At 63.1% G+C, this 56892-nt stretch carries 51 protein-coding genes and 1 pseudogene (1 of these 52 only partly in view); 33 read left to right on the top strand and 19 right to left on the bottom strand.

Annotated elements, in window-relative coordinates:
• The 7 genes from miaA to leuA form a co-directional block, all read left to right on the top strand.
• Positions 1-855: the 3' portion of a tRNA (adenosine(37)-N6)-dimethylallyltransferase MiaA gene (miaA, locus tag F7P65_RS12840; RefSeq protein WP_150292288.1), read on the top strand. It extends 90 nt beyond the left edge of the window; 855 of the gene's 945 nt are visible here — the last part of the coding sequence; its start codon lies beyond the left edge, outside the window; it ends in the stop codon at positions 853-855.
• Between the two features lie 102 nt (positions 856-957).
• The gene (locus F7P65_RS12835) at positions 958-2706 is read left to right on the top strand and encodes an acetolactate synthase 3 large subunit (protein WP_150292286.1); all 1749 of its coding nucleotides are present in this window, start codon (positions 958-960) and stop codon (positions 2704-2706) included.
• Positions 2707-2716: 10 nt separating this feature from the next.
• Entirely contained in the window at positions 2717-3061 is a 345-nt protein-coding gene (locus F7P65_RS12830) for a hypothetical protein (protein WP_150292284.1), read from the top strand.
• Positions 3061-3576, top strand: coding sequence for an acetolactate synthase small subunit (ilvN, locus tag F7P65_RS12825; protein WP_150292282.1), 516 nt, complete (start codon positions 3061-3063; stop codon positions 3574-3576). Before F7P65_RS12830 ends, ilvN begins: the two co-directional genes overlap by 1 nt.
• Before the next feature lie 170 nt (positions 3577-3746).
• The gene (ilvC, locus tag F7P65_RS12820; protein ID WP_150292280.1) at positions 3747-4766 is read left to right on the top strand and encodes a ketol-acid reductoisomerase; all 1020 of its coding nucleotides are present in this window, start codon (positions 3747-3749) and stop codon (positions 4764-4766) included.
• A gap of 113 nt (positions 4767-4879) precedes the next feature.
• Entirely contained in the window at positions 4880-5503 is a 624-nt protein-coding gene (locus tag F7P65_RS12815; RefSeq protein ID WP_150292278.1) for a YceI family protein, read from the top strand.
• A 284-nt stretch (positions 5504-5787) separates the two neighbouring features.
• Positions 5788-7461 (top strand): 2-isopropylmalate synthase, encoded by a 1674-nt coding sequence (leuA, locus tag F7P65_RS12810; protein WP_150292276.1) that lies wholly within the window; start codon positions 5788-5790, stop codon positions 7459-7461.
• Positions 7462-7498: 37 nt separating this feature from the next.
• Here the strand turns inward: leuA and F7P65_RS12805 are convergent, their stop codons facing one another.
• A complete protein-coding gene (locus F7P65_RS12805) occupies positions 7499-8857 on the bottom strand; it encodes a M20/M25/M40 family metallo-hydrolase (protein WP_150292274.1) in 1359 nt (452 codons plus the stop codon).
• Between the two features lie 191 nt (positions 8858-9048).
• Between F7P65_RS12805 and F7P65_RS12800 the strand changes: the two genes are divergently transcribed.
• Both F7P65_RS12800 and trmFO read left to right on the top strand, forming a co-directional pair.
• On the top strand, positions 9049-10350 hold the full coding sequence (locus F7P65_RS12800; RefSeq protein ID WP_150292272.1) for a dicarboxylate/amino acid:cation symporter: 1302 nt from the start codon (positions 9049-9051) through the stop codon (positions 10348-10350).
• Positions 10351-10409: 59 nt separating this feature from the next.
• A complete protein-coding gene (trmFO, locus tag F7P65_RS12795; RefSeq protein WP_150292270.1) occupies positions 10410-11762 on the top strand; it encodes a methylenetetrahydrofolate--tRNA-(uracil(54)-C(5))-methyltransferase (FADH(2)-oxidizing) TrmFO in 1353 nt (450 codons plus the stop codon).
• A gap of 93 nt (positions 11763-11855) precedes the next feature.
• Here the strand turns inward: trmFO and F7P65_RS12790 are convergent, their stop codons facing one another.
• The gene (locus F7P65_RS12790) at positions 11856-12320 is read right to left on the bottom strand and encodes an EF-hand domain-containing protein (RefSeq protein WP_150292268.1); all 465 of its coding nucleotides are present in this window, start codon (positions 12318-12320) and stop codon (positions 11856-11858) included.
• 11 nt (positions 12321-12331) lie between these two features.
• Complete coding sequence (locus tag F7P65_RS12785; RefSeq protein WP_150292266.1) at positions 12332-12979, bottom strand: hypothetical protein; 648 nt, start codon at positions 12977-12979, stop codon at positions 12332-12334.
• A gap of 142 nt (positions 12980-13121) precedes the next feature.
• Between F7P65_RS12785 and F7P65_RS12780 the strand changes: the two genes are divergently transcribed.
• The 3 genes from F7P65_RS12780 to F7P65_RS12770 are packed head-to-tail and all read left to right on the top strand — an operon-like array spanning position 13122 to position 16338.
• Positions 13122-15101 carry a TadE/TadG family type IV pilus assembly protein gene (locus F7P65_RS12780; protein ID WP_150292264.1) on the top strand — a complete coding sequence of 660 codons (1980 nt, stop codon included), beginning with the start codon at positions 13122-13124 and terminating at the stop codon, positions 15099-15101.
• Complete coding sequence (locus tag F7P65_RS12775; protein WP_150292262.1) at positions 15101-15685, top strand: TadE/TadG family type IV pilus assembly protein; 585 nt, start codon at positions 15101-15103, stop codon at positions 15683-15685. The genes F7P65_RS12780 and F7P65_RS12775 overlap by 1 nt, the downstream gene beginning before the upstream one ends.
• Positions 15682-16338, top strand: a complete 657-nt coding sequence (locus F7P65_RS12770; RefSeq protein ID WP_420853318.1) for a TadE/TadG family type IV pilus assembly protein — start codon at positions 15682-15684, stop codon at positions 16336-16338. The genes F7P65_RS12775 and F7P65_RS12770 overlap by 4 nt, the downstream gene beginning before the upstream one ends.
• A gap of 36 nt (positions 16339-16374) precedes the next feature.
• Here F7P65_RS12770 and F7P65_RS12765 read toward each other — a convergent pair whose 3' ends face one another.
• The 4 genes from F7P65_RS12765 to eno all read right to left on the bottom strand — a co-directional run bounded on the left by F7P65_RS12765 (position 16375) and on the right by eno (position 20608).
• The gene (locus tag F7P65_RS12765; protein WP_150292258.1) at positions 16375-17751 is read right to left on the bottom strand and encodes a pyruvate dehydrogenase complex E1 component subunit beta; all 1377 of its coding nucleotides are present in this window, start codon (positions 17749-17751) and stop codon (positions 16375-16377) included.
• Complete coding sequence (gene pdhA / locus F7P65_RS12760) at positions 17751-18818, bottom strand: pyruvate dehydrogenase (acetyl-transferring) E1 component subunit alpha (RefSeq protein ID WP_150292256.1); 1068 nt, start codon at positions 18816-18818, stop codon at positions 17751-17753. Before pdhA ends, F7P65_RS12765 begins: the two co-directional genes overlap by 1 nt.
• A 126-nt stretch (positions 18819-18944) precedes the next feature.
• Entirely contained in the window at positions 18945-19256 is a 312-nt protein-coding gene (locus F7P65_RS12755) for an FtsB family cell division protein (RefSeq protein ID WP_150292254.1), read from the bottom strand.
• Positions 19257-19333: 77 nt separating this feature from the next.
• Positions 19334-20608, bottom strand: a complete 1275-nt coding sequence (gene eno, locus F7P65_RS12750; protein ID WP_150292252.1) for a phosphopyruvate hydratase — start codon at positions 20606-20608, stop codon at positions 19334-19336.
• Between the two features lie 217 nt (positions 20609-20825).
• Between eno and F7P65_RS12745 the strand changes: the two genes are divergently transcribed.
• The 5 genes from F7P65_RS12745 to F7P65_RS12725 all read left to right on the top strand — a co-directional run bounded on the left by F7P65_RS12745 (position 20826) and on the right by F7P65_RS12725 (position 23127).
• Positions 20826-21431, top strand: coding sequence for a hypothetical protein (locus tag F7P65_RS12745; RefSeq protein ID WP_150292250.1), 606 nt, complete (start codon positions 20826-20828; stop codon positions 21429-21431).
• 55 nt (positions 21432-21486) lie between these two features.
• Positions 21487-21843, top strand: coding sequence for a hypothetical protein (locus F7P65_RS12740; RefSeq protein WP_240334283.1), 357 nt, complete (start codon positions 21487-21489; stop codon positions 21841-21843).
• A complete protein-coding gene (locus F7P65_RS12735) occupies positions 21840-22163 on the top strand; it encodes a hypothetical protein (RefSeq protein ID WP_150292248.1) in 324 nt (107 codons plus the stop codon). The genes F7P65_RS12740 and F7P65_RS12735 overlap by 4 nt, the downstream gene beginning before the upstream one ends.
• The gene (locus tag F7P65_RS12730) at positions 22156-22797 is read left to right on the top strand and encodes a hypothetical protein (RefSeq protein WP_150292246.1); all 642 of its coding nucleotides are present in this window, start codon (positions 22156-22158) and stop codon (positions 22795-22797) included. The genes F7P65_RS12735 and F7P65_RS12730 overlap by 8 nt, the downstream gene beginning before the upstream one ends.
• A 105-nt stretch (positions 22798-22902) precedes the next feature.
• Positions 22903-23127, top strand: coding sequence for a DUF4170 domain-containing protein (locus tag F7P65_RS12725; RefSeq protein WP_150292244.1), 225 nt, complete (start codon positions 22903-22905; stop codon positions 23125-23127).
• Positions 23128-23163: 36 nt separating this feature from the next.
• On the opposite strand, the gene F7P65_RS12720 is transcribed toward F7P65_RS12725, so the two are convergent.
• From F7P65_RS12720 to carA, 5 genes are all read right to left on the bottom strand, one after another.
• On the bottom strand, positions 23164-23823 hold the full coding sequence (locus F7P65_RS12720; RefSeq protein ID WP_150292242.1) for a rhomboid family intramembrane serine protease: 660 nt from the start codon (positions 23821-23823) through the stop codon (positions 23164-23166).
• A 7-nt stretch (positions 23824-23830) separates the two neighbouring features.
• The gene (greA, locus tag F7P65_RS12715) at positions 23831-24307 is read right to left on the bottom strand and encodes a transcription elongation factor GreA (protein ID WP_150292240.1); all 477 of its coding nucleotides are present in this window, start codon (positions 24305-24307) and stop codon (positions 23831-23833) included.
• An 81-nt stretch (positions 24308-24388) separates the two neighbouring features.
• Positions 24389-27724 carry a carbamoyl-phosphate synthase large subunit gene (carB, locus tag F7P65_RS12710; protein ID WP_150292238.1) on the bottom strand — a complete coding sequence of 1112 codons (3336 nt, stop codon included), beginning with the start codon at positions 27722-27724 and terminating at the stop codon, positions 24389-24391.
• Between the two features lie 59 nt (positions 27725-27783).
• Complete coding sequence (locus F7P65_RS12705) at positions 27784-28152, bottom strand: ribonuclease E inhibitor RraB (RefSeq protein WP_150292236.1); 369 nt, start codon at positions 28150-28152, stop codon at positions 27784-27786.
• The gene (carA, locus tag F7P65_RS12700; RefSeq protein WP_150292235.1) at positions 28149-29309 is read right to left on the bottom strand and encodes a glutamine-hydrolyzing carbamoyl-phosphate synthase small subunit; all 1161 of its coding nucleotides are present in this window, start codon (positions 29307-29309) and stop codon (positions 28149-28151) included. The genes F7P65_RS12705 and carA overlap by 4 nt, the downstream gene beginning before the upstream one ends.
• Positions 29310-29461: 152 nt before the next feature.
• On the opposite strand from carA, the gene F7P65_RS12695 reads away from it, so the two are divergent.
• The 7 genes from F7P65_RS12695 to F7P65_RS12665 all read left to right on the top strand — a co-directional run bounded on the left by F7P65_RS12695 (position 29462) and on the right by F7P65_RS12665 (position 37248).
• Positions 29462-29914 carry a GatB/YqeY domain-containing protein gene (locus F7P65_RS12695; RefSeq protein WP_150292232.1) on the top strand — a complete coding sequence of 151 codons (453 nt, stop codon included), beginning with the start codon at positions 29462-29464 and terminating at the stop codon, positions 29912-29914.
• Between the two features lie 12 nt (positions 29915-29926).
• Entirely contained in the window at positions 29927-31831 is a 1905-nt protein-coding gene (gene dnaG / locus F7P65_RS12690) for a DNA primase (protein ID WP_150292230.1), read from the top strand.
• A 69-nt stretch (positions 31832-31900) separates the two neighbouring features.
• Positions 31901-33946, top strand: coding sequence for an RNA polymerase sigma factor RpoD (gene rpoD, locus F7P65_RS12685; RefSeq protein ID WP_150292228.1), 2046 nt, complete (start codon positions 31901-31903; stop codon positions 33944-33946).
• A 138-nt stretch (positions 33947-34084) separates the two neighbouring features.
• Positions 34085-34765, top strand: coding sequence for a DUF6975 family protein (locus tag F7P65_RS12680; protein ID WP_150292226.1), 681 nt, complete (start codon positions 34085-34087; stop codon positions 34763-34765).
• An 80-nt stretch (positions 34766-34845) separates the two neighbouring features.
• Positions 34846-35691, top strand: coding sequence for an AAA family ATPase (locus F7P65_RS12675; protein WP_150292415.1), 846 nt, complete (start codon positions 34846-34848; stop codon positions 35689-35691).
• Positions 35692-35694: 3 nt separating this feature from the next.
• Positions 35695-36111 carry a GFA family protein gene (locus F7P65_RS12670; protein WP_150292224.1) on the top strand — a complete coding sequence of 139 codons (417 nt, stop codon included), beginning with the start codon at positions 35695-35697 and terminating at the stop codon, positions 36109-36111.
• Positions 36112-36204: 93 nt separating this feature from the next.
• Positions 36205-37248, top strand: a complete 1044-nt coding sequence (locus F7P65_RS12665; RefSeq protein ID WP_150292222.1) for a hypothetical protein — start codon at positions 36205-36207, stop codon at positions 37246-37248.
• A gap of 3 nt (positions 37249-37251) precedes the next feature.
• Here the strand turns inward: F7P65_RS12665 and F7P65_RS22565 are convergent.
• Positions 37252-38620: pseudogene (locus tag F7P65_RS22565) on the bottom strand (methyl-accepting chemotaxis protein).
• A 132-nt stretch (positions 38621-38752) separates the two neighbouring features.
• On the opposite strand from F7P65_RS22565, the gene F7P65_RS12655 reads away from it, so the two are divergent.
• On the top strand, positions 38753-39928 hold the full coding sequence (locus F7P65_RS12655; RefSeq protein ID WP_150292413.1) for a vWA domain-containing protein: 1176 nt from the start codon (positions 38753-38755) through the stop codon (positions 39926-39928).
• Between the two features lie 10 nt (positions 39929-39938).
• On the opposite strand, the gene F7P65_RS12650 is transcribed toward F7P65_RS12655, so the two are convergent.
• From F7P65_RS12650 to F7P65_RS12640, 3 genes are all read right to left on the bottom strand, one after another.
• A complete protein-coding gene (locus F7P65_RS12650) occupies positions 39939-40772 on the bottom strand; it encodes a transporter (RefSeq protein WP_150292220.1) in 834 nt (277 codons plus the stop codon).
• Between the two features lie 77 nt (positions 40773-40849).
• Positions 40850-41248, bottom strand: coding sequence for a hypothetical protein (locus F7P65_RS12645; protein ID WP_150292218.1), 399 nt, complete (start codon positions 41246-41248; stop codon positions 40850-40852).
• Between the two features lie 467 nt (positions 41249-41715).
• Positions 41716-42804 carry an anhydro-N-acetylmuramic acid kinase gene (locus tag F7P65_RS12640; RefSeq protein ID WP_150292216.1) on the bottom strand — a complete coding sequence of 363 codons (1089 nt, stop codon included), beginning with the start codon at positions 42802-42804 and terminating at the stop codon, positions 41716-41718.
• Between the two features lie 53 nt (positions 42805-42857).
• Here F7P65_RS12640 and tyrS point away from each other — a divergent pair, with 53 nt between their 5' ends.
• Entirely contained in the window at positions 42858-44075 is a 1218-nt protein-coding gene (gene tyrS / locus F7P65_RS12635; RefSeq protein ID WP_150292214.1) for a tyrosine--tRNA ligase, read from the top strand.
• 76 nt (positions 44076-44151) lie between these two features.
• Complete coding sequence (locus F7P65_RS12630; RefSeq protein WP_150292212.1) at positions 44152-44505, top strand: PilZ domain-containing protein; 354 nt, start codon at positions 44152-44154, stop codon at positions 44503-44505.
• Here F7P65_RS12630 and F7P65_RS12625 read toward each other — a convergent pair.
• Both F7P65_RS12625 and recG read right to left on the bottom strand, forming a co-directional pair.
• Positions 44477-45556 carry a mechanosensitive ion channel family protein gene (locus tag F7P65_RS12625; RefSeq protein WP_150292210.1) on the bottom strand — a complete coding sequence of 360 codons (1080 nt, stop codon included), beginning with the start codon at positions 45554-45556 and terminating at the stop codon, positions 44477-44479. The two genes, F7P65_RS12630 and F7P65_RS12625, sit on opposite strands and share 29 nt — an antisense overlap.
• Before the next feature lie 99 nt (positions 45557-45655).
• Positions 45656-47719 (bottom strand): ATP-dependent DNA helicase RecG, encoded by a 2064-nt coding sequence (recG, locus tag F7P65_RS12620; protein ID WP_150292208.1) that lies wholly within the window; start codon positions 47717-47719, stop codon positions 45656-45658.
• A 101-nt stretch (positions 47720-47820) separates the two neighbouring features.
• Here recG and F7P65_RS12615 point away from each other — a divergent pair, with 101 nt between their 5' ends.
• The 4 genes from F7P65_RS12615 to F7P65_RS12600 all read left to right on the top strand — a co-directional run bounded on the left by F7P65_RS12615 (position 47821) and on the right by F7P65_RS12600 (position 52885).
• Entirely contained in the window at positions 47821-48090 is a 270-nt protein-coding gene (locus tag F7P65_RS12615; protein WP_150292411.1) for an FAD assembly factor SdhE, read from the top strand.
• A gap of 89 nt (positions 48091-48179) precedes the next feature.
• On the top strand, positions 48180-51641 hold the full coding sequence (gene mfd, locus F7P65_RS12610; RefSeq protein ID WP_150292409.1) for a transcription-repair coupling factor: 3462 nt from the start codon (positions 48180-48182) through the stop codon (positions 51639-51641).
• 115 nt (positions 51642-51756) lie between these two features.
• Positions 51757-52167 carry a hypothetical protein gene (locus tag F7P65_RS12605; protein ID WP_150292206.1) on the top strand — a complete coding sequence of 137 codons (411 nt, stop codon included), beginning with the start codon at positions 51757-51759 and terminating at the stop codon, positions 52165-52167.
• Positions 52168-52195: 28 nt separating this feature from the next.
• Positions 52196-52885 carry a TorF family putative porin gene (locus tag F7P65_RS12600; RefSeq protein ID WP_338053902.1) on the top strand — a complete coding sequence of 230 codons (690 nt, stop codon included), beginning with the start codon at positions 52196-52198 and terminating at the stop codon, positions 52883-52885.
• Here the strand turns inward: F7P65_RS12600 and F7P65_RS12595 are convergent.
• Positions 52874-54886, bottom strand: coding sequence for a putative bifunctional diguanylate cyclase/phosphodiesterase (locus F7P65_RS12595; RefSeq protein WP_150292202.1), 2013 nt, complete (start codon positions 54884-54886; stop codon positions 52874-52876). The two genes, F7P65_RS12600 and F7P65_RS12595, sit on opposite strands and share 12 nt — an antisense overlap.
• A gap of 148 nt (positions 54887-55034) precedes the next feature.
• On the opposite strand from F7P65_RS12595, the gene moaA reads away from it, so the two are divergent.
• Positions 55035-56045 carry a GTP 3',8-cyclase MoaA gene (gene moaA, locus F7P65_RS12590; RefSeq protein WP_150292200.1) on the top strand — a complete coding sequence of 337 codons (1011 nt, stop codon included), beginning with the start codon at positions 55035-55037 and terminating at the stop codon, positions 56043-56045.
• Positions 56042-56818, top strand: coding sequence for an NAD kinase (locus F7P65_RS12585; protein ID WP_150292198.1), 777 nt, complete (start codon positions 56042-56044; stop codon positions 56816-56818). The genes moaA and F7P65_RS12585 overlap by 4 nt, the downstream gene beginning before the upstream one ends.
• Positions 56819-56892 lie beyond the last annotated feature (74 nt).

Genomic DNA, 56892 nt, shown 5'->3' with positions numbered 1-56892 from the left:
ATTGCCCTCGCCCGTGCGATGAACGGCATCGTCATCAACGCCGACGCAAGTCAGGTCTATGCCGACCTCCAGATTCTCTCCGCCCGCCCGAGCGAAGAGGAGATGATTGGCGTTCCACACCGTCTTTTCGGCCATATAGACGGCGCGGAAGCCTGCACCGCCGCCCGCTGGGCCGACGAAGCCCGCGCGGAGGTGGACCGGGCGCATGAGGAGGGCCGCCTTCCCATATTAGTCGGCGGCACGGGGCTTTATCTGCGCACCTTGCTCGACGGCATCGCGCCGGTACCGGACATTGATCCCGCCGTTCGCGCCGCCATCCGCGCCATGCCGGTGGCGGACGCCCATGCCGCCCTCTCGCATGAAGACCCCGAGGCCGCCGCACGCCTCGCTCCTGCCGACACCACGCGCGTAGCCCGCGCGCTGGAGGTTGTCCGTTCGACCGGCAAGCCCCTGCGCGAATGGCAAAAACAGAAGAGCGGCGGCTTGGGCCACCGCATCTCCCTCTCTCCGCTCATCCTCCTTCCTCCGCGCGACTGGCTGATCGCGCGCTGCGACCTTCGTTTCGAACAGATGATCGAGAACGGCGCCGTGGCGGAAGTCGAGACCCTGCTGGCCCGGACCCTCTCGCCCGACCTGCCCGTCATGCGCGCCATCGGCGTGCCGGAAATGGCCGCCTGGCTGGCTGGAGAGATTGACCGCGACACCATGGTCGAACGCGGCCGCATCGCCACCCGCCAATATGCCAAGCGCCAATATACCTGGTTCTCGCGCCAGCCCCCGGCGGATTGGCATCGCGAAACGCGACAGATTGATGATGAAATTATCAATAAATTGGTAATTAAATTACAACAATAGTTCTTGACTTGCCATTTTATGTCCAATAGACGCAGCCGCCTTGCCAACGCGCCATCTCTGGCGCAAATGGCCTTGCCTTGCATCCAGCGGAAGGATTTTATCGTGGCCGAAAAGAGCGGCGCGGACATATTGGTTGAGTGCCTGATCGACCTGGGGGTCGAAGTCGTGTTCGGTTATCCGGGCGGCGCGGTGCTGCCCATTTATGACGCACTCTTCAATCATCCGAAGATCCGCCACGTCCTCGTCCGTCATGAACAGGGCGCGACCCACATGGCGGAAGGCTATGCCCGTTCGACCGGCAAGCCCGGCGTCGTCCTCGTCACCTCCGGCCCCGGCGCGACCAATGCCGTCACCGGCATCACCGATGCGCTGATGGATTCCATCCCGATGGTCGTCATCACCGGGCAGGTTCCGACGCAACTGATCGGCACGGACGCTTTCCAGGAAGCGGACACGATCGGCATCACGCGCCACTGTTCGAAGCATAATTATCTGGTGAAGTCGCCCGCCAAACTGGCCGGCGTCGTCCATGAAGCCTTTCATATCGCCACCACGGGCCGCCCAGGTCCGGTCGTCGTCGACATTCCCAAAAATGTCCAGATTGCGACCGCGCCTTATGAAAAGCCCGAGACGTTCGAACATGCCAGCTACCGCCCACAGATCAAGGCGGATGCCGGCGCCATCGCCAGCGCGGTCGAGATGCTGGCCGCGGCCGAACGCCCGATCTTCTACACCGGCGGCGGCGTCATCAACTCGGGGCCCGAGGCATCCGAACTCCTGCGGGAGATCGCCGCGCTGACCGGCGCGCCCGTCACCTCGACACTGATGGGCCTCGGCGCTTTCCCGGCTTCGTCGGACCAGTGGATCGGCATGCTGGGCATGCACGGCACCTATGAAGCCAATTGGGCGATGAACAAGGCGGACCTGATCGTCTGCGTCGGCGCCCGCTTCGACGACCGCGTGACCGGGCGGTTGGACGCCTTTGCGCCCTTTGCGCAGAAAATCCACATCGACATAGACCGCAGCTCGATCAACAAGACCGTCGAGGTCGACCTGCCCATTGTCGCGGACGTTGCCAGCGCGCTCAGCGACATGATCGCGCTGTGGAAGGATCGCGGTCACAAGGCGGCGGACCTTACCGAATGGTGGGCGCGGATCGACGGCTGGCGCGCGCGCAACAGCCTCGCCTATCCCGAAAGCGGAGAGGAGATCATGCCGCAGGAGGCCATCGCGCAGCTTTACAGGGCGTCGCGTTCGGCCAAGGACGTCATCATCACCACCGAAGTCGGCCAGCATCAGATGTGGGCGGCGCAACATTTCGGCTTCGACGAACCCAATAAATGGCTGACCTCGGGCGGCCTCGGCACCATGGGCTATGGCTTCCCCGCCGCCATCGGCGCGCAGGTTGGCAATCCCGACAGCCTGGTCGTCTGCGTCGCGGGCGATGCCTCGATCCAGATGAACATTCAGGAAATGGGCACCGCCAGCCAATATCGCCTGCCGGTCAAGATCTTCATCCTGAACAATGAATATATGGGCATGGTCCGCCAGTGGCAGGAACTGACCTATGAAAGCCGTTATTCCAACAGCTATTCGGACAGCCTGCCCGATTTCGTGAAGCTGGCGGAGGCTTATGGCTGGACCGGCATCCGCATCGAAGGGCCGCAGGAACTGGAGGCGGGCATTGCCCAGATGATCGACACGCCCGGACCGGTGCTCGTGGACTGCCGCGTGGCGAAGCTGTCCAACTGCTTCCCGATGATCCCGTCGGGCGCAGCGCATACCGACATGCTGCTCGACCCCAGCCAGGTCGAAGGGATCATGTCGGACGAGGCGAAGGCTTTGGTGTGAGGATTTCGGTGTGACCGCTCATCTGAAGCTCCGCATCCATGTGAACGAACCCTTCGATTTCGAACGGATCGCAGGCACGTCCGACCTGACGGGTTGGACGGTGGACCATGAAGATCCGGAGAATGAGGATTGGGAAGTCCATCTGGATGCCGGCTTCGATTATCACGAGCGCCATATCGGCCGCCTGCTGGTCAGCCCCCGCTATGTGGGCGAGCATCTGGCGCGGATGTTCGACGCCATAGCAGGCTTCCCGGTACGGCTCGCACACAGGGACGACGGCGGCTGGCACTACGCCTTCACGGGCATGATTTCAGAGCGCCATGAGCGCGAAGAACCGGATAACGGAACGATCTGATGCACATTCAGGAAGAATATAGCGAGCGACACGTCCTGTCGCTGACGGTTTCGAACGAAGCGGGCATATTGGCGCGCATCGCGGGCCTGTTCACCGCGCGCGGCTATAATATCGACAGCCTGACCGTGGCGGACATTACCCCCGATCATGCGATCAGCCGCATCACCATCGTCACCAGCGGTCCGCCCAAGGTGATCGACCAGATCATCGCGCAGCTCGACCGGCTGGTGCCGGTGCACAAGGTCACCGACCTTACCGACAATGGCCCCTTCGTCGAGCGCGAACTGGCGCTGGTCAAGGTTGCGGGCGTGGGCGAGGACCGGATCGAAGCGCTGCGCCTGGCCGACGTGTTCCGCGCCAAGGTGGTCGACACCACGATCGAAAGCTTCATCTTCGAGATCACCGGCACCACGGATAAGATCGACAATTTCATCGGCCTGATGCGCCAGATCGGCCTGGTCGAAGTCGGCCGCACCGGCGTCGTCGGCCTGATCCGCGGCAAGGAGCCGAACTGAAGAAATAACCCCTCCCCCTTGTGGGCGAGGGATGTCGAAAAGAGTCACTTGCCTCTTTTCGATACCGCAAATCGGCGGGAGGGCGAGGGCCACAAGCCTCCCGCACAAGGACATCCCTCGCTAATCAAGGCTCCGCAAGGTGCCAACTGGACTGAAAGAAGGAACGTCAAATGAAGGTTTATTACGACCGCGACGCGGACATCGGCCTGATCAAGGGCAAGAAGGTCGCCATCCTCGGCTATGGCTCGCAGGGCCACGCTCATGCGCAGAACCTGCGCGACTCCGGCGTCGCCGAAGTCGCCATCGCCCTGCGCGCCGGTTCCGCCAGCGCCAAGAAGGCGGAAGGCGCTGGCTTCAAGGTGCTGTCGAACGCCGACGCGGCGGCCTGGGCTGACGTGTTCATGATTCTCGCGCCCGATGAGCATCAGGCCGAAATCTACGCCAATGACATTCATGCGAATCTGAAGCCCGGCGCCGCGCTGGCTTTCGCGCACGGCCTCAACGTCCATTTCGGCCTGATCGAGCCGCGCAAGGATGTCGACGTCATCATGATCGCGCCCAAGGGTCCCGGCCACACCGTCCGCGGCGAATATGTGAAGGGCGGCGGCGTGCCCTGCCTGATCGCCATCCACCAGGATGCGACCGGCAACGCCCATGACATCGCCCTGTCCTACGCCAGCGGCGTCGGCGGCGGTCGCAGCGGCATCATCGAAACCAATTTCCGCGAAGAGTGCGAAACCGACCTGTTCGGTGAGCAGGCCGTGCTGTGCGGCGGCGCCACCGCGCTGGTGCAGGCTGGCTTCGAAACACTGGTCGAGGCTGGCTACGCCCCGGAAATGGCCTATTTCGAATGCCTCCACGAGCTGAAGCTGATCGTCGACCTGATGTATGAAGGCGGTATCGCCAACATGCGCTACTCGATCTCGAACACCGCCGAATATGGCGACATCAAGACCGGTCCGCGCATCATCACCGAAGAAACGAAGAAGGAAATGAAGCGCGTCCTCGCCGACATCCAGTCGGGCCGCTTCGTCAAGGACTTCGTGCTCGACAACCGCGCCGGCCAGCCGGAACTCAAGGCCAGCCGCATTGCCGCCAAGCGCCACCAGATCGAGCAGACCGGCGAACAGCTGCGCGCCATGATGCCCTGGATCGGCGCGAACAAGCTGGTCGACAAGGACAAGAACTAAGCCTCGCCAAATGCGTAACCGGTAACCCTTCGTTTCCGGTTACGCCTCTGGAACAATCAAGGGACGTTGCTATTCTGGCAGCGTCCCTTGATCGCTTTTGGAGAGCATCGCTTATGCGCAAGTTCCTGATCCCCGCCGCCGCCCTTATCGCCATTGCCGGCGGCAGCGTCGTCGTCGCCCAGCAAATGCCGCCCGCGCCCGGCGCGAAGGACCCCGCTCGCGTCACCGCCGGCACCTACACGATCGATCCCGGCCACACCCAGATCCTGTTCGCCTATGACCATATGGGCTTTTCCAACAATATGGGCGTCATCGCCGAATCGTCCGGCACGCTGACGCTCGATCCCAAAAATCCCTCCGCCGCCAAGGTTTCGGTCGACGTTCCGGTCGCCAACCTGCGGACCGGCGTCGCCAAGCTCGACGAGCATCTGATGAAGCCGGATTTTTTCGATTCCGCCAAATTCCCCAAGGCGACCTTCGTGTCGACCGGCGTGAAGGTGCAGGGTTCGGAAGCGGAAATCACCGGCAACCTGACCATCAAGGGCGTGACCAAGCCGGTGACGCTGGACGCTGAATTCTACGGCGCGGGCAAGGCGCCGGCCATGATGGGCGGCAAGGAAAATATCGGCTTCGTCGCCACCACCGCCGTCAAGCGCAGCGATTTCAACATGGGCTATGGCGTGCCGATGATCGGCGACAATGTGGAACTGAAGATCGTCGCAGCCTTCCAGAAATAAGCGAAACCCCGCATCGGTGGGCGCGCGCGTTAGACCCGCCCACCGACGCCTTTCCGGCCTTCGGCTGCAAGAAGGACTGGACGAGCAGCCCCAAAAAAGGTTAAGGGCAATCCATCATGCAGTGCGCGCTTCTTTCCCTGCTACGACTTACACGCCCTTAGGCGTGGTTTTTGTGCTGCTCTTCGCTTGAATGATGCGGCCATACGCCTAAGGGCATAATCAAGCAGATAGTCGTACCACCGGGCAGGCTGCGGCCGCTCGAATGCAGAGAAGTTATATTCGCCATGATGCTGAACGATCCCTCGCTGAAATATCGCGCCTTCCCGCAGGTCGATCTGCCCAATCGCCAATGGCCCTCGAACGTCATCACCGCGCCGCCGCGCTGGCTGTCGACCGATATGCGCGACGGCAACCAGTCGCTGATCGACCCGATGAACGCGGAAAAGAAGCGCCGCTTCTTCGATCTGCTGGTGAAGGTCGGCGTCAAGGAAATCGAGGTCGGCTTCCCCAGCGCGGGCGCGACCGAGTTCGACTTCATCTCCGGACTGGTGCGCGATGGCGCGATCCCCGACGATGTGTTCCCCCAGGTGCTGACCCAGGCGCGCGAAGATTTGATCGCCACCACCTTCGAATCCCTGCGCGGCGCGAAGAAGGCCATCGTCCATGTCTACAACGCCGTGTCGCCCGCCTGGCGCAACATCGTGTTCCAGATGGACCGGCCGCAGATCAAGGAAATCGCGATCACCGCGGCCAAGCTGCTGCGCGACAATGCGGCGAAGCAGCCCAACACCGACTGGCATTTCGAATATTCGCCGGAAACCTTCTCGACCGCCGAGCTGGATTTCAGCCTGGAATGCTGCGAAGCAGTGATGGAAATCCTGCAACCGACGCCCGAACGTCCGCTGATCCTGAACCTGCCCGCCACGGTCGAGGCGGCGACCCCCAATATCTATGCCGACCAGATCGAATGGATCTGCCGCAATATTTCCAGGCGCGACAGCGTGGTGATCTCGCTGCACACCCATAATGACCGGGGCACCGGCGTTGCTGCTGCCGAACTGGGCCTGATGGCGGGCGCGGACCGTGTCGAGGGCTGCCTGTTCGGCAATGGCGAGCGCACCGGCAATTGCGATCTGGTGACCGTGGCCCTGAACATGTACACGCAGGGCATCAATCCGGGACTGGACTTCTCCGACATCGACGAAGTCATCCAGACCGTCGAATATTGCAACCAGCTGCCAGTCCATCCGCGCCATCCCTATGCGGGCGAACTGGTGTTCACCGCCTTCTCCGGCTCGCATCAGGACGCGATCAAGAAGGGGTTCGCTGCACAGGAAGCGCGCAACGACCAGATCTGGGATGTGCCCTATCTGCCCATCGATCCCAAGGATCTGGGCCGCGATTATGAGGCCGTGATCCGCGTGAACTCGCAGTCCGGCAAGGGCGGCGTGGCATGGGTGCTGCAACAGGACAAGGGGCTGAAGCTGCCCAAGCGGATGCAGGCCGACTTTTCCAAGGTGGTGCAGGCGCTGGCCGACGAGAGCAGCCGTGAACTGAACGCCGCCGACATCTGGAACGCGTTCGAGGATCATTACCGCTTGGCAGGCGAACAGTCCTACAGCCTGATCGACTATCATGAGAGCGGCGCGGCGGGCGACCGCATCTTCACGGGCAAGATCACGCACAAGGGTGGCGAGCGCTCCATTTCCGGGCGCGGCAACGGCCTGATCTCCTCGGTGCTGGCTGCTCTGCGCGATGAACTGGGCGTCGATCTGGAGGTCGCGGACTATAGCGAACATGCCATCGGCGCGGGCACGGATGTTGCCGCCGCTGCCTATGTCGAATGCCGCACGCCCGATGGACGTACCATCTTCGGCATCGGCACCGACACCGATATCGCAACCGCCTCGGTCCAGGCCGTGTTGTCGGCGGCGAACAGCGTGGCGGCGCAGCGCTGACCCTTTCCCCTCCCGCTCGCCCCTGGTGGGCGGGAGGTTATTGCGCCAACGCCTTCGCCACTCTCTCCCACTGATCGAGCGCCGCGGGAATGCCGGCCACCGGCACCCGCTCGTCCAGCCCATGGGCAAAGCCGTCCTCGCCGCGCTGGAACAGGCTTGAGACCCCATAGCTGGGGATGCCCAAGGCCCGAAAATAAAGGCTGTCCGTCGCGCCCGCCGACATGGTGGGGATGACCGGAATGGCGGGAGCCCGCGCCGCGACCGCTGCCGTCACCGCTTGCATGACATCCGACCGCAGCGGGGAGGCATCGCTGCTCAATGGGTTGTCGAGCAGCGTCATCGACGCACTCGGATCGGCGATGACGCGCATCAGTTCGGCCTTGACCGTTCCGACCGACACACCGGGGAAAATCCGGCAATTGACGCTGAGCTTCGCGCTTTGCGGCAACGCGTTCAGCGCATGGCCCGCCTGCGCCATGGTGGCGACGCAGGTGGTCCGCACCTGCCCGATAAATTCCGGAAATTCGGACAGTATATCAGCCGATTTCCTGTCCCCGTTTTTCGCATAGCTGCGCATCGCCACCCCGACCTCCCCACCGATCCGGTCGGCGGACAGAAGCAGGGACGCCTTGGTCAGTTCATTGCGCATCGGCACGAAGCGATAGGCCGCGATCCGGTCGATCACCCGCGCCATGCGATAGATGGGATTGCCCGGCGTCGGCGCGCTGCTGTGACCGCCGGGATCGGTAAAGCCGATCTCGAAATCGGCATAGGTTTTTTCGCCTGCCTGCAACTGGAACAGCACCGGCTGGCCGCCCTCATCCAACAGGCCCCCGCCGCCATCGCCATTCAGCAACAATTCGGCATCCTTATATTTCTCCGCCAGCGCCCGGGTCGTCGCCATATGGGTTTCCTCATCGCCCGACAGCAGCAGGATGGCACTCCGGCGCGGCTGCCAGCCAGCGCGCTTCAAACCCGCCATGGTCGCCACCATCATGGCGACATCATATTTATTGTCCTCCGCACCCCGCCCGAAAATATAGCCATTGTCCTCGACCGGCTTGAAGGGGTCGCGCTTCCAGTCCGCAGCATTCGCCGCCACCACATCCATATGGCCGATCATCAGCAGCGGCTTGAGCGTCGGGTCGCTGCCCCGGATTGTCGCGGCCAGCGTGGCGGTTTCCCCCATCGGCGTGATCTCTATGTCGCCCGCCGCAAAACCGCTCTCCCGCAGGATCGAGGCATAATAAGCGGCAAGCGCGGGAACCTGCCCCGCCCCCTCCACCGTCCGAAACGAGATGGACTTCATCAGCACCGTTTTCGCCAACGCAGGGTCGCCCGCCGCCTGCGCAGCCTGGGGCAACATCAGCGCCGCCAGAACCACCCAACCTCTCATCAACGCGCAACTCCCCGCTGGATTTCACCGCCCTGTGTGGCATAGCGGATCGCGGCGGCCAATCCATTTGGATACCGGGCTGCGGAAAGAGGACGCCCTTATCCGCGTTCACTCCCATAAAGAATTGCTTGCGCGCATTCGGTAGGAACGCTCCCCATATCGCGCGCCGGTCGTCCCGAGGAAATACGCCCATGGTCGTTAATTATCGCAGTTTCGGATTTCAGGTTCTGGCCGGCATGGCCGTCGGCTTGGCGCTGGGTCTGCTTGCGCGATCCATGGGCACGGGCGCTAACGGCGAACTTAACGGACTTGCAACCGGGCTCAAGACGACGGGATCGATCTTCGTCTCGCTGCTGAAGGCGGTCGTTCCGCCGCTGGTGTTCGCGGCCATCATTGCCTCCATCGCCAATCTGCGCGCGCTCGACAATGCGGCGCGGCTGGCCGGACAGACGCTCCTCTGGTTCGCCTTCACCGCACTGATCGCCGTGGTCATCGGCCTCACCATCGGCTTCATCGTCCAGCCGGGCGCCGGTCTGCATGGGCATGCACTGGCGGTCGGCAAACCGGATTCCTATGGTGGCTGGCTCGATTTCCTGAAAGGCCTGGTGCCCGGCAACAGCTTCGCCCTGTCGGCCAGCACCGAGGTCGCGGAAAACGGCGCCGCCACGACGCTGTCTTTCAACATCCTCCAGCTTCTGGTCATCTCCATCGCCGTCGGCCTCGCGACGCTGAAGGTCGGGGACAAGGCCGAGCCGTTCCTGGCCTTCGTGCGCTCGCTGCTTGCGGTGGTGCGCGCGATCCTGGGCTGGATCATCCGGCTGACGCCCATCGGGTCGGCGGCGCTGATCGGCAGCGCGATCGCCTCCTATGGCTGGAGCGCGCTTGCCCAACTCGGCACCTTTGCGGGCGCGGTTTATCTCGGCCTCGCGCTGGTACTGCTGGTGGTCTATCCGCTGCTGCTGATCGCCAATGGCCTCAAACCCCTGCCCTTTTTCGCCAAGGCCTGGCCGGCGATCCAGATTGGCTTCGTGTCGCGATCCTCGGTCGGCACCATGCCTGTCACCGAAACCGTGACGGAGCGGCTGGGCGTCGACAAAAGCTATTCCGCCTTCGCCATCCCCCTCGCCTCGACCACCAAGATGGACGGATGCGCGTCCATTTATCCCGCGCTCGCGGCGATCTTCATCGCCAATTTCTACGGCATCACATTGCATGCGGCGGATTATGGGCTGATCGTCTTCGTGTCGGTGGTCGGATCGGCCGCCACGGCGGGGCTAACCGGCGCCATCGTGATGCTGACGCTGACCCTCTCTACCCTTGGCCTGCCGCTGGAGGGCGCGGGGCTGCTGCTCGCCATCGACCCGATCCTCGACATGGGGCGCACCGCCGTCAATGTCGCGGGCCAGGTGCTGGTCGCCACCGTCGTCGCCAAGCGCGAGGGGATATTGGACGAAGCCGCCTTTTACGGCGAGGGCGACCTGGTGGCGGCCTGAACAGCGTCCCATCTGAACAACGGTTGACCTGCGGCGTGGAGGGGACCATGGGTCGCCCCATGCATCAGGTTCACATCATTGGCGGCGGCCTCGCCGGGTCCGAAGCGGCATGGCAGTTGGCGCAGGCCGGGATCAAGGTCCGCCTGTCGGAAATGCGCGGTAGCGGCGACATGACGCCCGCTCACCAGACCGAGGGGCTGGCGGAACTGGTCTGCTCCAACAGCTTCCGCTCCGACGACGCGGACAAGAATGCCGTGGGCCTGCTGCATCAGGAAATGCGGCGGCTGGGTTCGCTCATCATGGCGCAGGCGGAACCGGCAAAGGTGCCCGCCGGATCGGCGCTGGCGGTGGATCGTGATATCTTTTCCGATGGCGTGACCCGCGCGCTGACCGAACATCCCAATGTCGAAATCGTGCGCGAACGCATCGATGCGCTGCCGAGCGAAGGCATGACCATCGTCGCGACCGGCCCCCTCACCGCGCCATCGCTGGCGGCCAGCATCGGGCAGGCGGCGGGGATCGACCATCTCGCCTTTTTCGACGCCATCGCGCCGGTCGTGCATTTCGACAGCATCGACATGGACAAATGCTGGATGGCCAATCGCTGGGACAAGATCGGCCCCGGCGGCGGCGAGGGCAAGGATTATATCAACTGCCCCATGAACAAGGAGCAGTATCAGGCCTTCATTCAGAGCCTGCTCGACGGCGAAAAGACCGAGTTCAAGGAATGGGAAACGAACACGCCCTATTTCGAAGGCTGCATGCCGATCGAGGTGATGGCGTCGCGCGGTCCCGAAACGCTGCGCCATGGGCCGATGAAGCCGATGGGGCTGGACGATCCGCGCACCGGGCGCTGGCCCTATGCCGTGGTGCAACTGCGGCAGGATAATGCGTCGGGTACGCTGTGGAACATGGTCGGTTTCCAGACCAAGCTGAAGCATGGCGCGCAGACGGAATTGTTCCGCACCATCCCCGGCTTGGAAAAGGCGGAGTTCGCGCGACTGGGCGGGCTCCATCGGAACACGTTCATCCAGAGTCCCAAGCTGCTTGACGCGACGCTGCGCCTCAAGAGCGCGCCGCATATCCGTTTTGCCGGACAGGTTACGGGCTGCGAAGGCTATGTCGAGAGTTCCGCCATCGGCCTGCTGGCCGGGCGCTTCGCGGCGGCCGAGATATTGGGCCGTCCGCTGACACCGCTGCCGCCGGAAACGGCGCTGGGGGCGCTGCTCGGCCATGTGATCGGCAATGTCGAAACGGCGGATTATCAGCCGATGAATGTCAATTTCGGCCTTTTCCCGCCGCTGGAGGACGTCAAGAAGAAGCAGCGCAAGGAAGCGATGACCTCTCGTGCCCGCGCGGCGCTGGGGCAATGGCTGGGCGAGCTTCAGCCCGCTTATACCGAGGCGCGATGAGTTTGACTCATCGGACCTTGGTAAAGCCCGCGCGGCGCCTGAGCGAAACCCACTTGTGATCGGTCGAAGACCGAGCGCGATGCTATTAGGCGATCAGCATTTGCATTTGGGCGCCGCCTTCCGCTTGGGCGCGGTGCTGGCGAATTCGGCTGGGGTCAGCTTGCCGTCGCCATTAACGTCCGCCGTGGAGAAACGGTCGGAGGTCGTCACCGCCCACTCCTCGAAGGAGAGGAGGTTGTCGTTGTTTTTGTCCAGCGCCTTGAACGCCTTCACCCGACTGCCCATCATCTCGACCCGGGTGATGACACCGTCGCGATTGCGATCGTAGCGGGCAAAGCGCTTCTGCTCGCGATTTTGAGGGCTTGCTTCGCCGGGCATGGGCGGTGCTTCGCCCACCGCGTCCGGGTCGCCTTCTGGCAGATTTTCGAGCGCCGGGGGCGGCGGCGATCCGATCAGCGGCTGCGGGACGGGTTCGTTGCTGGCGCGCCCCTGCCACCAGAACAGCCCGCCCGCCGCCAGCAACAGCGTTGCCATCACGCTGGCCAGAACTCGCCCCACCTTCTACCCCCTTACCGTCCGATCAGTGCGACGCGCATCAACCGCAGATATAGGGTCGGGGTCAATCCCGCAGGTGCGCGCCTGCCCTTTTCCAGATCCTGATGCGCCAGTTGATAGGCGATCCGCATGGGCCGCCATTCGGGCCGCCAATCCTGCTTCTCCAACAGCAAATTCCGGCGACCCAGAGCCATGGCCCGATCCGCGACCCCATCGTCACCGACATGCCCCGACAAGTCCCATAGCGCCCAGGCCGTCCCAGCCCGTTCCAGCCATTCGGGAATGTCATCCCGTCCCGCCAGCGCCCGGAACAGGCCGCCGCCGCGCCCCTCCGCATAGACGCGAAGGTCAATCTCCCCGATCAAGGCTTCCCATCCATCCAGCCATGGGGTCAGCCCCGGCGGTGGCGCGACATCCAGCGCGCGCATCGCATCGATCAGCGGTTCTCCCCGCCCCTTGACATGACTGTCGTCGATCAGCGCATCATTCCACCAGGTCAGCCGCATCTGCCCGATCATGGGCTCGCTGGTCGTCGCCACCAGCCGCGCGAACCGCGTATCGAGCGCCCATATCAGCCGGTGCCGGGGAGAATCCTGCCCCGCATAAGCGCTGAGCAATGAAGCGAGAGGAGGCAGTTCTCCTGCCGTTTCAACCTTCAGCATATATCCTCAAATATAGAATAATCGCGAAATTATCCGCTTTTTAACCCGTGCCCACCTATTGCTCCGCCTGACTGCCGCCAATGGGGCAGTCAGTCGCCCTGCCTGAAATGGGGGTGCAGGGCAAGCAAAGGCAATGCGGACTATGGGCGATCGGATCAAACGCGCGCTGTTCATCCTGATGCGGCTTTATCACAATCAGGCCGGCAACACGCTCGCCATCGTGGCGGCGGCGGTCGTCCCCCTGGCGGGGCTGATCGGCGGCGGCGTCGACATGAGCCGCGCCTATATGGTCCGTGCACGCATGCAGCAGGCCTGCGATGCCGCGGCGCTGGCCGGCCGCCGCGCCATGACCGCATCGACCATGACCGACGCGAACAAGGCGGAAGCCAAGCGCTTCTTCGACTTCAATTTCCCGCAGGGGACATTCGGCGCCGCCAGCTTCGTCCCGACCATCCAGAGCAAGCCGGGCGAAGCCACGACGGTCCAGGTGGCCGCAGCCACCACCATCCCGACCACGGTCATGCGCATCTTCGGCAAGCAAACGATGCAACTGGCGGTGAATTGCGAATCCCGCTTCGACATCGGCAATACCGACGTGATGCTGGTGCTGGATACGACGGGGTCGATGGTCCAGAACAAGCTATCGGATGGCAGCGGCAAAATGATCACCCGGCTCGCGGCATTGCAGCAGGCGCTCAAGGATTTCTACGATACGCTGGGACCGGGATCGGACACTACCGGACGCATCCGTTATGGCTTCCTGCCCTATAGCAGCACGGTCAATGTCGGAAAGCTGCTTCCCAGCAACTATATACTGGGCGGGACGACCGGCGAAACCTGGAGCTACCAGACCCGTCGCGGGGCGTATAGCGGCTATGACACGAGTTCCACATCCGGCAGTTGGACCAAGCAATCCGGTTCGACCAGCAACGGCAGCGGCACCACCACCGGCTCCAGCAGCAACAGTTGCAACGCGATTCCGAGTGACACGGTGACGCAAAACAGCTCGACGTCGACCTCGACCGCCACGGATGCGAATGGCGTGATCACCACGACCACGGTAACCACCCGCACCACCAATGGGACGAACTATTCGACCAGCGGCAATTGTTACAAGAGCGGCAACAAGCGATACCAGGACTACACGTTCATAACCTATAACAGCTATGTCGAGACAAAGACCGACAAGTCCGTGCAGACACCAAAATGGGTATGGACTTACGCGAAATACGACGACGTCGATGTAACCGGCTTTGCCAGCGGCAACGCGACGGCCAATCCCGCCTACAGCGCCAATGATAACAGCCTCGGCCTTTCCCCGACTTCGACTTGGTCCGGTTGCATAGAGGAACGCTCGACAGACAGCGGCATCACCAAGGACACGCCGGCAAACTCTATTCCGAATACCGCCTACGATCTTCAGATCGACACCATCCCCAGCAGCAAGGACACCAAATGGCGTCCCTATTGGCCCGACATCGCATTCTCGCGCAACAGCACGAGCAGCTCGACCAGCGGCAGTTGGCTCAACAGCGCCAGCAACATCAGCAACGGCTTCGTCGCCTGCCCCACGGCCGCTCGCAAACTGGCCTCCTACGCCAGCCGAAGTGCGGTGCCGGCGGGCCAGCCAAGCAGCTACGACGCCTATGTCGACAGTCTGACCGCCGTGGGTGGGACTTATCACACGATCGGCATGGTTTGGGGTGCGCGCCTCCTCTCACCTGACGGCATCTTCGGGTCCGAAAATGCATCGGCGCCCAACGGTTTCAATATCTCGCGCCACATCGTTTTCATGACCGACGGTGAAATGAGCGCATATAGTAATGTCTATGGTGCCTGGGGCTATCAGGCGCTGGATCAACGGGATGGCCCTTCCGGCGCCAGCAACAGCGATCTCACCGCGATCCATAACCGCCGCCTGGAAATGATATGCAACGCCATCAAGGGCAAGAATATCACCATCTGGGTCATCGGTTTCAATGATTCCAATATCATGAGCAGCCAGCTGCAGAATTGCGCCACCAGCGCGAACCATTGGAGCATGGCTTACACGCCGGCGGACCTGCAAACCACGTTCAGAAATATCGCCAAGAATATCGGCGGCCTGAGATTGTCGAACTGATGACCGGGATGACGCTGAAACGCGACGAGCGCGGCGCGACGCTGATGGAATTCGGACTGATCGCCACGCCGCTTTGCCTGATGCTGATGGGGATCGGCGATCTGGGTTATCAATCCTATCTGCGGGCGGTGACGCAGGGCGTGCTGGATCGTGCCGCCCGCTCGGCCTCCGTCGGCGCGCTCAATTCGACCGCCGTGGACAGCTATATCGACCAGCAGATGCAGGCCATCAACACGAAGAACGGCACGACATCGGTGGTCAAGAAAAGCTATTATAATTTTTCGAAGATTGGCAAGCCGGAGAAGATCACCACCGATACCGTGCCGCTGGGCGTCTATAATCCGGGCGATTGTTATGAGGACGCCAATAATAACGGCGCCTATGACACCGACATGGGTTCGGCCGGTCTCGGCGGGGCGGACGACACCGTCTATTATCAGGTGACGATCACCATGCCGCGCCTCTTCCCGATGGCGAGCCTGCTGGGTTGGAGCGCCAACCAGTCGGCTACGGCAACGGCCGTCATCCGCAACCAGCCCTGGGCGAACCAGACGGCGCAATCCACGACTGTGCGGTGTACATGATGAAGCGGCTTTTCCCCCGGTTCCGCCGTGCGGCGAGCGCCATCGGCAAGGACGAGAGCGGCCTTGCCGTCATCGAATTCGCCTATTCCCTGCCCATTCTGATGGCTCTGAGCCTGGGCGGTCTGGAAACGGCGAACCTGGCCATGACGCATATGCGGATCAGCCAGGTGGCGATGCTGGTGGCGGACAATGCTTCGCGCGTTCGCACCTCGATCGATCAGGCAGACGTCAAGGAACTGTTCGCGGGGGCCGAAATATCCGCCGCCAGCGTCAAGAATTTCAAGGCGAACGCCAAAATCTACCTGACCGAACTGGAACCCAATGGAAAGGCCGCGCCCAACACGGGCCAGTTCATCCGCTGGCAATGCAATTGGGGTTCGGGCAGCTTCACATCCACCTATGGCGCAACCGGCAACGGGCAGAATGACGCCACGCTGGTCAACGGCATAGGCCCGACCGACAACAAGATCACGGCGGGCAGCGGCACGGCGGTGATGTTCGTGGAGGTGGCCTACACTTATCAGCCGCTGGTTTCGAACTCGATCTTCGGGCCCAAGACGATCCACTATACCAGCGCGTTCAACGTCAGAGAGCGAACCGACCAGTCGCTGAAAAACGCCAGCGGCATCGCCAATCTCTGCACGACGGTGTGAGCGGGGCGGCGCCGGAAGCGCCGCCCCGACCCTGTCTTATCTATAACAAACCTTCTTCGCAGCCGTAACGACGCGTGAGGCGTCGATCAGTGCCGCCTTTTCCAGGTTCGCCGCATAGGGCAATGGCACATCCTCATTGGTGACGCGCAACACCGGAGCGTCGAGGTCGTCGAAGCCCTGCTCCATCACCACCGCCGCGATTTCCGACGAGATCGAGCAGACCGGCCAGCCTTCTTCGACCACGACAAGGCGGTTGGTCTTCTTGAGGCTTTCCAGCACCGTCGCCGTGTCCAGCGGACGCAGCGTGCGCAGGTCGATGACCTCCGCGTCGATGCCCTCGCCCGCCAGGGTTTCCGCCGCTTCCAACGCGATGCCGACACCGATGGAATAGCTTACCAGCGTCACATCCTTGCCCTCGCGAACGATGCGCGCCTTGCCGATGGGCAGGACATAATCGTCGACCTTGGGCACGTCGAAGCTGCGGCCGTAGACCAGTTCGTTTTCGAGAAACACGACCGGATCTTCCGAACGGATCGCGGCCTTGAGCAGACCCTTGGCATCGGCCGCGTCATAGGGCGCGATCACGATCAGGCCCGGCACCGCGGCGTACCAGGGGCCGTAATTCTGGCTGTGCTGCGCGCCGACGCGGCTGGCCGCGCCATTGGGACCACGGAACACGATCGGGCAGCGCATCTGGCCGCCGGACATGTAGTTGGTCTTGGCCGCGGAGTTGATGATGTGGTCGATGGCCTGCATCGCGAAGTTGAAGGTCATGAACTCGACCACCGGCTTCAGGCCGCCCATGGCCGCGCCCGCACCGATGCCGGCAAAACCATATTCGGTGATCGGCGTGTCGATAACGCGCTTGTCGCCAAATTCCTCCAGCAGACCCTGGGTGACCTTGTAGGCGCCCTGATATTCGGCAACTTCCTCACCCATCACGAAGACGCGTTCGTCACGGCGCATTTCCTCGGCCATGGCGTCGCGCAGTGCTTCGCGAACGGTAGTTTTAAGATATTCCGTGCCTTCGGGGAGCGCCGGGTCCTTGACCGTCGGCTTGGCTTCGGTGGCAAGCTTGGCCGTGCCGCTTTCGGCTTTCTTGGGTTCCGGCGCCGCTTCAGCCTTCGCCTCTGCCTTGGGAGCCGGAGCGGCTTCGCCACCCTCGCCCGCCCCATCCCCAGCCATCGTCGCGATGACGGTGCCGACCTTCACGCCTTCGGTGCCTTCGGCAACCATGATCTGACCGATCTTGCCTTCATCGACGGCTTCGAATTCCATCGTCGCCTTGTCCGTTTCGATCTCGGCCAGAATGTCGCCCGAGCGGACCTCGTCACCTTCCTTCACCAGCCACTTAGCCAGCGTGCCTTCCTCCATGGTCGGCGAAAGCGCCGGCATCTTGATTTCGATACCCATTAATATTGCTCCACCAGCACGTCGGTATAAAGCTCGTGCAGTTCCGGTTCGGGAGAGGTTTCAGCGAAGTCCGCGGAATCGCTGACGATCTTGCGGATGTCCTGATCGATCTTCTTGAGTTCGTCTTCGCCCACGCCGGCTTCGGTCAAATATTTCTTGACGCCTTCGATGGGGTCCGACTTGTCGCGCATCGACTGCACTTCCTCGCGCGACCGGTACTTGGCTGGGTCGGACATGGAGTGACCACGATAGCGATAGGTTTTCATTTCCAGCAGGATCGGGCCATTGCCGTCCTGCACCCACTTGAGCGCTTCCTCGGTCGCGCCGCGCACGGCGAGCACGTCCATGCCGTTCACCTGGATGCCGGGAATGCGGAAGCTTTCGCCGCGGCGATACAGTTGGTCCTCCGCCGAGGAGCGGTTGACGCTGGTGCCCATGGCATACTGGTTGTTCTCGATCACGAAGATGATCGGCAGCTTCCATAGCTCCGCCATGTTGAAGCTTTCGTAGACCTGGCCCTGATTGGCCGCGCCGTCCCCGAAATAGGCGACGCAAACGCCGCCGTCTCCATTATATTTGTGCGCAAAGCCCAGGCCCGCGCCGAGCGACACCTGCGCCCCGACGATGCCGTGGCCGCCATAGAATTTATGTTCGACGCTGAACATGTGCATCGAACCGCCCTTGCCGCGCGAAATGCCCGCTTCGCGACCGGTCAGTTCAGCCATGATGACATTGGGATCGATGCCATAGGCCAGCATATGGCCATGGTCGCGATAACCGGTGATGACGCTGTCCTTGCCGGGCTTCAAAGCCGACTGGATGCCGACCGCAACCGCTTCCTGGCCGATATAGAGGTGGCAGAAGCCGCCGATCAGACCCAGGCCGTAAAGCTGGCCCGCCTTTTCCTCAAAGCGGCGGATCAACACCATCTGCCGGTAGAATTCCAGCAGCTCTTCCTTGGTGGCCTTATAATCCGTCGGAGTATCGGGGCGAGGCCGGTTATGGTCCGCGCTGGCGGGGCTTACCGCCTTTGCGCGTGAAGGACGCGGCGTCGTTGATTTCGCCAAGGCTCTTATCCTTTTGCGTGGGTGAGGATGGAAGGAACGCCCGTATAGCGGCAGAAGGCCCCGGAATGCAACGCGGCATGGGCCATCAAAACGCCGCAAAAGCGATCAATCAGCGACCCTGAACGGTCAGTTCAGGGGAACGACAACCTCGTCATGATGGATGACGCCCAACTCGCGCCGGATCAGTTCATCGGAAAGGTCGGGATCGACGCGCCGGGGATTAAGCAAATCCACCCGGTTCCTGAGTTCCTGCTGGTGCGCCTGAACCTGCTTCAACTCGCCCTGCGCATTGTGCAACTGCCGCTTATAGTCGCCCCAGGCCAGAACGCCGTTGGAACCCAGCACCACATAGCCAGCGAAAAAAAGAAGAAGAAGCACCGCAATCGCCGGCCCGAAAGCCGAAAACAGTAACATGCGGAGTTTCGCGATATGCGCCATGGACCAGTTGAATCACAAGGACGCGCCGGCCGCAAGGGAAATCTATTTCCCGCGCGGCCGGTCGTCGAAATTTTGACTTAACGGAAGATCGAACGGCCCGCGTAGACGGCAACGTCGCCCAGTTCTTCTTCGATGCGGATGAGCTGGTTATACTTAGCCAACCGGTCCGAACGGGCCAGAGAGCCGGTCTTGATCTGACCGCAATTGGTTGCGACGGCGAGGTCGGCGATGGTCGCGTCCTCGGTTTCGCCCGAACGGTGCGACATGACGGCGGTGTAACGGGCCCGATGCGCCATATCGACAGCCGCCAGAGTCTCCGTCAGCGAACCGATCTGGTTCACCTTGACCAGTAGCGAATTGGCCAGCCCCTTGCCGATGCCCATTTCCAGACGCTTGGGATTGGTGACGAACAGATCGTCGCCGACCAGCTGCACCTTGCCGCCGATCTTGTCGGTCAGCGCCTTCCAGCCTTCGAAGTCATCTTCGCTCATGCCGTCTTCGATCGACTTGATCGGATAGTCAGCGCACAGAGCCGCCAGATAATCGGCCATTTCAACCGGGCTGAGCGACAGGCCTTCGCCCGAAATCTCGTACTTGCCGTTCTTGAAGAATTCGGTCGCGGCGCAATCCAGCGCCAGCACGACATCGTCGCCCGGCTTGTAACCGGCCTTCTCGACCGACAGCATGATGAAGTCGAGCGCATCGCGGGTGGAGGCGATGTTGGGCGCGAAACCGCCTTCATCCCCGACCGAGGTCGCCAGCCCCTTGTCGTGCAGGCCCTTCTTCAGCGTATGGAAGATTTCCGAACCGATCCGCACGGCGTCGGCAATGCTCTCGGCGCCGACCGGCATGATCATGAATTCCTGGAAGTCGATCGGATTGTCGGCATGTTCGCCACCGTTGATGATGTTCATCATCGGCACCGGCAGGACATGGGCGTTGACACCGCCGACATAGCGATAAAGCGGCAGGCCGCGCGCATCGGCGGCGGCCTTCGCGACGGCCAGGCTGACGCCCAATATGGCGTTGGCGCCCAGGTTCGATTTGTTCTCCGTGCCGTCCAGCGCGATCATGGCTGCGTCGACTTCGGCCTGATCCTCGGCATCGAGGCCGATGATCTGCTCGGCAATCTGGTCGTTGACGGCCGCAACCGCCGCCAGCACGCCCTTGCCCAGATATTTGCTCTTATCGCCGTCGCGCTTCTCGACCGCTTCATAGGCGCCAGTGGAAGCGCCCGACGGAACGGCGGCGCGGCCAAAGCTGCCATCTTCCAGCATCACGTCGACTTCGACGGTCGGATTGCCGCGGCTATCCAGGATCTGGCGGGCGTGAATATCGAGAATGGCGGTCATGGATCGCTCCTTGGAACTGGCTCTGGGTCGCTTTTCGCGCCCCGCTTAGCCAGCACCTTCCCGAATGGCAATGCGGGGGCTTGCAAGGACTCGAAAAATGCCGATGCTCAAAATAGTAACGGCAACGGAACTGTGAGCCGTCGCGAAGCATTAGGGACAGAACCGCCCGACCGTTTCGCGCATTCTGCCATATCTTTCAAAAGGGAGACCAAGGACAATGGCCGACACCCCGGAAACCCCGCCCGTCAAGCGCGCCAGAAAAGCCAGCGCTCCAAATTCGCCCGCGGACCAGGCACAGACCGCATCCCCCTCGCTGGTCGAGGCCGAACCGGTCAAGACCGCCGCTACGCATAAGGCAAGCAAGCCCGGAAACGGCGCCGCAGCGCACGGCTGGACCGCACAGATCGCACCGTTGAAGGCGCAGGCCGAAAAAGCGGCGAAGTCCGCTGTGGACAAGCTGAACGCCGTCGATTGGAAGGCGCATGTCGATCCTCTCAAGGAACAGGCCGGCAAGACTGCCAAGTCCGCCGCCGGCGTCGCCAAGGACAAGACCGGTTCGGCGATGCAGAGCCTGTCCAAGCTGATTTCCGACACGGCGGGCACGGTCGATGCCAAACTCGGCCCGCAATATGGCGATTATGCCCGGCAGGCAGCCGAATCGGTAGCTGGCGCCGCCAAGACGCTGGACAGCAAGGATGTCGACCAGCTGATGAACGAGGCTCGCGATTTCGTGCGCAAAAGTCCAGCCGTGGCAATCGGCGCGGCCGCGGTGGTTGGCTTCGTGCTGATGCGCCTGGCCAAGGGGTCAGACGAAGACGCATGACCACATCCTCCTCAACGGTTGAAGGCGAAGCCCCGGCAGCGGGCGGGAGGAAATCTTGACGCAAGAGCCGATGCAGTTCGAAGGGCAGGATGAGTCCGTCCGGGATGTCCTGACACGCCTTTATACAGACGGGCGCGCTTATGCCGAAGCGGAGGTTGAGCGGCAGAAGCTGCGCGCCGGACTGGTCGGGGCGGGAATCCGCGACGCTTTGATCCTGGGCGCGGTCGGAATCGTTCTGGTCTTTGCCAGTCTGGTCGCCTGTCTGGTGGGCGTCATACTGGTGCTGTCGCCGCTCGTCGGCACAGGCTGGGCGACCTGCATCGTCTTCGGCGGCGGGGTGATTTTGGCCCTGATATTGCTGCTGCTCGCGAGAGGACGAATTGACCGGATGAAGAAGGCGGTCACATCATGAACCGGGAAGACGCCTATCACACCGCGAAACTGCGGGCGGAGGACCGCAAGGCCGCGTTCCTGTCCGCCGTTCAGACAAGCAAGGCGCGGGTCACTCCGGCGCGGCTGAAGCAGGACGCGAAGGACAAGATCAGTGAAACCGTTCTGGACGGCGCAGCTTATGCGGCGGCGAAAGTCCGGCAACGGCCCGCCGCAACGGCAGCAGCAGTGAGCGCTTTGGCCATTTATGCGATGCGTCGCCCTATTGGGGCACTTTTCCGGCGACTATACGTTCGAATAAGCAACCGCACAGAAGAGATTTCGGAGATTGAACATGGCTGATATCCGCTCGCAAATCACCCGCGCTCGCGACGCGGCGACTGACATGGCGGAAAATGCGACCGGCATGTTCCGCGACACCACGGACCGCGCCCGGGAAAGCGCCGGCGAATTGATCCAGGCCAGCCGTGATCGGGCTGGCGACGCACGGGACAAGGCCCTGGACAAGGCCAGCGCAGCCTATACCGATGCGCGCGACCGGACCCAGCGCGTCGCTGCGCGCGCCAATGAGATCGTTCAGGAGCATCCGGTCGCCGCCATCGCGGGCGCCGTGGCCGCAGGCGCCGTCATCGCGTGGATGTTTCCCAAGAGCCGCAAGGCGATGAGGGCCCTGCCGAGCTTTGCCACAACCGCCAGCGCCAAGATGATGGAAGCCGCTCTCGCCGCCCGCACAGCGGCGGCAGAAGGCGCGGAAAATCTGAAAACCGGCGCGGAAAATCTGAAAGCCGGTGCGGGCGAGATGCTGCACAATGCCAGCGAAGGCGCGAAGGACGCCGCTTCCTCCGCAAAGAATGCGGCGGTATCGGCGGATCTCGGCGGAAAGGCATCCCGTCTGGCGGAGGACGCCGTCACTCTTGTGGCAGGTAAAATCGACGCGCTCGGTGAAGCCCTGAAGGCGCGGTTGCCCAAAGCGTAATCGCCTCGTCATCAAAAGCATGCCAATATGGCTGCCTGCGCCCTTGGATGGGCGTGGGCAGCCTGCTAATGTTCCCGTTCACCGAACAGGAGAACATAAGATACCATGAGCAAGCTGCACCTTGTGATGGGTGGTCGCGTCAAAAACCCCCAGACGCTGGAATTCGAGGACCTGAACTCGATCGAACTGGTCGGCGTTTTCCCCGACTATGCTTCCGCCGAAAATGCGTGGCGTGGCGCGGCGCAGCGCACGGTCGACGACGCGGAGATGCGGTATGTGATCGTGCATCTGCACCGGCTACTCGAACCCGAACTGCCGCCGGCCCAGTAAATTTCAGACCAAAAATTTAAGTTTCAGGCCAAAATTTCAAGATAGGGGCTGGGACCGCTTGCGGAAGCGCCAGCGAAGCAGCGGGCGCGTCAGCGCCAGCCCCATCAAAAAACCGCCGATATGCGCGGCGATGGCGATCTGGCCGAGATCGCCGAAACCACCCGCCGTCGCGACGCCGATCATGAGCTGGATCGCGATCCAGCTCGCCGCCAGCCATAGCGCACGCACCAGACTGGCCGAAAGCGGCCCGATCCGCCGGACATTCTGCTGACTGTAAAGCAGCGCATACGTCGCGATGATCGCGGAAATCGCCCCGCTCGCCCCGACCATCGGATTGGGCGAATGGGGGTCGATTGCCCATTGCAGGGCCGTGGCGCCATAAGCGCCAGCCACGTACAGGACCAGCGTCGCGCCCTTGTCCAGCACATGCTCCACCTGCCGTCCGCAAAAAACGAACATGAACAGGTTGAAGGCGATGTGCAGCCAGTTGGCATGAACCAGCGTGCAAGTGATCGGCGTCAGCCAAACCGGGACCGCGGCCATTCCCGCAAGCAGCGTGCCGTCCTCCACCCGCGCCGGGATGAAGCCGGCCATGATCGCCGCATTGTCGATCTGGCCTGTCAGAGTGAGCAGCAGGAACGCGACGAAAGTGATCGCCGCGATCCCGTTTGTCATGCGCCCGGCAGGCAGTTTCATGGGACGATCAGATGAAATCGATCTTGTCGATCAGGTAGAATTTGTCGCCCGAAGGCACCGACACTTCGACCTCTTCCCCGATCTGACGGCCGATCAGCGCGCGGCCGAGCGGGCTGTTATAGCTGATCATGCCCGCCTTGGCGTCCGCCTCGGCCTGACCTACGATCTGATATCTGATCGGCTTTTCGTCCTCATCGAGCAAGGTGACGGTCGCGCCGAACACCACCTTGTCGCCCGACAGCGTGGTCGGGTCGATGATCTGGGCGCGCGACAGCTTGTCTTCCAGATCGGAGATGGTGGCCTCGACCTGGCCCTGACGTTCCTTGGCCGCGTGATATTCCGCGTTTTCCGACAGATCGCCGTGCGCGCGGGCTTCCTCGATGGCGTCCACGATCAAGGGCCGCTCGGCCTTCAATTCGCGGAGCTGCGCATTGAGCTTGTCATAGCCCATCTGCAGCATCGGCATCTTTTCGACGGTCGCCATTATTGCAAATCCTTCGTCAAAACTTCCCTTTGGCGGCCCCGACCATGGGGCCACCCGCAGCATGCTTCCTTGTGCAGGGGATCAGGCTTGCGACACGGGATAATAGGACTGGAGTGACCGCACTTCAAGGGCATGGCCCTGAAGAGCCTCGATCGCGTCCGCCGCGGCAAGGCTGGCCGCCGCCGTGGTGAAGCTCGCGACCTTGGCGCGGAGCGCGCTGGTGCGGATCGCCTTGCTGTCCTTGAGCGATTGCCACCCCTCGGTCGTATTGAAGATCAGATCGACGTCGCCGTCGGTGATCTTGTCCACGATATGGGGACGTCCCTCCGCCACCTTGTTCACCGGCTGAACGGCAATGCCCTGCTCTTCCAGATAGCGCGCAGTGCCGCCCGTGGCGATGATGGTGAAGCCGAGACGGGCCAGCTTCTGCACGGCGGGCAGGATCACCGGCTTGTCGCTGTCCTTGACCGACACGAACGTCGTGCCCGATTTCGGCAAGACCGTGCCTGCGCCGAGCTGCGACTTGGCGAAGGCGGTCGCGAAATCGCTGTCGATGCCCATGACTTCGCCAGTGCTCTTCATTTCGGGCGAAAGGACCGGATCGACGCCGGGGAAGCGCGCGAAGGGGAAGACCGCTTCCTTGACCGCGATATGCGAAATCGCGTTGCGGTCGATCTTCGGCAGGTCCTTCAGCTTCTCGCCCGCCATCACGCGCGATGCGATCTTGGCGATGGGCGTGCCGATGGCCTTGGCGACGAAGGGCACGGTGCGACTGGCTCTGGGGTTGACCTCGATCAGGTAAACCACACCATCCTTGACCGCGTACTGGATGTTCATCAGGCCACGCACCGACAAAGCGCGGGCGAGAACATCGGTTTGACGCTCAATCTCTGCGATCACCTCGTCCGACAGGCTGTACGGCGGCAACGAACAGGCGCTGTCGCCCGAATGGACGCCCGCTTCCTCGATATGCTGGAGCACGCCCGCCACGACCACATCGTCGCCGTCGCAGAGCGCGTCCACGTCCACCTCAGTCGCATCGCGCAGATATTGGTCGATCAGCACCGGGGAGTCGCCCGACACCTGAACGGCGGTGGCGATATATTCCTCCAACTGCGCCTGACCGTCGACAATCTCCATGGCGCGCCCGCCAAGGACGTAGGACGGACGCATCAGTACCGGATAGCCGATGCGGTTGGCGACGGCGATGGCTTCCTCGCGGCTGCGGGCGATGCCGTTGGCGGGCTGCTTGAGCTTCAGCTTGTCGATCAGCGCGGCGAAGCGCTCGCGGTCCTCGGCCAGATCGATGGCGTCGGGCGAGGTACCGAGGATCGGGATGCCCGCATCCTCCAGCGCCTGTGCGAGCTTCAACGGCGTCTGGCCGCCAAACTGGACGATCACGCCCGCCAGCGTGCCGTTCGACATTTCGACGCTCAGGATTTCGAGCACGTCCTCGGCGGTCAGCGGCTCGAAATAGAGGCGGTCGGACGTGTCATAGTCGGTCGACACGGTTTCCGGGTTGCAGTTGACCATGATCGTTTCATAACCGGCCTCGCTCAATGCGAAGCAGGCGTGGACGCAGCAATAGTCGAACTCGATCCCCTGCCCGATGCGGTTGGGACCGCCACCCAGGATCACGACCTTCTTCCGGTCGCTGGGCTGCGCCTCATTCTCCGCCTCACCGAAGATCGGCGCTTCATAGGTCGAGTACATATAGGGCGTCTTCGCCTCGAACTCGGCAGCGCAGGTGTCGATGCGCTTGAACACCGGCCGCACACCCAGCTTGTGCCGCAGGCTGCGCACCTCGTCCTCGGTCACGCCGCCGGTCATGGCCTTGACCGCATCGTGGATCAGGCCCGAACTGCGGGCGATGCCGCGTTCCATGCCGCGCAGATTGGCGGACTTGAGGGCCAGATAGGCAAGGCGCTTGTCCGCGAAACCCATGGCCTTGAGGCGGCGCATGCCGTCCGCATCCTGCGGCAGGCCGTTGCTCAGGATTTCGTCTTCGGCGTCGATGATTTCCTTGATTCGCTCCAGGAACCAGGGATCGAATTTGGCGATGCTGTGGATTTCCGCGACGCTCAGCCCTTCGCGCAGAGCCTGCGCCGCGACCAGCAGGCGATCCGGAGTCGGCTGGGCGAGCGCAGCGACGATGTCGTCCTTGGGCGCACCTTCCAGATGATCGACCTCGTTGAAGCCGCACAGGCCGGTTTCCAGACCGCGCAGCGCCTTCTGCATCGATTCATGGATATTGCGGCCGATGGCCATCACCTCGCCCACCGACTTCATCGCGGTGCCAAGCAGCGGCTCGCTCCCCTTGAATTTCTCGAAGGCGAAGCGCGGGATCTTGGTCACGACATAGTCGATGGTCGGTTCGAACGACGCCGGGGTCGCGCCGGTAATGTCATTCTCGATCTCGTCCAGCGTGTAGCCGACGGCCAGCTTCGCCGCGACCTTGGCGATGGGGAAGCCGGTCGCCTTCGACGCCAGCGCCGAGGAACGGGAGACGCGCGGGTTCATCTCGATGACGATCAGGCGGCCATCCTTCGGATTGACTGCGAACTGCACGTTCGAACCGCCTGTTTCCACGCCGATTTCACGCAGCACCGCGATGCTCGCGTTGCGCATGATCTGATATTCCTTGTCGGTCAGGGTCAGCGCGGGCGCGACGGTGATGGAGTCGCCGGTATGGACGCCCATCGGGTCAACATTTTCGATCGAGCAGATGATGATGGCGTTGTCGTTGCGGTCGCGCACGACCTCCATCTCATATTCTTTCCAGCCGAGCAGCGATTCCTCGATCAGCACTTCGGTGGTCGGCGAAGCGTCGAGGCCTTCGCCGACGATCCGCTTGAACTCCTCCTTGTTGTAAGCAACGCCGCCGCCGGTGCCGCCGAGCGTGAAGCTGGGGCGGATGATGGACGGCAGGCCGGTGAACTCCAGCGCCTCCATCGCCTCTTCCATCGTGTGGGCGATGCGCGAGCGGGCGGATTCCAGACCGATCTTGTCCATCGCGTCGCGGAACTTCAAGCGATCCTCGGCCTTGTCGATGGCGGCGGCGTCGGCGCCGATCATCTTGACGCCGAACTTGTCGAGCGTGCCGTCATTGAAGAGCGCCAGCGCCGTGTTGAGCGCCGTCTGACCGCCCATGGTCGGCAGCACCGCGTCGGGGCGTTCCTTCTCGATGATCTTCGCCACGATTTCGGGCGTGATCGGCTCGACATAGGTCGCGTCGGCAAATTCCGGATCGGTCATGATGGTGGCCGGGTTGGAATTCACCAGGATGATGCGATAGCCCTCTTCCTTGAGCGCCTTCACCGCCTGCGTGCCCGAATAGTCGAACTCGCAAGCCTGGCCGATGATGATCGGGCCAGCGCCGATGATGAGGATGGAGGAGATGTCGGTGCGCTTGGGCATTATTCGGCCTCTGGTTTAACGGTGGAAGGCGCTGGCGCGCACAATTTGGAAAATGACGGTCAATGCACTTGTCCGGATTGGGCCTCGCAACCCCAGCCGTCATATTCGACGCCGCAGAGGATTTCGATCTGGAGGCACTTCTTCGTCAGAGCGCGGATCGACTGTTCGTCGACCGGCTGCACGCATTCGAGGAAGAGGAACAGGTCGCCGTCCTCATCCTCTTCGCGGTCCAGTTCGACGAAACCGAACTGGCTGGCGATGGTGAGGACACGCTCGAAATCCTTCTCGCTGCCCTTGAAGCTGACGTCGACCGGCCGCGCGATGCGGGCCACATCGCCATTGGCAGCGAGATTGGCGAGGACGGACTTGTCCGCCTCCCACTCTGCGGCGAGGCGGGCTTCGTCAACCGGGGGCAGGTTGAGGCTCACTTAAGCCCCTCGACGAAGCGCTGGAACAAGTAGAAGCTGTCCTGCGGGCCGGGCGAGGCTTCGGGGTGATACTGGACCGAGAAGGCCTTTTTATCGGTCAGTTCGATGCCGCAGTTGCTGCCGTCGAAGAGCGACACATGGGTCGACTTCACATTGGCGGGCAGCGTATCGGCGTCGACCGCGAAGCCGTGGTTCATCGAGGTGATCTCGACCAGACCGTCGGACAGGCGCTTGACCGGGTGGTTGGCGCCGCGATGGCCCTGATGCATCTTGATGGTCTTCGCGCCGGCGGCAATCGCCAGCATCTGGTGGCCAAGGCAGATGCCGAAGATCGGCTTGTCGGCTTCGAGGACCTTCTGGATCACGGGCACGGCATATTCGCCGGTCGCGGCCGGATCGCCGGGGCCGTTGGAGAGGAACACGCCGTCGGGCTGCTGCTCCATCACCTGCTCGAAGGTCGCGGTGGCAGGCAACACGGTGACGCGGGCGCCCGCCTTCACCAGATTACGGAAGATATTGTTCTTTGCACCATAGTCGATGGCAACGACATGGGGGCGTTCTTCGCCGGCTTCGTCGAGGCCGTAGCCATGGCCGAGCTTCCACACGCCGTCATTCCAGAGGCGTTCCGCGCCCGACACTTCGATGGCGAGGTCCATGCCTTCGAGGCCCGGCCAGCTGGCGGCCTTGGCGGCGAGCGCTTCGAGGTCGAACCGGCCTTCGGGATCATGGGCGATCACGACATTGGGCGCGCCCTTCAGGCGGATCATCCGGGTCAGGGCGCGGGTGTCGACACCGGCCAGGCCGATGCGGCCCTTTTCCTTCATCCACTGGTCGAAGGGTTCGACATTACGGAAATTGCTCGGCTCGGTGACGTCCTGCCGCACCACGCAGCCCAGAGCGTGGGGCAAGTCGGCCTCCACATCATCGAGGTTGGTGCCGACATTGCCGATATGGGGGAAGGTGAAGGTGACGATCTGGCCCGCATAGCTGGGGTCGGTCATCACTTCCTGATAGCCGGTCATCGCCGTGTTGAAGCACAGCTCACCCACCGCATCGCCGACAGCGCCGAAGCCGCGACCGAATACCGCGGAGCCATCGGCAAAAACCACGACCCCTGTCGCTCCTTTGGGCACAATGAGGGTCTTGGCGTCAGCCATGGTCGTGTCGTCCTTTATGCTTTTGCGGGAACCCGTCTGGAGCGGGTTAAACGGCCGGTCACCTATGCTTGTGAGGCCGCGCGGTCAACTCCTGTTAAAAATCTCTTTTGGCGTTATATCTGATCCTTTCCCGAGAAACAGGATTCATTCGCATGATTCGCGACCAGATCAAGAATGCCCAGGTCGAAGCCATGAAAGCCGGGGAGAAGGATCGTCTGGCCGCCGTACGGCTGATCCTGGCGAAGCTGAAGGATCGGGATATCGAACTGCGCACGGCCTCCACTGTGCCGGACGATGATGTGATCGTGGTCGAAGTGCTTCAGAAGATGGTGAAGCAGCGCCGCGAATCCATCGAGATGTTCAAAAATGGCGGACGCGATGAACTCGCCGCGAAGGAGCAGGCCGAACTGGACGTGATCGACGGCTTCCTGCCGCAGCAGTTGAGCGAGGATGAGACGAAGGCCGCGATCGAAGGCATCAAGGCGGAGGTCGGCGCGGCAAGCGTCAAGGATATGGGCAAGGTCATGGCGGTGTTGAAGGAGCGCCACGGCTCCGTGATCGACATGAGCAAGGCCAGTGGGCTGGTGAAGGCGGCGCTTGCCTGAGATCAGGAGCGTATGAGCCTATCCCCAGCCTTTCTCGATGAGCTACGGGCGCGAACGTCGCTGTCGACGCTGATCGGGCGGACGGTGAAGGTTCAGAAGGCCGGCCGCGAATATAAGGCCTGCTGCCCCTTCCATAATGAGAAGACGCCCAGCTTCACCATCAATGATGAAAAGGGCTTTTACCATTGTTTCGGCTGCGGAGCGCATGGCGACGCGATCCGCTGGATGACCGATCAGCGCGGCCTGCCCTTCATGGAGGCCGTGAAGGAACTGGCCCAGACGGCGGGGATGGAGGTTCCCGCCCCCGATCCCCGCGCAGCGAAGCGGCAGGAACAGGCCAGGGGCCTGCACGATGTCATGACGGCGGCGCAGGGCTTTTTCGAAGAGCAGCTTGGCGGGATCGAGGGCGCTGAGGCGCGTGCCTATCTCCAGAAACGGGGTATGAGCGCGGCGACCGTGAAAAGCTTCGGCTTCGGCTTTTCCCCCGATGGACGCGGGCGGCTCAAGACGGCGCTCAAGGACTTGGGCGAATCCCTGCTGATCGAGGTCGGCCTGCTGATCGATCCCGATGGCGCCGAGCCGGACGGCGATAAAAGCAAGAAGCGCGACAGCTATGACCGCTTCCGGGGCCGTTTGATGCTGCCGATCCGGGATATTCGCGGGCGCGTCATCGCGTTCGGCGGGCGCATTCTGGGCGCGGGCGAACCCAAATATCTGAATTCGCCCGATACGCCGCTCTTCGACAAGGGGCGGACGCTTTACAATATCGACCGGGCCTCGCCTGCCAGCCGCCAGGCCGGGCGGATCATCGTCGTCGAAGGCTATATGGACGTGATCGCGCTCGCGCAGGCGGGGTTTGCCGAAGCGGTAGCACCGCTGGGAACGGCGCTGACCGAGCATCAGATCGAGCGGCTGTGGAAAATGGCCGATGTGCCGATCCTGTGCTTCGACGGCGACTCGGCCGGGCAGAAGGCGGCGATCCGGGCCGCGACCCGCGCCCTCCCCCTGCTGCGGCCGGGAATGAGCCTTGCCTTCGCGACGCTGCCGGGCGGGCAGGACCCGGACGACCTGATCCGCGCCGAGGGGCCTGCGGCGATGGAGGCCGTGCTGGGCGCAGCCGAGCCTCTGGTCGACCGGCTCTGGAAATATGAGCAGGCGGCCGCCCCGCTCGACACGCCAGAGCAGAAAGCCGCGCTCAAACAAAGGCTTTCGGCGATCACCGACGCCATCGGCCATCCCGATGTGCGGGCGCATTATGTCCATGCTTTCCGCGAGCGTTATGACGCGCTGTTTTTCGCCCGCCCCGCTTTCGGCGGACAGGCCCGGCAACAGCGGGGCGGCGGCGCCCGCCCGGGCTGGCAGCGGGACAGGAAGGGCAATTGGAAGCCGCCGATTCCGCCCGCCGGGAACGAGGCGCGGGCCATCGGCGCAAGCGGCATGGAACAACGCCTCCTGCGGGCCGTTCTGGCCAGTCTGCTGCGCTATCCCGAACAGATTGCGCTGCACCGGGAAATGCTGTCCGGGCTTCGTATCGGCGATGCCGCTCTGGCGGAATTGCTGAACGTGATGATCGCGGCATCGTTCGGCAAAGAAACAGTTGAAAGTGATGGCCTCCTTACCATATTGGGGCAAGGTGAAGTGTATAATATGGCAAAGGGGATGCTCCGGGCCGACACGTTCACATTCACCCCCCATGGAAGTAAGGCCGACTCGGATCGCGTGCAGCGCGATCTGGACGAGGCCATTCGGGTGATGGCGCAAGGACCGGAGTTGGAGGCGGCGTTGGCGGAAGCCACCCGGCGGGCGAGTGATGATCTCAACGAGGACAGCTTTGCCGAGCAGCAAAGGGTCCGGCAGTTGAAGCTGGATCATGATCGCCGCCTGGCGGAACTGGCGCAGACCGAAGATATTGTGTGATTCGATCCATCGGGATCGGTGGGTCTGATTGATCGCCCTGTCAAAGGGCGACGGAGTTAAGGCGAATAAATGGCGAGCAAGGCGAACAGCAAGGGTGCGGGCGAGGATGCGGATACTGGCGATGCACCACTGCTGGATCTGAACGAAGCTTCGGTCAAGAAGCTGATCGCACGCGCCAAGAAGCGCGGCTACATCACCTATGACGAGTTGAACGACGCGCTGCCGCAGGACCAGATGTCCTCCGAGCAGATCGAGGACATCATGTCCGCGCTCAACGAGATGGGCGTGAACATCGTCGAGAATGAGGAAGCCGGCGAGGACGGCGAGGATCAGCGCGACGACAGCGACGACGACAATTCGGACGATAGCGCCGAGGATGACGGTTCGCCGCGTCCCGTCGCCGAAAAGAAGAAAGAGACCGTCGATCGCACCGACGACCCGGTGCGCATGTATCTGCGCGAAATGGGCGCGGTGGAACTGCTCAGCCGCGAGGGCGAAATCGCCATCGCCAAGCGGATCGAGGCCGGTCGCGACACCATGATCCTGGGGCTGTGCGAAAGCCCGACGACGTTCAATGCGATCATCGAATGGTCGACCGCGCTGAACAATGGCGAGATGCAGCTGCGTGAGATCCTCGACCTCGACGCGATGCTGTCCAAGGACCCGGCTCCGGAAAATCTGGAAGAGGGCGCCGAAGATGACGATGGCGAAATCAGCGAAAAGACCGCCGGCCCCAGCTTCAAGGAAGAGGAAGAGCCGGAGGAGGAATCCGCCGATTCCGATGAGGATGAGGACGGCCTGACCGAACGCCGCGCTCGCCGGGCGGAAGAAGAGGAAGAGGAGGACAACACCCTCTCCCTCGCGCAGATGGAAGAGACTCTGAAGCCGATGGCTCTGGAGAAATTCGCGACCATCACCGAAATTTTCCGTGCCTTCTCCAACGCCCAGGCAGCGCGCATGATCGCCATGGCGATCGGCGAGACGCTGAGCCAGAAGGACGAGGACGACTATCAGGAACTGCGCGAGCAGTTGACCGCCGAGGTCGAAAGCGTCCAGTTCCATCAGCAGAAGATCGAATATCTGGTCGATCAGCTTTATGCCTATAACCGGCGCCTGACCGCGCTGGGCGGGCAGATGCTGCGTCTGGCCGAGCGGCATAAGGTCAGCCGGAAGGATTTCCTCGACCGCTATGTGAATCACGAACTGGACGATGGCTGGATCGACAAGGTGTCGGGGCTGGACAAGAAATGGGCCGCCTTTGCCGCTGCCGAAGGACGCGCGGTGGAGCGTATCCGCACGGAAGTCAGCGAGATCGCGCAGGCGACCGGCATGTCCTTGAGTGAATTCCGCCGCATCGTGAACATGGTGCAGAAGGGCGAGCGTGAGGCGCGCATCGCCAAGAAGGAAATGGTCGAAGCGAATCTGCGCCTCGTGATTTCCATCGCTAAAAAATATACGAACCGTGGCCTGCAATTCCTTGATCTTATTCAGGAAGGCAATATCGGCCTGATGAAGGCGGTCGATAAGTTCGAATATCGCCGGGGCTACAAGTTCAGCACTTATGCCACCTGGTGGATCAGGCAGGCGATCACCCGTTCGATCGCGGATCAGGCGCGGACCATCCGCATCCCGGTCCATATGATCGAGACCATCAACAAGCTGGTCCGCACCAGCCGCCAGTTCCTGCATGAGCAGGGCCGGGAACCGACGCCGGAGGAGATGGCCGAGCGCCTGTCCATGCCGCTGGAGAAGGTGCGCAAGGTGATGAAGATCGCCAAGGAGCCGATCTCCCTCGAAACGCCGATCGGCGACGAGGAGGATTCGCATCTGGGCGATTTCATCGAAGACAAGAATGCGATCATCCCGGTGGACGCTGCGATCCAGGCGAACCTCAAGGAAACCGTGACCCGCGTTCTGGCTTCGCTGACGCCGCGCGAGGAGCGCGTGCTGCGCATGCGCTTCGGCATCGGCATGAATACCGACCATACGCTGGAGGAAGTGGGCCAGCAGTTCAGCGTGACCCGCGAACGCATTCGCCAGATCGAGGCGAAGGCGCTGCGCAAGCTGAAGCACCCCAGCCGCAGCCGCAAGATGCGCAGCTTCCTCGACCAATAGAGGCCCAAGCGCGGCAAAATGATCCAAAAAGGCGGCTTTCGGGCCGCCTTTTTTACGGGCGTAAACTCCTCTTTTACCTCGACTCCCTAGGGTCGCTTCCGTTGAGGCTCCGCCAGCACCGGGGCGCAGGGGATGAAGATGAGCGAAGCAGCACAGCGCTATCAATTTGGCGACGTATCGCAGATTCTGGACGCCGTCGTGAGCGCGGACGGCACGGCAGGCCATGGCCATGCCGGCGGCGCGCGCGCCAGTTTCGGACCCAATGCAACGCTGACCCTGCCCGATCTGGCCGATGCGGCCTATTATCTCTGCCTGCTCCATGGCCGGCATCCGGGCGTCATCGACCATGCCGCCACCCGCTCGGCAGATAATGCGGCGCGCGAATGGCTGATCCAGGCGGCGGACGCCTTCGCACGCGAGCGGGCCTATCTGACGCAAGTGACCGTCGCGGTCGGCCCGGCCCCCAGCACGGCCGGTCAGAGCGATTGCGAAACCGTCGTCAGCCAACAGCGCCATGCGCTCGACATGCTTGCCCAATCGGACCGGCGCGGTTGCGCCATGGGGGCGGCGATGGCGCTGGTACTGGACTGGCGGGCGGTGCGTCAGGTGCTGGATATTGCCGCGATCCGCGTCGGGCTGGAACCCCATGGCTGCGACCTGCCGGATCGCGCCGCCACGCTGGAAGTGGCGCAGGCCATTGGCGGAGACGATGCGATCGATCGCGCCATCTTGTTCGGCGGCCGCCAGTTGCTCCACCAGCATCGCGGGCTTTGGGACGTCCTCCAGGCCCGTGCCCGAATCCGCACCGGCCGGAAGTAATTCCCCCGCATAAAGGCTTGCTCCCCTCCCCTGCTTTGCCATAGTCGGCTCCAGTGCAGACAGGATGAGTGATGAAGCATATGCGGTTTGAAGGTACACAGGATTATGTCGCCACCGACGATCTGAAGGTGGCCGTCAACGCCGCGGTGCTGCTCCGCCGTCCCCTGCTGGTGAAGGGTGAGCCGGGCACCGGCAAGACCGTATTGGCGCAGGAAATCGCCAAGGCGCTGGATGCCCCGCTGATCGAATGGAACGTCAAGTCCACGACCAAGGCGCATCAGGGCCTGTATGAATATGATGCCGTGGCCCGGCTCCGCGACGGCCAGTTGGGCGATCCGCGCGTTCACGAGATCGGCAATTATATCCGCAAGGGCAAGCTGTGGGAGGCCTTCGCCTCCCCCACCCTGCCCGTCCTGCTGATCGACGAGATCGACAAGGCCGATATCGAATTTCCCAACGACCTGTTGCAGGAACTCGACCGCATGGCCTTCCACGTCTATGAAACGGGCGAGACGGTCGCGGCGAAGGAACGGCCGGTGGTCGTCATCACCTCCAATAATGAGAAGGACCTGCCCGACGCTTTCCTGCGCCGCTGCTTCTTCCACTATATCAAATTTCCCGACCGGGAGACGATGCAGGCCATTATCGATGTGCATTTCCCGGGCATTCAGAAGATATTGGTCAACCGGGCGCTGGAGATTTTCTATGAGATTCGGGACGTGCCGGGCCTGAAGAAGAAACCTTCGACCAGCGAACTGCTCGATTGGCTGAAGCTGATCCTGGCCGAGGATATGCCGCTGGACGTGTTGCAGGATCGCGATCCGACCAAGGCGATCCCGCCGCTGCACGGCGCGCTGCTCAAGAATGAGCAGGATATCATGATGTTCGAACGGCTCGCCTTCATTGCGCGCAGGCAGGGACGCTGACCCATGGCCCATGGGGCAGGATGTCTGTGCGGCCAGGTGCGGATCGGCATCGACGCCGAACCGATGGCCGCCCGCATGTGCTGGTGCCGGCTCTGCCAATATCTGGGCGGCGGATCGGGCACCGTGAATGTCTGCTTCCCATCCGACAAGGTGACGACGACGGGGGAAGTCCGCTGGCATGAGAACGTCGCCGACAGCGGCAACGCCATGCGGCGCGGTTTCTGCCCGCAATGCGGGACACCGCTGTTCAGCCTGGCCGAATCGCGGCCGCACCTGACGACCTTCATTCGGGCCGGGGCGCTGGACGATCCCGACCTGCTGGGGCCGCAAGCCGTCATCTGGACCGATGCGGCGCCCGATTGGGCGCATCTGGACCCGAACCTGCCCCATTATCCGGCGCAAATTCCACCGGTCGCGTAAAAGCCCGCTTGCCTGGGGCCCGCATTTCGGCTCAACTTTCCTTTCTGACATTCAAAACCGCGCAAAGACGGTTTGAATTTGGGAAGGATGCCAATGCCGAAGCGTGCCCCCTCTCTCCTGCGGGCGTCTCTCTGGTCTGCCGCGCTGGCTCTCACGACGCCTGCGCTGACGCATGCGGCGGAGGAACGGGAAGCCTGGACGCCGACCGCCACTGCCCTGCGCGCCGATGCCGCAGGCATTGCCCTGCCGCAGACGGTGGCGGGACTGTCGCTGTCCAAAAGCGGCGAAGTGTCCCATGGCGGCAGCGGCATCGACAATTATGCGCAATATCTGTCGGATGACGGCGCGATCCAGGCAACGCTGTACATCTATATGCCAAGCTATGCCGATGCATCGCTGGCAGCCTATATGACCGACAAGGCGATCATGGCGCGCTTCGGGACCAAGACGCATCGGACCGCCTATGCCAGCGTGGCGACGGCGGGCCATGCCAATAGCGCGCTTCGGGCGGTGTATGACGATGCGGCCGACGGCGCGCTGACGACGGCGGCGGCCTTCGTCCATGCGGGCCGGTGGATGGTGAAACTGCGCGTGACGGGTCCGACGGAACGGCGCGCGGAAGTGCTGGCGGGGCTGGACGGCATGCTGTCGGACCTGCGCTTCGATGATGCGTCGAGCATCCATGCGACCCGCCCTGCGGACTTTGCCTCCTGCCCGGCGGCTGACGGTATCGATGCGCGGATGACAGGCCCGGCGGCCGCGACGCCCGTCGACATCGCAATGCCGCGTGAGGGCAGCGCGCCGCTCTGCATTCGGGGCCGCGTGGATACGGCGAGCGGCCATTATGAGATGCTGCAACAGGCCGGGGTGAAGGACGGCGCGACCATCGTTCCGGTGGACGATGCCGGCACGGTGCTCGCCTTCGATCCGGCAAAAACGGGTGCAGGCTATCAGCTTTCCATCCATTCGGTCGGCCAGACCGACATTTTCGGCATCTATGACAAGGTGCCGAGCGCACGCCAGATCGCGGAGATATTGGATGGCAAGGACCCCCAGACCGCGCGGGCAGGGGCGGTTGTCGCCTTCGCCGCCAATGGGGAGGTGACGCTGCGCAACGGGGATGGAAAGGCCCGCTGATCCTCAGATCAGATAACCGACCTCATACAGTCCCCAGCGCCGCCCGCGAATGATGAGGGGTACGAATACGCTGCGCAATGCCCGATACCGGCCCTCCCCCAGATCCTGCCGATAGGTGAAGAGGAAGAAATCCCCTTTTCCATCCAGTGCCTGGCGAGTCTGGCCGTCCATGAAAATCTGGCGGTTGCGGGCATTTTCCATGTTCCAGCGCGGCTGGCCGGGGCGCTGCGGCTGGCTGCGCGCGCTGATATGGGTGGGCAGATAGCCGTTCATGTCGACCAGGCAGCAGCCGACGACCGCGTTATCCTGCGCCGTGTGCCGGTCGAGCAAAGGCTGCACATGACGGTCGGCAAAGGCGGTAAAGTCATTTTCATATTGCACCGGCTCCGTCCCCCGAAGCGGGCGATAGGCGGCGTCGAACAAATGGGCCATGTCGAGCCGCTGCTCTTCCAGCGCGGTTTCAATCAGCGCCGTGATTTCCTCGGCGCCGTCCTCAGCCATGGCGATATAATGGCTGTTGCGAGTGACATGACCGCCATGCGCAGCGGTATTGAGCATCTCGTTCGCCAGGCCCTCCAGCCGGTCAAGCTGGTTCCGGGCATTTTCGACGCGGGCGGCGCTTTCTCTCGACGATTGGCCAAAGCGCGACAATCCCTGCCGCAACGCGGCGATATCGCCGTCGGCTTCGTCCGTGCACGTGACGATCGTGTCGGACCGGTCCCCGAACTGGGTCACGAGGAGCCATGCTGACGCGCAGTGTATCGATATGGGCGCCGACATCGCGGCCCCGCGCGATATTGGCTTCGACGCCGCCTATGAGCTGGCGGGCGTCGCGGTCGAGTTGGCCCAGCTTGTCGCCAACAGATGCCGTGGATTCACCGGCCTGCCCGGCAAGGCGGCGGATTTCATCGGCAACGACCGCGAAGCCCTGCGTCGCTGCGCCGCCCCGCGCCGCTTCGATCGCCGCATTGACGCCAAGCAGGCGCGTCTGGCGCGCTATAGCGCCCAATTCTTCCGAAATGCCGCCCACCGTTTCGATGACATTGAGAAACTGCCGCAAATGGCCTTCCAACCCGGTGACATTATCGATCAGTTCAGTGACCTGCCCCAGCGAAAGGGTGATCGCATCATGCCCTTCGGCGATGATCTTGCCCGCGCGGCGGGCGGTGAGGCTGAGTTCCTGAGCGGCGAGAACGCTTTCATTCTGACTGACCGCCAGCGCCTCCATATTCGACTGCAATTCGCCCAGGCGCATGGAATCGGCCTGAATCCGGCGGGTCAGTTCGCCAAGGAAACCCGCAGTCTCGCTGCATTGCAGCGCAATATCGCCGGATCGGTCTCCCAGATCGGTCAATAAATCCCCGTTTTCCAATATCGCCCCGCCAAGTTCGCCCGTTGGGATACTGCCCTATTAACGATGCATTGCAACATTTATCATTCCGCCAACGATGCGGCATCGAACCGCCTTGCATCGCTTTCGAAGCTGGCGGAGAAGGGCGGCATCATGATGCTCAATTTTCTCGACGCGCTGCGTGCTGCGGGCATTCCCGCCAGCATCAAGGAACATCTGCTGCTGCTGGAGGCGCTGGACCGCGACGTGATCGAACAGCGGCCGGTGGATTTCTATTATCTCGCCCGCGCCACCTATGTGAAGGACGAAGGGCTGATCGACCGCTTCGACCAGGTGTTCGCGCGAGTGTTCAAGGGGGTGTTGGGCGCCGAAGGGGTCGAGGCGGAAATCCCCGAGGAATGGCTGCGGCTGGTGGCGGAAAAATTCCTGAGTGCCGAGGAGATGGAGAAGATCAAGTCTCTGGGCAGCTGGGACGAGATTATGGAGACGCTGAAGAAGCGGCTGGAGGAGCAGAAGGGCCGCCACCAGGGCGGCAACAAATGGATCGGCACCGGCGGCACATCCCCCTTCGGCAATGGCGGCTACAATCCCGAAGGTGTTCGCATCGGCGGCGAAAGCCGGCACAAGCGCGCGATCAAGGTGTGGGACAAGCGCGAATTCGCCAATCTGGACAACACGAAGGAACTGGGCACGCGCAATATCAAGGTGGCGTTGCGGCGGCTGCGGCGCTTCGCGCGGGAGGGCGCGGCCGATGAACTGGATCTGGACGCGACGATCCATGGAACGGCGCGGCAGGGATGGCTGGACATCCGCATGCGGCCGGAGCGGCACAATGCGGTGAAATTGCTGCTGTTCCTGGATGTGGGCGGGTCAATGGACCCGTTCATCACGCTGTGCGAGGAACTGTTTTCCGCCGCGACGGGCGAATTCAAGAATATGGAATTCTTCTACTTCCACAACTGCCTCTATGAAGGCGTTTGGAAGGACAATAAGCGGCGCTTTTCTGAACGGATTCCGACCTGGGACATCCTCCACAAATATGGGCATGACTATAAGGTGATCTTCGTCGGGGACGCAGCGATGAGCCCCTATGAGATCAGCCATCCGGGCGGATCGGTCGAACATATGAATGAGGAAGCGGGCGCGGCCTGGCTGAGCCGGGTCACGCACACCTATCCCGCCGCAGTGTGGCTGAACCCGGCGCAGCAGGCCCATTGGGGCTATAGCCAGTCGACCCGGATCATCCGCGAGATCATGAATGAGCGCATGTATCCGCTGACCATCGAGGGGATCGATGAGGCGATGCGGGAGCTGACGCGCAAGCGGTGAGAAATCCGGGTCAGAATTTGACGCTCATCAGCGAGCCGATGCCGTAATCCGCCGCCCCCTTGCTGAGGCCGCCGGTGCCGTACAGGGTGAAGATCAGCCGGTCGGTCAGCGGCGTCGAGAAGGCGCCGAAGATTTCCCGGCTGTCGCGGGCGAAATCGCTGGAGGATTCGCGATAGTCATAGGAAGCGATAAGCACCGACTTGCCCAGCACCACGCTGGCACCGCCCGACGCCTGCCAGGCATTGTGCAGGGTAAAGCCCGATGGGTCGCCCGGCATCCGGTAGCCGACATTGGCGAAGGGCGTGACTATGCCGAAGCTTTTCGACACTTCCGCCGCGACGGTCACGTCGACCTTGCCGGTCCCCAGCGCCCTGGACCGTGACGCGGTGGGCAATTTGACGCGGGCCGAGAGGTCGAGGCCGAAGCCCATCTGCTCTTCCGGAATCTGATAGCCGACGCCCAGCGTCAGGTCGCCCAGGCCGCTTCGCGTCGTGCGCGGCGCGTCCGGATCGATGATAACCCCGCCAGCACCGCCGCCGACAATGGCCGAAGAACCGTTGATGCGCAGCCACGGAAGCGTCGCGGTGAAACGCAGATTGCCCGTGCGGTAGCGCAGGCCCATCGGCACGACGAGGATATTGGTGTCGACGCCGGTACCGTAATCGCCGCTGCTGTAATCGATGCCGGCTATCGCGCTCAGGCTGCTGCCGGCTGTGGATAAGTTTGTGGATGAAGCTGTGGACAGGCCTGTGGATGATTCTTCGGCCTGCGTGCTTTGCTGCGCCAATGCGGGCGATGCGCCCATGGCAAGGGCGATCCCGGCCAGCGCGATGGTCCCCTTCATGCTGTTCTCCCCTTTTTCGACGTCAAGCGGGGCGAGCCTTTCCGGCCCGCCCCTGCTCTTCCATTTGCCGAATGCTGTCAGCTGCCGCGGCTGGAACGGGCGACTTCCTTGGCGGAACTGGCCGTTTCGCGGGCGGCGTTGGCATTGGCGCGTGCGTCCTGGGCGCTGCTGCGCGCTTCTGTTGACGCGCTGCGCGCCTCGCTGCTGCTGGAACGGGCCTCGGTGGCGGCGGTCCGGGCGTCCTGCGCTGCGGTCGACGCGTTCCGGCTATCCTGCAGCGTGCCCTTGACGTTGGCGTCCTGCAAAACGCCCTTCACATTGCTGTCCTGGAGCGTTCCCTTCACATTGGCGTCCTGAAGGGCACCCTTCACATTCACATCCTGCAGCGTCCCCTTCACATTGCTGTCCTGAGCCTGCGCGCCGGTAGCGCCGGCCAGAACGGCAAGGCCGATGAGGGAAAGGGTAAATCTGGTCACTGCGACTCTCCTATAATGTGACACGCGGGCAGTTTCCCAAGACTGGGCCGGATCGGCCGATCCGGTCTCATGATCTTGCGAGAACCCCCCTCGCAATGTCGCTGATATCCTTACGCCACGGAATCGACCGAAAGAATTAGCCTCTGGATTATTCAACATGAACATCCGTTCATCGAAGCCGACCAAGAGAATTTAGGGCTGATTTCTATGGCATTACATGGATTGCGCGAGCGGCAGCCGAAGAATGGCCGCCGGATTATCAGGCGATATGTGCCAAATGGACGATCAAATTCCCGCTTGGCCGGATCGCGGTTCCGCCTTGCACGATCGAAGATGACCGATTTTTAATGCGCGTGGCGGTTGAAATGCGCGCTTCGCGGACGCATTTCGCGCCGGTTTTTCGCATTGAACCATGCGACAACAAAGTCTGGAGCGCGCGCCCTGCGTCCGATTTAACGCAGCGCGCTTTAGGCGGGATCGAACAGAATTCCGCCACCCATGGGCTGCGGCGCACCCGTGGTGCCGGGAAAGCTGATCGGCAGATTCTTCAGGTGGCGGACGGCCATATAGGCGAAGCCCTGCGCCTCCAGCGCGTCGCCGTCCCAGCCCAGTTCATCCACGGCCCGGATCTGCGCGCCGGAGTAACGGGCCAGCATCTCCATCAGCGTGGCATTGTGGCGGCCACCGCCGGCCACGTAGATATGCTTCGGCCGCTCGGGAAGATGCTCCATCCCCTTGGCGACGGCTGCGGCGGAAAAGGCCGTGAGCGTCGCGGCGCCATCCTCCAGGGAAAGGCCGCGGGTGGCTTCGATGGTGAAGGCCTCGCGGTCGATGCTCTTGGGCGGGGCCATGGCGAACCAGGGATCGGAGAGCATCTCCACGAGACGGGCTTCATCGATCCGGCCTGTTGCAGCGGTGGCGCCGTTTTCATCGAAATCGCGGTCGCTGTGCGTCTGCATCCAGTTGTCGATCAGCGCGCTGGCCATGCCGGTGTCGAAAGCGATTATCTCTCCGGCCGAACCGATGGCCGTGATGTTGGCCACACCGCCAAGGTTCAGAATGGCGACGGGTTTGGGCAGATCATGCGCGAGGGCGCGGTGATAGACCGGGAGCAGCGGCGCGCCCTGCCCTCCCGCCGTGACGTCGGCGCTGCGCAGGTCGCCGACGACCGGAATGCCGAAAGCGCCCGCCAGCGCGGCGCCGTCCCCAATCTGCCAGGTCCAGCGCCTTTCCGGACGATGCGCAACCGTGTGGCCGTGGAAGCCGATCACGGCGACGTCCTGCGCGGTGGTGCCGCTGCGGGCGAGGAGGTCGGTGACGGCCTCCACATGAAGTTCGGTCAGTTCTTCCTCAACCGCGTAGATCAAGGGTTCGAAACCGGGCTTTTCCATCGCCATGGCCCGCTGGCAGGCTTCGGCGAGACGCAGGCGGAACCCCGGAGTGTAGGGCATCGCGTGGAAGGCAATGCCTTTGCTGACGCCTTCTCCATCGGTGTCGATCAACGCGGCGTCGATCCCGTCGCGCGAAGTGCCCGACATCAGGCCTATTGCCAGCATGAAATTGTCCCACCTCTTTTACAGTCGCTCCCTCAATGCTACAGGCGCGCGCCATGAGCAACTACCAGTCCGATCTGCTCCGCCTGCTCGAAGCGCGCGGTTACATTCATCAATTGACCGACGCGGAGGGGCTGGACGCCCTTGCCGCCAGGCAGATCGTGCCGGGCTATATCGGCTTCGATCCGACTGCGCCGTCGCTGCATGTCGGGCATCTGGTGTCGATCATGATGCTGCGCCAGTTGCAGAAGGCCGGGCACAAGCCGATCGTCCTGATGGGCGGCGGCACCGGCAAGATCGGCGATCCCAGCTTCAAGGACGAGGCGCGCAAGCTGCTGACGACCGACCTGATCGCGGAGAATGTGGCCAGCATCAAGCGCGTGTTCGAACGGTTCCTGACCTTTGGCGACGGGCCGAGCGATGCAATCATGCTCGACAATGCGGAGTGGCTGGACCGCCTCGAATATATCCCGTTCCTGCGGGACATCGGGCAGCATTTCTCGGTCAACCGGATGCTCAGCTTCGATTCGGTGAAGCTGCGGCTGGATCGCGAGCAGTCGCTGAGTTTCCTGGAGTTCAATTACATGATCCTCCAGGCCTATGATTTTCTGGAGCTGTCGCGGCGTTCGGCCTGCCGGTTGCAGATGGGCGGGTCGGATCAGTGGGGCAATATCGTCAATGGCGTCGAACTGGCCCGGCGTGTGGATGGCACGCAGGTGTTCGGTCTCACCACGCCGCTGCTGACCAACGCCGACGGCACGAAGATGGGCAAGACCGTCGGCGGCGCGGTGTGGCTGAACGAGGATCAGCTTTCCAGCTACGATTATTGGCAGTTCTGGCGGAACACCGCTGACGCCGATGTGGCGAACCGGCTGCGACTGTTCACCGACCTGCCCATGGATGAAGTGGAGCGGCTGGCGGCGCTGGAGGGTGCGGAGATCAACGAGGCGAAGAAGATCCTCGCCAATGAGGCGACCGCGCTGTGCCGGGGGATCGCGGCGGCGGAGGCCGCGGCGGAGACGGCGCGGCGGACCTTCGAGGAAGGCGCTTCGGATGCCAATCTGCCGACGGTCAGCCTGGGGTCGGAGGGGCTGAATGTCGTTCAGGGCACCACGGCGCTGGGCTTTGCAACCTCCAACAAGGAAGTGCGGCGCAAACTCTCCGAAGGCGCCATTCGCGTGAATGGCGAGGTTGTCAGCGATCCGGCCCTGGTTCTGAAGGCAGGGGACAAGGTCAGCTTCGGCGCGAAGAAGCACGGGCTGGTAACCGCTTGAATTGAAATGAGCGCTAACGACGCATTAACCGGATCGGGTAAGGAAGGGGCCATCTTCCTTACGCTAATCTTTCCCCATGCCTTCGGTGTTCGCAAGCCTTACCCATCTTAACAAGTCGCGGGACCCTTCGATCGATCAGCGGCGGGTTCCGCGTGATCTGGTCGATATGGTCAGCCATATCACCGCCGATGGCCGCACCCATGGGGCGCGGATCATCAATATCTCCCCTTTGGGATTGATGTCCCGGACCGATGCGCAATTGGACATCGGCCAGCGGATCACGATCTGGCTGCCGGTCGCGAAGGATCATGCCGGGGAAGTGCGCTGGGCCGAGGATGGGCGGCTGGGCGTCGAGTTTCTGGAGCGGATCGAGCAGTCCATGTATGACGCAATGCTCTCGCTCATCCCACCCCGGCAAACGGCCTGGTAAAGCCCTCCCCCACTTCCAGGCGCTGACGCGACCGGACCAGCGCTTCGGGCATTTCCGTGCGCAGAAATTGCATCATCGCTTCGCGGACTTCGCAGCGTAGGTCGAAGGCCGTGCCGGCATTGCGGGCGCTGAGGAGGCCGCGCAATTCCAGCGCATCGGCGCGGTGGTCCGTGACCTGCAGGATCGCGACCCGACCGTCCCAGCGATGGTTGGATTTGACTGTTTCGATGAACCTTGCGCGGATTGGTTCTATGTCGGTGGCGGGATCGACATAGAGGAATATGGTTCCCAACAGGTCGGACGTTGTCGTCGTCCAGTTCTGGAATGGCTTTTCAAGGAAATAGGATACCGGGACGATCAGGCGGCGATCGTCCCAGAGGCGCACCACGACATAGGTAAGCTTGATATCCTCCACCCTGCCCCATTCGCCCTCCACGATCAGCACATCGTCCAGCCGGATCGGTTCGGAAAAGGCCATCTGGATACCCGCGATCAGGTTCTTGAGCGCTGGTTGGGCCGCTGCGCCTATGGCGAGACCCGCAAGGCCCGCTGACGCCATCAGGGTAACGCCGATGGCGCGGACGCCCGGAATGGCGATCAGCATCAGCGAGAGGATGATGAAGCCGATGACGAACTGCGTCACGCGGTAAAGGATGCGGACGCGCGTATGCTGACGGCGCGCCTTCAGATTGTCCTCCACCGTGATGTCGCTTCGGCGTTCGATAAGGATGCGACCCGCGCGCATGGCCGCGAAAATCAACCATCCCACCAGCAAAATGAACAGCATCTGGGCGGCGATGGTCCAGATCGCCTCCACCTTCGGGGTGAAGGTCAGCGGCTGGATTCCGGCGGCCAGTGTCATCAGCACGATCAGCCAGCGGGTCGGATGATAGAGGGCGGGAAGAATGACCGGTTCTATCCCCATTTTACGGACGATACGGGCAGCGATCCAATAAGCGAGCCCGTGCAGCAGGAAGGCGATGGCGACCGACAAGGCGATGGAGATCGCAGCCGTCGGCGTTATGTGGTTAAGGCTGATGTCCGATTGCATGAGCACGCAACGGCTCGGCTTCTGGATGGTTTCGCGGTTGCAGCAATTGTGAGCTTTGACTGGGTGAAACGTTCTTCCGCAAAGGCAGGAGCATTTGCCCTAACCGCTCCGAAGCAATCCGACCGCTGCGTCGCGTTCGAAGAGATAGAGGCAGGTTCTGGCCGCCTCCCCCCTCGCTTCGGTAAGGCCGCCGTCGCGGTCGATCAGGAGATGGGCGTCATCCCGAGCGGAATCGAGCAGGGTCGAAAGATGTTCGGGGGTGGCGAGTTTCAACTGCGCTTCGCCGGACTGGCGGGTGCCGAGAATTTCTCCCGCCCCCCGTAATCGCAGATCTTCTTCGGCGATGCGGAAGCCGTCATTGGTTTCGCGCATCAGCGCGAGACGCGCGCGGCTGGTTTCGCTTAGTGCGGCGCCGCGCAGGAGGATGCAGACCGAATGGTTCTGGCCTCGGCCTACGCGGCCCCGAAGCTGATGGAGCTGGGCAAGGCCGAAGCGTTCGGCCCCTTCTATGATGATGAGGTTGCTGTTGGGCACGTCGACGCCGACCTCGATGACGGTCGTGGCGACAAGGATTTTCGTGCGGGCCGACGCAAAGGACGCCATCGCGGCGTCCTTTTCCGGGCCTTTCATGCGGCCGTGGACAAGGCCCACAAGATCGCCGAAGCGCATCTTCAGCATTTCGGCGCGGGCTTCGGCGGCGGCCTGATCGCTGGTTTCGCTTTCCTCGACCAGCGGACAGACCCAATAGGCCTGACCGCCGCCCTCGATATGGCGGGCGAGGGCTTCGACCACTTCGTCAAGGCGGTTGGCGGACATCACGACGGTCTGGATCGGCTGGCGTCCCGGCGGCATCTCATCGAGGCGGGAGACGTCCATCTCGCCATAATAGGTCAATGTCAGTGTGCGCGGGATGGGGGTCGCGGTCATCACCAGCAGATGCGGCGTCCGCTCGGCCTTGGCGGCGAGCATCATGCGCTGGGCGACGCCGAAGCGATGCTGTTCGTCAATCACCGCAAGGGCGAGATTCCTGTAGCGGACGGCGTCCTGAAAAATGGCGTGGGTGCCGACAAGAATGTCGATGCTGCCGTCCGCGAGGCCCATCAGGGTGGATTCGCGGGCCTTGCCCTTTTCCCGACCGGTGAGGATGGCGATGGTGACGGGCAGGCCCGACGCCATCTTGCGCAGCGTTTCATAATGCTGGCGGGCGAGGATTTCCGTGGGGGCGAGGAGTGCGCCTTGAGCACCCGCCTCCACCGTGTTGAGAAGCGCCATCAGGGCGACCAGCGTCTTGCCCGAGCCGACATCGCCTTGCAGCAGGCGGAGCATCGGGACGGGTTGGGCCATGTCGCCTTCGATCTCCATGAAGGCGCGGCGCTGGGCGCCGGTCGGGGCGAAGGGCAGTTGGAGCATGGCGCGCAGGCGGCCGTCTCCGGCGATGGGAACGCCCTTGCGCTTGCGGGAGGACTGGCGGACGAGCATCAGCGCGAGTTGGCCGGCGAAAATTTCGTCATAGGCGAGGCGTTCGCGGGCCTTGGCGTCGCTGGGGTCGGCGTGGATGCGGGTCAGGGCTTCGCGCCACGTGGGCCAGCCCTTTTGGCCGAGCAGGCTGGGTTCGATCCATTCGGGAAGGTCCGGGGCGCGGCTCAGCGATTGCGTGACCAGATCGCGCAGGCGGTTGTTGGTGAGGCCTTCGGACAAGCCATAGACCGGCTCGCGCGCGGGAATGGTGGCGGCTTCCTCCGGCGGGAGGACATAGTCGGGATGGACGATCTGGAGATTGTCGCCATAGGCCTCCAGCTTCCCGGAGATGAATTTGGGTTCGTTCAACGGCAACAGCTTGCGGGGCCAGGCGCTGTTGCGGCCGAAATAGACCAGCGCGACGCTGTTGCCGTGCTTGTCCTGCGCAATGACGCGAAAAGGCGCGCGGGCGCTGCCGGAGGCGCGATAATCGGTGGGGGTGAGTTCGATGCCGATGACGCGACCTGAGTCGGAAAGAATCAATTCGTCCACCATGCGGCGGTCGATGAAGCTGACCGGCAGGTGGAAGGCGACGTCCACGGCGCGGGCCAGGCCGAGCCGCTCCAGCGGTTTGGCGAGCGCCGGCCCAACGCCTTTCAGCGCTTCGATTTCGGTGAAGAGTGGGTTGAGGATATCGGGTCGCATGGTTATGGCCCATGGCTGTAGCCCAGCCGGGATGGTGGTTCAAACATCCGATAGGATTTTGGCGATCGGCGGTTTTGGCATGTCCGGTTAAGGAACAAATTGTGAACGAAGATCCCCGCATCCGCCGCCTGCAATTCCGGGCCTGGCATCGTGGCATCAAGGAAGCGGACCTCGCCGTGGGCGGGTATTTCGACCGTTACCATGCCGGGTGGGGCGAAGAGGAACTCGATTGGTTCGAACGGTTTATCGAAGAACAGGATGCCGACATCATGGCCTGGGCCCTGGGGACGCTGCCGCTGCCGGATGAGTGGCGCGGACCGATGTGGGACAAGTTTGTGCAGATGGATTTTGTGGAGATCGGGAAGAAATAAGCGCCCTTCCCACCCTTGCGCATTTCCCTGCACCCGCCTGCGGCTGGTCCCCCTCCCTATCTCACGATGGGAGGATTGAAGAGTGAATGATGACCGATCTTCTGAAAATCCTCAAAGCCTCCGCACCCATGACCCTCTCCGGGGTTCCGGCCGGGTTTCAGCCCTGGTTGCTGGCGGATATTGCCCGGGCGGCGCCTTCTCGCGCCCTGTTCGTCGCGCCCGACGAGCAACTCATGCGGGCGGTCGCGGATACGGCGCATTATTTCGCGCCGGAGATCGAGATTGTCGAAATTCCCGCCTGGGACTGCCTGCCCTATGACCGCGCCAGTCCTTCGCTGCGCACGGCTTCGGCGCGCTTGGCAGGGCTTTATGCGCTTCAGGGCAAGCCCAAGGGTCCGCAGCTCGTCCTGACCACGCTCAATGCGTTGACGCAGCGGACCCTCACCCCGTTCCGCGTCAGGCAACTGGTCGCGAAGCTCGCGCCCAAGGAGCGGATCGCGATTTCGCGGCTCGCCGATATGTTGCAAGCCAATGGCTATGTGCGCACCGACACCGTGCATGACCGGGGCGAGTTCGCCATTCGTGGCGGCATTGTCGACCTGTTCCCCGGCGGCGAGGAACAGCCGCTGCGGCTGGATTTCTTCGGGGATGAGATTGAGACGGTGCGGCGTTTCGACCCCGCCGACCAGCGGACCAGCGGCAGTGTCGAGGGCTTCACGCTGCTGCCCGCATCCGAGGCTTTGCTGGACGAGGAAACGATCAAGCGCTTTCGCGGGCGCTATCGCGAGACGTTCGGGGCGACGGCGACGGGCGACCCGCTCTATCAGGCGGTGAGCGACGGCCGGCGCTTGGCCGGCATGGAGCATTGGCTGCCGCTGTTCGAGGAACGGCTGGTGCCGATGACCGAGCATCTGGGCGACGATACGCTGGTCGTGCTGGACCATGGCGTGGCGGGCGCGGCCGAGGCGCGGTTCGAAGCGATCCGGGACTATCATGCCAACCGCGTGCAGGCGAAGTCCTCCGATCCGGGGGCATATCGGCCGCTGGAACCGAAGGCGCTCTATCTGGACGCCGATGAGTGGACAGCGACTGTCCGCGAATGGCCGATGCATGAGACGACGCCTTTTCATGAGCCGGAGAGCGCCTCCGTTCTGGATTTCGCCGTCGATGGGCCGCGTGATTTCGCGCCGGAGCGGGCGCAGAACGCCAATGTCTATGAGGCGGTGGGCAAGCATATCGCGTCGCTCCAGCGGGCGAAGAAGAAGGTGGTCATCGCCAGCTATTCCGGGGGCGCGCGGGAGCGGCTTTCGGGGCTGCTGGCCGATCATGGGCTGAAGCGGATTGCGGCGGCGGATAGCTGGCAGGAGGCTTTGGGGATAGCGGCCGGCGGCAGCACGGTGCTGACCGTGTTGCCGCTCGACCATGGCTTTACCGCGCCCGATGTGGCGGTGCTGACCGAGCAGGATATGCTGGGCGACCGGCTGGTGCGGCGTGCGAAGCGGAAGAAAAATGCCGACGCGTTCCTGCAAGAGCTGGCGACGCTCTCACCGGGCGATCTGGTCGTGCATATGGACCATGGCATTGGCCGCTATGAGGGGCTGACGCAGATTCCGGTCGCCAAGGCGGCGCATGACTGCGTGGCGCTAGAATATGCGGGCGGCGACAAGCTGTATGTGCCGGTGGAGAATCTGGAGGTTCTCTCCCGCTATGGGTCCGACAGCGAAGGCGTGAGCCTCGACAAGCTGAGCGGCGAGGCGTGGCAGCGGCGCAAGGCGCGAATGAAGGAGCGCATCCGCGAGATTGCGGGGGAATTGCTCAAGACGGCGGCGGAGCGGGCGCTTCGGGCGGCTACGGTGGCCGAGCCGGACAGCGCGGGCTATCCGGCGTTCGTGGACCGCTTCCCCTATCAGGAAACCGAGGATCAGGACCGCGCCATCATGGACGTGGTCGAGGATCTGGGCGCCGGGCGGCCGATGGACCGGCTGGTGTGCGGCGATGTGGGCTTCGGCAAGACGGAGGTCGCCCTGCGCGCTGCTTTCGTGGCGGCGATGGCGGGGATGCAGGTGGTGGTGATCTGCCCGACCACCCTGCTCGCCCGGCAGCATCATATGAATTTCGAGGAGCGCTTCCGGGGCTTTCCGGTGAATATCGGGCGCCTGTCGCGGCTAGTGCCGGATAAGGAGGCCAAGGCCGTCAAGGCCGGGCTGGCCGATGGGACCATCGATATTGTGGTCGGCACCCATGCGCTGCTGGCCAAGGGGCTGGAGTTCAAGCGGTTGGGCCTCGTCATTGTTGACGAGGAACAGCGGTTCGGCGTGACGCACAAGGAGCGGCTGAAGAGCCTCAAGACCGATGTGCATGTGCTGACGCTGACGGCGACGCCCATTCCCCGGACGTTGCAAATGGCGATGTCGGGGCTTCGCGAACTGTCCGTCATTCAGACTCCGCCGGTCGATCGTCTGGCGGTGCGGACCTACATCATGCCCTGGGATGGCGTAGTGATCCGCGAGGCGCTGCTCCGCGAGCATTATCGGGGCGGGCAGAGCTTCTTCGTGGTGCCGCGCATCGCCGATCTGACCGAGGTGGAGGAGTTCCTGCGCACCGAAGTGCCGGAGGTGAAGCCCATCGTTGCTCACGGCCAGATGAGCGCGACCGAGGTCGAGGAGCGCATGTCGGCCTTCTACGACAAGCGTTACGATGTGCTGCTGTCGACCACGATTGTTGAGAGTGGCCTCGACATTCCTTCGGCCAATACGCTGATCATCCATCGGGCGGATCGCTTTGGGCTGGCGCAGTTGTACCAGCTTCGCGGGCGCGTCGGGCGATCGAAGGCGCGGGCCTATGCCTATTTCACGACGCCCGCGAACAGGATCATCACCGAGACCGCCGAGAAGCGGCTGAAAGTGTTGTCCGATCTGGATACGCTGGGCGCCGGGTTCCAGTTGGCCAGCCACGACCTCGACATTCGCGGCGCGGGCAATCTGGTCGGGGACGAGCAGTCGGGCCATATCAAGGAGGTCGGCTTCGAACTCTACCAGTCGATGCTGGAGGATGCGATCCTGGAGGCCAAGGCAGGTGGCGCGGGGATCGAGAAGCGCGACAGCTTCTCGCCGCAGATCAGCGTGGACGCGCCGATCCTGATCCCGGAGGACTATGTGCCCGATCTCGACCTGCGCATGGGGTTGTACCGGCGCTTGAACGAGGTCGAGGACCGGCAGGGGCTGGAGGCCTTTGCCGCCGAACTGATCGACCGCTTCGGCAAGCTGCCCGCGCCGACGCAAAATCTGTTCAAGATCATCGAGATCAAGCAGAATTGCCTCACCGCCAATATCTCCAAGATCGACGTGGGCGCCAAGGGCGCGCTGGTCAGCTTCTTCGAGGATCGCTTCCCCCGGCCCGAAGCGCTGGTGGCCTATATTCAGCGGTTGAATGGCGTCGCGCGACTGCGGCCCGACAGCAAGGTCGTGGTGAACCGGGCCTGGGCCGATCCGGCAGCGCGGCTGAACGGCGCGCTGCAATTGTCGAAGGGACTGGCGAAGGCGGCGGGCTAGTTCCGTCGCCAGCACTCTTTGTCATGCCGCAGAAAAATGTCAGCAACAGTCGCAACCTACATCCTGCCGCGATGACCGGGCAGCAAAGTCCGGCGTCGAGCAGGAGAATTTTTGCATGAGTTTGACCCTTATCGCGCTGGCGACCGCAACCGCGACGCACAGCGTCCAGATCGATCATCGTGGCACGCCCGTGCAGGCCATCTACAGCGCACGGACGGAAATCCGCACCAAGACCGTGGGCGCCAAGACCCCCAACCGGATGGACATGCAACGGTGCCAGTGGACCGCGACCGTCATGGTCGACCGCGCGCTCAGCCATGCGCCTGCGCTGAGCCGCACTGTTTCGAGCGACAGGCAGTTTTCCGGCAGCGAGCATGGCGCCTGCACGCCGGGGCGTCAGTCGGGCGAACGCAATCTGACGCAGCATGAGCGCGCGATCCGCGACCATCTGATCTCGGTTGCGGAGACGGACCGGGCGCCGCTTCTGGCTGAACTCGATGCGGTCCGTAATCTTGCCTCGAACTGAGAAAAAGCTGGCGCTGGCATGCGCCCTGATGGGTTGCGCCAGCGCCGGTCCCGCCCTGGCCCAATATGCTGACGGGGTTTCTGCGACGGTCGAGGTCGCGAGCGACGAGCGACGCCGGGGCCTGAGTTGGAGCGATGGCGATCCGGTGCTGCGCGGAACCCTTTCAGTGCCGGTGGCGCAGGGCCTGAGCCTGGATGGTACAGCGGTTTCGCTATGGGGAAGCGACCGGCATGGCGGCGCGGATGCCGCAGTCGATCTGGGCGCGACCTTTGCGCGGCAGATCGGTGGATGGCGGCTGTCCGCTGAGGGACGCTACCATCTGTTTCCGGGCGCGTCCGGGCAGGGCTATGGTGAAATGGGCGTCGGTGCGGGATTTCTGATTGGCCCGGCCAGCGTTGATCTCAATGGCAGCTATGCACCCCGACAATCGTCCATTGGCGGGGATAATCTCTATCTGTCGGCGTCGGTGGCGGCAGGAGTACCGGGAACGCCTTTCACCGTTTCGGCGCGGGTCGGCCGGTCTTCGGGGGACGTTCGCGATCCGGCCCGGGCCGCGCGATTGCGGCCGGATGGCAGCTATTGGGACCATGGCGTCAGCGTCGATTATCTGAAAGGGCGCTGGTTCGCCGGATTGCGCTATGCCAACAGCAGCATCGACGGTCCGACGAGCCGTCATGCCGGGGCCAGCCTGATCGGGCGGATCGGCCTAAGCCTTTAGCGCCAGCGCCACGAGATCGGCGGACGACACGCCCGCCGAGCGCAGGAACCCCTGATAATAATCGCAGCCTTCCCGGGCCAGCAGATCGAGCTGCTGTTCGGTCTCCACCCCCTCCGCGATGACGCTGAGGCCGAGCGATTTCGCCATGTGGATGACCCCGCGCACGATGATGCGGTCGCGGGCGGTGCCCGCAATGTCCTGCGCCAGACCGCTGTCGATCTTCAGATAATCGAGCGGCAGGCTTTTCAGATAGGCAAGGCTGGAATAGCCGGTGCCGAAATCGTCCACCGCGACGGCCAGCCCCTCCGCGCGCAAGGCGGTGAGCAGCGCGGTCGCATTGTCCACATCCTCGATCAGGCCGCTTTCGGTGATCTCCACCGTCAGGCGCGAGCGAGGAAAGCCGCTGGTATCGACCAGATTCAGAAATTGCGGCATGAAGCCGGGCTGGGCGATATCGTCCGCCGTGACGTTGATCGACAGGCGCAGATGCGACAGCGCACGCGGCCAGGCGGCGGCCTGACGCAACGCTTCGGCCTGGATATGCGCCGAAAGCGGCAGCATATAGTCGGAACGCTCCGCCGTCGCGAACAGCATGCCCGCGCCCAGCGCCCCATATTGCGGGTGGTTCCAGCGGGCGAGCGCCTCCACCCCCGTCATATGCTCGCTGTCGACCGGATATTGCGGCTGGAACACGATGCCGATCTCACCCCGGTGAAGCGCCAGACGCAGATCGGTTTCAAGCTGGTCCGCATCGACCTGACGGCTGCGCTTTTCAGCGGAGAAGATGCGGATGCCCTCCCCGCCGCCCTGCCGCGCATCGGCCAGAGCGGTTCCAGCACGACGGATAAGATGGGTGGCGTCGTCGTCGGGGCGCGACTGGGCAATGCCGCAGCGCGCGGTGAGGCGAATCAGATGGTCGCCCGCGCTGAACGGACGGCCGATGGCGCCGATCAACTGGCGCGCGAGGAAGGTGGCGCGGTCGGCGGCGGCGGCTTCACCGGTCAGGCCGATGAGAAATTCCGTGCCCGCGATCCGCGCGGCGATGGCGCCGGTCGCCACGTCGACGGTCATCCGCTCGATCCGGCGGGCGATGCGGCCCAGCAGCGCGTCGCCCACAACCTGGCCATAGGCCGCGTTCATCCGGTCGAACTGGCTGATCGAAAGCAGCAGCACCGTGGTTGCCAGTCCCTTGCGCTGGTCCAGCCAGTCGAGCGCAGCCTGGCGCGAGCGCAGGCCGGTCAGGTCGTCCCGGCCGGTCGCGTCATGACCGTGGGCATCGGACAGCCACTCCACATCCGCCGCGACCACGCCGTCGATCAGGCGCAGATGGTGGACCAGCCTGTCGCCGGGACGACCGGACGCGGCATGGGCGAAGGCTTCCGGGCGCCCGCTGCGCATCATGCCGCGCAGCGCCGCGATGACCGAGCGGCGTTCGGAACGCGGCAGGCGACGGATGAAGCGCGCCGGTCCGATGCGCTGACTGTCGAGGCCCAGATGGCGAGCCAGGCTGTCGCTGAGGCGGATGGCGTTCCCTTCCCTCTCCCAGAACAGCGCATCGCCGCGACGAATCCGCTGAGCGCGGCGGCTGTGCGTCACGCCGCCGACGAGCCGGTCGACCAGCCGCTGTGCGGACGCGAGGGTGGCGCGCAGTTCATCCGGGGAAAAAGGCGCGGCAAGATAATGGGTGGCGCCCGCCTCCAGCCACAACGGCACATCGGCCATTTCGCGCCTGTCGACCAGCGCGATCAACGCCCCGCCGCCGGCATCGACCACGGGGGTCATGGCTGCGATCAGCCTTGCACCGCCGTTGCGGGCGCCGCGGATGTCGATCAGGGCGATCTGGGCATCGCTGTGCAGGAAACGCTGCGCGGCATCGGCAGGCCGCCGGGCCGCCATCACGCGCCAGCCCGCCTGCCGCGCGGCATGGGACAGACCGTCGCGGTCGCCCGAAGACAGGATGAAAAGGCTGCGCTGTCCGTCCAGTGCGGTTTCACCGCTCACATGATGCTCCTTGGGGGACGGTCCATTGCCCCTTCCTACCTTATATCGGTTACCGACCTGTTCACGTTGCTGCAACCGGGCTGCAACCGGACTGCAACAGGGCCCCGGTGCCCTTGCATGGCGCAGGTCCATGGCCTAGCTAGGAAATATGGATATGGTCGATCCTGCGCGCACGGCGTTGACCGATGCATTCGGCCGCCGGATCAGCTATTTGCGGATTTCGGTGACGGATCGCTGCGACCTGCGCTGTCGCTACTGCATGGCGGAGCGGATGCAGTTCCTGCCGAAGAATCAGGTACTGACGCTGGAGGAGATCGCGCTGCTGGCCGATCTTTTCATATCGCGGGGCGTCCGGCGGATCAGGCTGACCGGCGGCGAACCGCTGGTGCGGCGGGATATTGTCGATCTGGTGCACCGGATCGGGCGCCATCTGGGCGGCGGACTGGACGAGGTGACGCTGACCACCAACGGCACGCGGCTGGCGCAGCATGCGCAGGCGCTGACCGATGCGGGCGTCCGGCGGATCAATGTCAGCCTGGACAGCCGCGATCCTGATCGTTTCGCCGATGTGACGCGGGGTGGCGATGTACGGGCTGTGATCGACGGCCTGGACGCGGCGCGGGCGGCGGGCCTCTCGGTCAAGATCAACATGGTCGCGCTCCGTGGCGTCAACGAGGATGAAATCCTGCCGATGCTGCATTGGTGCGATCGTCAGGGTTTCGACCTGACGCTGATCGAGACGATGCCGCTGGGCGAAACCGGGGAGGATCGGACGGATCATTATCTGCCGCTGACGCAGGTGGCCGAATCGATCCGCCGGCACCATGCACTGTCCCCTGTCGCGCACCGCACAGGGGGACCTGCACGCTATCATGCCGTCCAGGGGCTGAAAGTGCGCCTGGGACTGATAACGCCGCTGACCCACAATTTCTGTTCCGACTGCAATCGGATGCGCATGACCTGCGAGGGCAAGATCTTCATGTGTCTGGGCCATGAGGATCATGTCGACCTCAAGACCGCCTTGCGCGAGGGCGGGTTGGCCGCCGTGGAACCGTTGATCGACCGCGCCCTGCGGTTGAAGCCCGCGCGCCATGATTTCCGCATCGGGCCGGGCGTCTCGGCCGCGGTGCAGCGGCATATGAGCGTGACCGGAGGATGACGGACGAAGTTCGGCGCGCTCTGGTCGCCTCCCCCACTCCGGCCGCAAAGGCGGCAGAGGAAAGGCTGCGCGCAGCCTATGATTTCGTGCCGGTCGAACAGGCGGACATGATCATCGCGCTGGGCGGCGACGGCTTCATGCTCCAGACGCTGCACTCCATGCTGGAAGGGCGGCGCATCCTGCCGGTGTTCGGGATGAACCTGGGAACCGTGGGCTTCCTGATGAATGAATGGCGGTTGGAGCGGCTGGAACAGCGGATCGAGGCTGCCAAGGCGTTCAAGGTCAATCCACTGCGCATGAATGTCGATACGGTGGATGGCGAACGCTTCTCCATTCCCGCGATCAACGAAGTATCTCTGCTGCGCGAAACGCGCCAGACGGCCAAGCTGGAGGTGAAGGTCAACGACCGCGCCGTCTTGCCGGAACTGGTGTGCGACGGGGTGTTGGTGGCGACGCCGGCGGGATCGACCGCCTATAATCTGTCGGCGCACGGACCGATCCTGCCTTTGGGGTCGGCACTGGTGGCGCTGACGCCGATCAGCCCCTTTCGTCCCCGGCGCTGGCGGGGGGCGATCCTGCCGGAAAATACGGCCATTCAGTTCACCGTGCTCGATCCGGTGAAGCGCCCGGTCAGCGCCGTGGCAGACCAGCGCGAAGTGCGCGACATCGCGCAGGTCGAGGTGAAGATCGACCGTGCGACGCCGCTGACGCTGCTGTTCGACCCCGAACATACGCTGGATGACCGGATCGCGGCGGAACAGTTCATCGCCTGAAAATTTCCGGCAATTGGCGCTTGCCATGTCTGGAAAGCCGCTGCTATAGGCGCGGCCTGCCCAGCGCAAGCCGG

Origin of the sequence: Sphingobium estronivorans, assembly GCF_008692605.1 — a bacterium.
In the GTDB taxonomy this organism is placed as follows: domain Bacteria; phylum Pseudomonadota; class Alphaproteobacteria; order Sphingomonadales; family Sphingomonadaceae; genus Sphingobium; species Sphingobium estronivorans.
This window is presented reverse-complemented; position numbering and strand designations above follow the sequence as displayed.

What these genes read in the sequence shown, in the direction of transcription:
- ilvN (WP_150292282.1), top strand. Translation starts at nt 3,061, where the DNA reads ATGCACATTCAGGAAGAATATAGCGAGCGACACGTCCTGTCGCTGACG.
- ilvC (WP_150292280.1), top strand. Translation starts at nt 3,747, where the DNA reads ATGAAGGTTTATTACGACCGCGACGCGGACATCGGCCTGATCAAGGGC.
- F7P65_RS12815 (WP_150292278.1), top strand. Translation starts at nt 4,880, where the DNA reads ATGCGCAAGTTCCTGATCCCCGCCGCCGCCCTTATCGCCATTGCCGGC.
- leuA (WP_150292276.1), top strand. Translation starts at nt 5,788, where the DNA reads ATGATGCTGAACGATCCCTCGCTGAAATATCGCGCCTTCCCGCAGGTC.
- F7P65_RS12805 (WP_150292274.1), bottom strand. Translation starts at nt 8,857, where the DNA reads ATGAGAGGTTGGGTGGTTCTGGCGGCGCTGATGTTGCCCCAGGCTGCG.
- F7P65_RS12800 (WP_150292272.1), top strand. Translation starts at nt 9,049, where the DNA reads ATGGTCGTTAATTATCGCAGTTTCGGATTTCAGGTTCTGGCCGGCATG.
- trmFO (WP_150292270.1), top strand. Translation starts at nt 10,410, where the DNA reads ATGCATCAGGTTCACATCATTGGCGGCGGCCTCGCCGGGTCCGAAGCG.
- F7P65_RS12785 (WP_150292266.1), bottom strand. Translation starts at nt 12,979, where the DNA reads ATGCTGAAGGTTGAAACGGCAGGAGAACTGCCTCCTCTCGCTTCATTG.
- F7P65_RS12780 (WP_150292264.1), top strand. Translation starts at nt 13,122, where the DNA reads ATGGGCGATCGGATCAAACGCGCGCTGTTCATCCTGATGCGGCTTTAT.
- F7P65_RS12775 (WP_150292262.1), top strand. Translation starts at nt 15,101, where the DNA reads ATGACCGGGATGACGCTGAAACGCGACGAGCGCGGCGCGACGCTGATG.
- F7P65_RS12770 (WP_420853318.1), top strand. Translation starts at nt 15,682, where the DNA reads ATGATGAAGCGGCTTTTCCCCCGGTTCCGCCGTGCGGCGAGCGCCATC.
- F7P65_RS12765 (WP_150292258.1), bottom strand. Translation starts at nt 17,751, where the DNA reads ATGGGTATCGAAATCAAGATGCCGGCGCTTTCGCCGACCATGGAGGAA.
- F7P65_RS12755 (WP_150292254.1), bottom strand. Translation starts at nt 19,256, where the DNA reads ATGGCGCATATCGCGAAACTCCGCATGTTACTGTTTTCGGCTTTCGGG.
- eno (WP_150292252.1), bottom strand. Translation starts at nt 20,608, where the DNA reads ATGACCGCCATTCTCGATATTCACGCCCGCCAGATCCTGGATAGCCGC.
- F7P65_RS12745 (WP_150292250.1), top strand. Translation starts at nt 20,826, where the DNA reads ATGGCCGACACCCCGGAAACCCCGCCCGTCAAGCGCGCCAGAAAAGCC.
- F7P65_RS12735 (WP_150292248.1), top strand. Translation starts at nt 21,840, where the DNA reads ATGAACCGGGAAGACGCCTATCACACCGCGAAACTGCGGGCGGAGGAC.
- F7P65_RS12730 (WP_150292246.1), top strand. Translation starts at nt 22,156, where the DNA reads ATGGCTGATATCCGCTCGCAAATCACCCGCGCTCGCGACGCGGCGACT.
- F7P65_RS12725 (WP_150292244.1), top strand. Translation starts at nt 22,903, where the DNA reads ATGAGCAAGCTGCACCTTGTGATGGGTGGTCGCGTCAAAAACCCCCAG.
- F7P65_RS12720 (WP_150292242.1), bottom strand. Translation starts at nt 23,823, where the DNA reads ATGAAACTGCCTGCCGGGCGCATGACAAACGGGATCGCGGCGATCACT.
- greA (WP_150292240.1), bottom strand. Translation starts at nt 24,307, where the DNA reads ATGGCGACCGTCGAAAAGATGCCGATGCTGCAGATGGGCTATGACAAG.
- carB (WP_150292238.1), bottom strand. Translation starts at nt 27,724, where the DNA reads ATGCCCAAGCGCACCGACATCTCCTCCATCCTCATCATCGGCGCTGGC.
- carA (WP_150292235.1), bottom strand. Translation starts at nt 29,309, where the DNA reads ATGGCTGACGCCAAGACCCTCATTGTGCCCAAAGGAGCGACAGGGGTC.
- F7P65_RS12695 (WP_150292232.1), top strand. Translation starts at nt 29,462, where the DNA reads ATGATTCGCGACCAGATCAAGAATGCCCAGGTCGAAGCCATGAAAGCC.
- dnaG (WP_150292230.1), top strand. Translation starts at nt 29,927, where the DNA reads ATGAGCCTATCCCCAGCCTTTCTCGATGAGCTACGGGCGCGAACGTCG.
- rpoD (WP_150292228.1), top strand. Translation starts at nt 31,901, where the DNA reads ATGGCGAGCAAGGCGAACAGCAAGGGTGCGGGCGAGGATGCGGATACT.
- F7P65_RS12680 (WP_150292226.1), top strand. Translation starts at nt 34,085, where the DNA reads ATGAGCGAAGCAGCACAGCGCTATCAATTTGGCGACGTATCGCAGATT.
- F7P65_RS12675 (WP_150292415.1), top strand. Translation starts at nt 34,846, where the DNA reads ATGCGGTTTGAAGGTACACAGGATTATGTCGCCACCGACGATCTGAAG.
- F7P65_RS12670 (WP_150292224.1), top strand. Translation starts at nt 35,695, where the DNA reads ATGGCCCATGGGGCAGGATGTCTGTGCGGCCAGGTGCGGATCGGCATC.
- F7P65_RS12665 (WP_150292222.1), top strand. Translation starts at nt 36,205, where the DNA reads ATGCCGAAGCGTGCCCCCTCTCTCCTGCGGGCGTCTCTCTGGTCTGCC.
- F7P65_RS12655 (WP_150292413.1), top strand. Translation starts at nt 38,753, where the DNA reads ATGATGCTCAATTTTCTCGACGCGCTGCGTGCTGCGGGCATTCCCGCC.
- F7P65_RS12650 (WP_150292220.1), bottom strand. Translation starts at nt 40,772, where the DNA reads ATGAAGGGGACCATCGCGCTGGCCGGGATCGCCCTTGCCATGGGCGCA.
- F7P65_RS12640 (WP_150292216.1), bottom strand. Translation starts at nt 42,804, where the DNA reads ATGCTGGCAATAGGCCTGATGTCGGGCACTTCGCGCGACGGGATCGAC.
- tyrS (WP_150292214.1), top strand. Translation starts at nt 42,858, where the DNA reads ATGAGCAACTACCAGTCCGATCTGCTCCGCCTGCTCGAAGCGCGCGGT.
- F7P65_RS12630 (WP_150292212.1), top strand. Translation starts at nt 44,152, where the DNA reads ATGCCTTCGGTGTTCGCAAGCCTTACCCATCTTAACAAGTCGCGGGAC.
- F7P65_RS12625 (WP_150292210.1), bottom strand. Translation starts at nt 45,556, where the DNA reads ATGCAATCGGACATCAGCCTTAACCACATAACGCCGACGGCTGCGATC.
- recG (WP_150292208.1), bottom strand. Translation starts at nt 47,719, where the DNA reads ATGCGACCCGATATCCTCAACCCACTCTTCACCGAAATCGAAGCGCTG.
- mfd (WP_150292409.1), top strand. Translation starts at nt 48,180, where the DNA reads ATGACCGATCTTCTGAAAATCCTCAAAGCCTCCGCACCCATGACCCTC.
- F7P65_RS12605 (WP_150292206.1), top strand. Translation starts at nt 51,757, where the DNA reads ATGAGTTTGACCCTTATCGCGCTGGCGACCGCAACCGCGACGCACAGC.
- F7P65_RS12600 (WP_338053902.1), top strand. Translation starts at nt 52,196, where the DNA reads ATGGGTTGCGCCAGCGCCGGTCCCGCCCTGGCCCAATATGCTGACGGG.
- moaA (WP_150292200.1), top strand. Translation starts at nt 55,035, where the DNA reads ATGGATATGGTCGATCCTGCGCGCACGGCGTTGACCGATGCATTCGGC.
- F7P65_RS12585 (WP_150292198.1), top strand. Translation starts at nt 56,042, where the DNA reads ATGACGGACGAAGTTCGGCGCGCTCTGGTCGCCTCCCCCACTCCGGCC.